This window comes from Salinivibrio sp. VYel1 (genome assembly GCF_009377945.1).
GTDB lineage: Bacteria > Pseudomonadota > Gammaproteobacteria > Enterobacterales > Vibrionaceae > Salinivibrio > Salinivibrio siamensis.
This window is the reverse complement of sequence record NZ_RSAM01000010.1, coordinates 57,672-115,342: the sequence shown is the minus strand read 5'-3', so window position 1 is coordinate 115,342 and position 57,671 is coordinate 57,672. Positions and strand designations below refer to the sequence as shown.

49 protein-coding genes and 2 tRNA genes (2 of these 51 cut by a window edge) are annotated in these 57,671 nt (G+C 49.9%); 43 read left to right on the top strand and 8 right to left on the bottom strand.

All coding sequences use genetic code 11. The features are described from left to right. The 4 genes from recJ to EHW58_RS10975 all read left to right on the top strand — a co-directional run. On the top strand, positions 1 to 1,312 hold the 3' portion of the coding sequence (gene recJ, locus EHW58_RS10990) for a single-stranded-DNA-specific exonuclease RecJ (RefSeq protein WP_152796384.1). It extends 419 nt beyond the left edge of the window; only the last 1,312 of its 1,731 coding nucleotides appear in the window; its start codon lies beyond the left edge, outside the window; the stop codon is at positions 1,310 to 1,312. Positions 1,313 to 1,406: 94 nt separating this feature from the next. Next, positions 1,407 to 2,505 (top strand): peptide chain release factor 2 gene (gene prfB / locus EHW58_RS10985; RefSeq protein ID WP_101494515.1). Its coding sequence is split into 2 segments (ribosomal slippage): positions 1,407 to 1,481 and positions 1,483 to 2,505, totalling 1,098 coding nucleotides; the frame shifts between segments, so codons are not numbered across the junction. A 26-nt stretch (positions 2,506 to 2,531) separates the two neighbouring features. Next, positions 2,532 to 4,040 (top strand): lysine--tRNA ligase, encoded by a 1,509-nt coding sequence (gene lysS / locus EHW58_RS10980; protein ID WP_046075081.1) that lies wholly within the window; start codon positions 2,532 to 2,534, stop codon positions 4,038 to 4,040. Positions 4,041 to 4,275: 235 nt separating this feature from the next. Then, on the top strand, positions 4,276 to 5,613 hold the full coding sequence (locus EHW58_RS10975; RefSeq protein WP_046075082.1) for a sigma-54 dependent transcriptional regulator: 1,338 nt from the start codon (positions 4,276 to 4,278) through the stop codon (positions 5,611 to 5,613). 34 nt (positions 5,614 to 5,647) lie between these two features. Here the strand turns inward: EHW58_RS10975 and EHW58_RS10970 are convergent, their stop codons facing one another. Together EHW58_RS10970 and EHW58_RS10965 are read right to left on the bottom strand one after the other, a co-directional pair. Further along, complete coding sequence (locus tag EHW58_RS10970; RefSeq protein WP_077639111.1) at positions 5,648 to 6,079, bottom strand: PACE efflux transporter; 432 nt, start codon at positions 6,077 to 6,079, stop codon at positions 5,648 to 5,650. Positions 6,080 to 6,162: 83 nt separating this feature from the next. Then, entirely contained in the window at positions 6,163 to 6,882 is a 720-nt protein-coding gene (locus tag EHW58_RS10965) for a GntR family transcriptional regulator (protein WP_152796381.1), read from the bottom strand. 168 nt (positions 6,883 to 7,050) lie between these two features. Here EHW58_RS10965 and EHW58_RS10960 point away from each other — a divergent pair, with 168 nt between their 5' ends. From EHW58_RS10960 to EHW58_RS10925, 8 genes are all read left to right on the top strand, one after another. Next, positions 7,051 to 8,379 carry a 6-phospho-alpha-glucosidase gene (locus EHW58_RS10960; RefSeq protein ID WP_227986311.1) on the top strand — a complete coding sequence of 443 codons (1,329 nt, stop codon included), beginning with the start codon at positions 7,051 to 7,053 and terminating at the stop codon, positions 8,377 to 8,379. Positions 8,380 to 8,430: 51 nt separating this feature from the next. Next, positions 8,431 to 9,987, top strand: a complete 1,557-nt coding sequence (locus EHW58_RS10955) for an alpha-glucoside-specific PTS transporter subunit IIBC (RefSeq protein WP_077639110.1) — start codon at positions 8,431 to 8,433, stop codon at positions 9,985 to 9,987. 222 nt (positions 9,988 to 10,209) lie between these two features. Next, a complete protein-coding gene (locus EHW58_RS10950) occupies positions 10,210 to 11,727 on the top strand; it encodes a helix-turn-helix transcriptional regulator (RefSeq protein WP_152796380.1) in 1,518 nt (505 codons plus the stop codon). Positions 11,728 to 11,854: 127 nt separating this feature from the next. Then, a complete protein-coding gene (locus EHW58_RS10945) occupies positions 11,855 to 12,418 on the top strand; it encodes a hypothetical protein (RefSeq protein WP_152796378.1) in 564 nt (187 codons plus the stop codon). Between the two features lie 31 nt (positions 12,419 to 12,449). Then, positions 12,450 to 14,345 (top strand): methyl-accepting chemotaxis protein, encoded by a 1,896-nt coding sequence (locus EHW58_RS10940; protein ID WP_152796376.1) that lies wholly within the window; start codon positions 12,450 to 12,452, stop codon positions 14,343 to 14,345. Positions 14,346 to 14,746: 401 nt separating this feature from the next. Continuing rightward, positions 14,747 to 15,679: an EAL domain-containing protein gene (locus EHW58_RS10935; RefSeq protein WP_152796373.1), complete on the top strand. Its 933-nt coding sequence runs from the start codon at positions 14,747 to 14,749 to the stop codon at positions 15,677 to 15,679. A gap of 109 nt (positions 15,680 to 15,788) precedes the next feature. Beyond that, complete coding sequence (locus tag EHW58_RS10930) at positions 15,789 to 16,721, top strand: GNAT family N-acetyltransferase (protein WP_152796371.1); 933 nt, start codon at positions 15,789 to 15,791, stop codon at positions 16,719 to 16,721. 413 nt (positions 16,722 to 17,134) lie between these two features. Then, on the top strand, positions 17,135 to 17,365 hold the full coding sequence (locus EHW58_RS10925; RefSeq protein WP_077578297.1) for a hypothetical protein: 231 nt from the start codon (positions 17,135 to 17,137) through the stop codon (positions 17,363 to 17,365). Between the two features lie 90 nt (positions 17,366 to 17,455). On the opposite strand, the gene EHW58_RS10920 is transcribed toward EHW58_RS10925, so the two are convergent. After that, on the bottom strand, positions 17,456 to 18,490 hold the full coding sequence (locus EHW58_RS10920; RefSeq protein ID WP_046075087.1) for an NADP(H)-dependent aldo-keto reductase: 1,035 nt from the start codon (positions 18,488 to 18,490) through the stop codon (positions 17,456 to 17,458). 199 nt (positions 18,491 to 18,689) lie between these two features. Between EHW58_RS10920 and EHW58_RS10915 the strand changes: the two genes are divergently transcribed. Then, positions 18,690 to 18,992, top strand: coding sequence for a hypothetical protein (locus EHW58_RS10915; protein ID WP_152796369.1), 303 nt, complete (start codon positions 18,690 to 18,692; stop codon positions 18,990 to 18,992). Positions 18,993 to 19,036: 44 nt separating this feature from the next. On the opposite strand, the gene mutH is transcribed toward EHW58_RS10915, so the two are convergent. Next, entirely contained in the window at positions 19,037 to 19,708 is a 672-nt protein-coding gene (mutH, locus tag EHW58_RS10910) for a DNA mismatch repair endonuclease MutH (RefSeq protein ID WP_198531454.1), read from the bottom strand. Between the two features lie 623 nt (positions 19,709 to 20,331). Here mutH and rppH point away from each other — a divergent pair. From rppH to EHW58_RS10885, 5 genes are all read left to right on the top strand, one after another. Continuing rightward, the gene (rppH, locus tag EHW58_RS10905; protein ID WP_370517857.1) at positions 20,332 to 20,844 is read left to right on the top strand and encodes an RNA pyrophosphohydrolase; all 513 of its coding nucleotides are present in this window, start codon (positions 20,332 to 20,334) and stop codon (positions 20,842 to 20,844) included. Between the two features lie 17 nt (positions 20,845 to 20,861). Further along, a complete protein-coding gene (gene ptsP, locus EHW58_RS10900; protein ID WP_370517856.1) occupies positions 20,862 to 23,120 on the top strand; it encodes a phosphoenolpyruvate--protein phosphotransferase in 2,259 nt (752 codons plus the stop codon). Further along, positions 23,120 to 23,926, top strand: coding sequence for a sulfite exporter TauE/SafE family protein (locus EHW58_RS10895; RefSeq protein ID WP_370517858.1), 807 nt, complete (start codon positions 23,120 to 23,122; stop codon positions 23,924 to 23,926). Before ptsP ends, EHW58_RS10895 begins: the two co-directional genes overlap by 1 nt. 12 nt (positions 23,927 to 23,938) lie before the next feature. Continuing rightward, positions 23,939 to 24,736 (top strand): prolipoprotein diacylglyceryl transferase, encoded by a 798-nt coding sequence (gene lgt / locus EHW58_RS10890; protein ID WP_077578301.1) that lies wholly within the window; start codon positions 23,939 to 23,941, stop codon positions 24,734 to 24,736. 88 nt (positions 24,737 to 24,824) lie between these two features. Continuing rightward, positions 24,825 to 25,664: a thymidylate synthase gene (locus EHW58_RS10885; RefSeq protein ID WP_152796364.1), complete on the top strand. Its 840-nt coding sequence runs from the start codon at positions 24,825 to 24,827 to the stop codon at positions 25,662 to 25,664. 121 nt (positions 25,665 to 25,785) lie between these two features. Here EHW58_RS10885 and EHW58_RS10880 read toward each other — a convergent pair whose 3' ends face one another. Then, positions 25,786 to 26,934 carry a Na/Pi symporter gene (locus EHW58_RS10880; RefSeq protein ID WP_152796362.1) on the bottom strand — a complete coding sequence of 383 codons (1,149 nt, stop codon included), beginning with the start codon at positions 26,932 to 26,934 and terminating at the stop codon, positions 25,786 to 25,788. Between the two features lie 419 nt (positions 26,935 to 27,353). Here EHW58_RS10880 and nhaA point away from each other — a divergent pair, with 419 nt between their 5' ends. From nhaA to EHW58_RS10860, 4 genes are all read left to right on the top strand, one after another. Further along, positions 27,354 to 28,559, top strand: a complete 1,206-nt coding sequence (gene nhaA / locus EHW58_RS10875; RefSeq protein ID WP_046075096.1) for a Na+/H+ antiporter NhaA — start codon at positions 27,354 to 27,356, stop codon at positions 28,557 to 28,559. Continuing rightward, positions 28,528 to 28,803 carry a hypothetical protein gene (locus EHW58_RS10870; RefSeq protein WP_046075097.1) on the top strand — a complete coding sequence of 92 codons (276 nt, stop codon included), beginning with the start codon at positions 28,528 to 28,530 and terminating at the stop codon, positions 28,801 to 28,803. The genes nhaA and EHW58_RS10870 overlap by 32 nt, the downstream gene beginning before the upstream one ends. Before the next feature lie 72 nt (positions 28,804 to 28,875). Continuing rightward, on the top strand, positions 28,876 to 29,769 hold the full coding sequence (nhaR, locus tag EHW58_RS10865) for a transcriptional activator NhaR (RefSeq protein ID WP_046075098.1): 894 nt from the start codon (positions 28,876 to 28,878) through the stop codon (positions 29,767 to 29,769). A 66-nt stretch (positions 29,770 to 29,835) separates the two neighbouring features. After that, a complete protein-coding gene (locus EHW58_RS10860) occupies positions 29,836 to 30,153 on the top strand; it encodes a metalloregulator ArsR/SmtB family transcription factor (protein ID WP_046075099.1) in 318 nt (105 codons plus the stop codon). 55 nt (positions 30,154 to 30,208) lie between these two features. Here the strand turns inward: EHW58_RS10860 and rpsT are convergent, their stop codons facing one another. Further along, the gene (gene rpsT / locus EHW58_RS10855; protein WP_046075100.1) at positions 30,209 to 30,469 is read right to left on the bottom strand and encodes a 30S ribosomal protein S20; all 261 of its coding nucleotides are present in this window, start codon (positions 30,467 to 30,469) and stop codon (positions 30,209 to 30,211) included. 286 nt (positions 30,470 to 30,755) lie between these two features. Between rpsT and murJ the strand changes: the two genes are divergently transcribed. The 9 genes from murJ to carB all read left to right on the top strand — a co-directional run bounded on the left by murJ (position 30,756) and on the right by carB (position 43,938). Further along, positions 30,756 to 32,327, top strand: coding sequence for a murein biosynthesis integral membrane protein MurJ (gene murJ / locus EHW58_RS10850; protein WP_077578304.1), 1,572 nt, complete (start codon positions 30,756 to 30,758; stop codon positions 32,325 to 32,327). 91 nt (positions 32,328 to 32,418) lie between these two features. Next, a complete protein-coding gene (gene ribF, locus EHW58_RS15855; protein ID WP_046075102.1) occupies positions 32,419 to 33,354 on the top strand; it encodes a bifunctional riboflavin kinase/FAD synthetase in 936 nt (311 codons plus the stop codon). A gap of 30 nt (positions 33,355 to 33,384) precedes the next feature. After that, entirely contained in the window at positions 33,385 to 36,210 is a 2,826-nt protein-coding gene (ileS, locus tag EHW58_RS10840) for an isoleucine--tRNA ligase (RefSeq protein ID WP_152796360.1), read from the top strand. Beyond that, entirely contained in the window at positions 36,210 to 36,719 is a 510-nt protein-coding gene (gene lspA, locus EHW58_RS10835) for a signal peptidase II (RefSeq protein WP_046075104.1), read from the top strand. The genes ileS and lspA overlap by 1 nt, the downstream gene beginning before the upstream one ends. A gap of 44 nt (positions 36,720 to 36,763) precedes the next feature. Then, positions 36,764 to 37,195, top strand: a complete 432-nt coding sequence (gene fkpB / locus EHW58_RS10830; protein ID WP_046075105.1) for an FKBP-type peptidyl-prolyl cis-trans isomerase — start codon at positions 36,764 to 36,766, stop codon at positions 37,193 to 37,195. A 10-nt stretch (positions 37,196 to 37,205) separates the two neighbouring features. Further along, a complete protein-coding gene (gene ispH, locus EHW58_RS10825; RefSeq protein ID WP_152796357.1) occupies positions 37,206 to 38,150 on the top strand; it encodes a 4-hydroxy-3-methylbut-2-enyl diphosphate reductase in 945 nt (314 codons plus the stop codon). Between the two features lie 134 nt (positions 38,151 to 38,284). Continuing rightward, positions 38,285 to 39,088, top strand: coding sequence for a 4-hydroxy-tetrahydrodipicolinate reductase (gene dapB / locus EHW58_RS10820; RefSeq protein WP_046075107.1), 804 nt, complete (start codon positions 38,285 to 38,287; stop codon positions 39,086 to 39,088). 467 nt (positions 39,089 to 39,555) lie between these two features. Then, entirely contained in the window at positions 39,556 to 40,695 is a 1,140-nt protein-coding gene (gene carA, locus EHW58_RS10815; protein ID WP_152796355.1) for a glutamine-hydrolyzing carbamoyl-phosphate synthase small subunit, read from the top strand. Positions 40,696 to 40,710: 15 nt separating this feature from the next. Continuing rightward, positions 40,711 to 43,938, top strand: coding sequence for a carbamoyl-phosphate synthase large subunit (gene carB, locus EHW58_RS10810; RefSeq protein WP_077578309.1), 3,228 nt, complete (start codon positions 40,711 to 40,713; stop codon positions 43,936 to 43,938). Positions 43,939 to 43,989: 51 nt separating this feature from the next. Here carB and dacB read toward each other — a convergent pair whose 3' ends face one another. Beyond that, positions 43,990 to 45,432 carry a serine-type D-Ala-D-Ala carboxypeptidase gene (gene dacB, locus EHW58_RS10805; RefSeq protein WP_227986310.1) on the bottom strand — a complete coding sequence of 481 codons (1,443 nt, stop codon included), beginning with the start codon at positions 45,430 to 45,432 and terminating at the stop codon, positions 43,990 to 43,992. Positions 45,433 to 45,708: 276 nt separating this feature from the next. Here dacB and greA point away from each other — a divergent pair, with 276 nt between their 5' ends. After that, positions 45,709 to 46,182 (top strand): transcription elongation factor GreA, encoded by a 474-nt coding sequence (gene greA / locus EHW58_RS10800; protein ID WP_046075110.1) that lies wholly within the window; start codon positions 45,709 to 45,711, stop codon positions 46,180 to 46,182. Between the two features lie 103 nt (positions 46,183 to 46,285). Here greA and yhbY read toward each other — a convergent pair whose 3' ends face one another. Then, positions 46,286 to 46,582, bottom strand: a complete 297-nt coding sequence (yhbY, locus tag EHW58_RS10795; protein WP_046075111.1) for a ribosome assembly RNA-binding protein YhbY — start codon at positions 46,580 to 46,582, stop codon at positions 46,286 to 46,288. Positions 46,583 to 46,786: 204 nt separating this feature from the next. On the opposite strand from yhbY, the gene rlmE reads away from it, so the two are divergent. The 11 genes from rlmE to rbfA form a co-directional block, all read left to right on the top strand. Continuing rightward, complete coding sequence (gene rlmE / locus EHW58_RS10790) at positions 46,787 to 47,416, top strand: 23S rRNA (uridine(2552)-2'-O)-methyltransferase RlmE (RefSeq protein WP_077578311.1); 630 nt, start codon at positions 46,787 to 46,789, stop codon at positions 47,414 to 47,416. 51 nt (positions 47,417 to 47,467) lie between these two features. Continuing rightward, a complete protein-coding gene (ftsH, locus tag EHW58_RS10785; RefSeq protein WP_152796353.1) occupies positions 47,468 to 49,405 on the top strand; it encodes an ATP-dependent zinc metalloprotease FtsH in 1,938 nt (645 codons plus the stop codon). A 62-nt stretch (positions 49,406 to 49,467) separates the two neighbouring features. Next, positions 49,468 to 50,319: a dihydropteroate synthase gene (gene folP, locus EHW58_RS10780; RefSeq protein WP_046075114.1), complete on the top strand. Its 852-nt coding sequence runs from the start codon at positions 49,468 to 49,470 to the stop codon at positions 50,317 to 50,319. Continuing rightward, entirely contained in the window at positions 50,319 to 51,656 is a 1,338-nt protein-coding gene (gene glmM, locus EHW58_RS10775) for a phosphoglucosamine mutase (RefSeq protein WP_046075115.1), read from the top strand. The genes folP and glmM overlap by 1 nt, the downstream gene beginning before the upstream one ends. 177 nt (positions 51,657 to 51,833) lie before the next feature. Next, entirely contained in the window at positions 51,834 to 52,172 is a 339-nt protein-coding gene (secG, locus tag EHW58_RS10770; protein ID WP_046075116.1) for a preprotein translocase subunit SecG, read from the top strand. A 7-nt stretch (positions 52,173 to 52,179) separates the two neighbouring features. Continuing rightward, positions 52,180 to 52,266 (top strand) — tRNA-Leu (locus EHW58_RS10765). Between the two features lie 63 nt (positions 52,267 to 52,329). Further along, positions 52,330 to 52,406: transfer RNA gene (locus EHW58_RS10760), tRNA-Met, on the top strand. Positions 52,407 to 52,828: 422 nt separating this feature from the next. Next, on the top strand, positions 52,829 to 53,284 hold the full coding sequence (gene rimP, locus EHW58_RS10755; RefSeq protein ID WP_046075117.1) for a ribosome maturation factor RimP: 456 nt from the start codon (positions 52,829 to 52,831) through the stop codon (positions 53,282 to 53,284). 21 nt (positions 53,285 to 53,305) lie between these two features. Further along, positions 53,306 to 54,793, top strand: a complete 1,488-nt coding sequence (gene nusA / locus EHW58_RS10750; protein WP_077578313.1) for a transcription termination factor NusA — start codon at positions 53,306 to 53,308, stop codon at positions 54,791 to 54,793. A gap of 21 nt (positions 54,794 to 54,814) precedes the next feature. Continuing rightward, positions 54,815 to 57,532: a translation initiation factor IF-2 gene (gene infB / locus EHW58_RS10745; RefSeq protein WP_077667051.1), complete on the top strand. Its 2,718-nt coding sequence runs from the start codon at positions 54,815 to 54,817 to the stop codon at positions 57,530 to 57,532. An 86-nt stretch (positions 57,533 to 57,618) separates the two neighbouring features. Continuing rightward, positions 57,619 to 57,671: the 5' portion of a 30S ribosome-binding factor RbfA gene (gene rbfA, locus EHW58_RS10740; RefSeq protein WP_046075120.1), read on the top strand. Its footprint extends 340 nt past the window's final position; only the first 53 of its 393 coding nucleotides appear in the window; it begins with the start codon at positions 57,619 to 57,621; its stop codon lies off the right edge, out of view.

Here is a 57,671-nt window from a genome sequence, read left to right as displayed (position 1 = left end):
GACGGGTGTGGCGCGCGCCAAAGCGTTAGGCATGCAAGTGGTGGTGACTGACCACCACCTCCCAGGAGAAGCATTGCCCAATGCCGATGCCATGGTGAATCCTAACCTTGATGACTGTGGTTTTCCGTCGAAGGCACTTGCCGGTGTCGGGGTTGCTTTTTATTTGATGCTGGCGCTGCGCGCGCATTTACGTGACCAAGGGTGGTTTGAGCAGCAGGGACTGACCGTCCCTAACTTAGCCGACTTGCTGGATTTGGTGGCGCTGGGCACGGTCGCCGATGTGGTGGCCTTGGACAGTAACAACCGTATCCTGGTTCACCAGGGCTTACAGCGGATCCGCGCCGGACGTTGCCGCCCAGGGATCCAAGCGTTGATCGAGGTTGCCAATCGCAACATGGCCACGCTTGTCGCTAGTGATTTCGGGTTTGCATTGGGGCCGAGGATCAATGCCGCGGGGCGTTTGGATGACATGGCATTTGGGGTTGAGTTGTTGCTATGCGACAACATTCATGCTGCCAGACGCATGGCGTCTGAGTTGGATGCGCTCAATCAAACCCGCAAAGACATTGAGCAAGGAATGAAGCAAGAAGCCGTGGCTTGGTGTGAGCGCTTGATTGCCGAGCAGTCTGAGCGTGAGTTGCCGGTGGGGCTGGCACTTTTTCAGCGAGATTGGCACCAGGGAGTGATAGGGATCCTCGCCTCGCGCTTAAAAGATCAATTTCACCGCCCTGTGATTGCGTTTGCCGATGGTGGTGATGGACTGATAAAAGGCTCAGCGCGTTCGATTCCTGGTTTGCATATGCGCGATACATTGGATCGGATTGATACCTTAAACCCTGGATTAATTAAAAAGTTTGGCGGCCATGCCATGGCGGCCGGATTGACCATCGACGAAGCACAGTTTGATACGTTCGCCAAGCAGTTTGATAGCCAAGTACGTGAGCAGATCAGTGAGGACGACTTAAAAGGTGTCTTGTTAAGTGATGGTCCCTTACAAAGTCACGAACTGGGGTTAGAGACAGCAGAAATCATTCAAGCAGGCGGCCCTTGGGGGCAAGGCTTCCCAGAGCCGCAGTTCGATGGCATTTTTAAGGTGCTGCAGCAAAAACTGGTGGGCGGAAAACACTTAAAATTGATGGTCGAGCCCGAGGGCGGTGGCACCATGATTGACGCCATTGCCTTTAATGTTGATTTGCGTCGCTGGCCCGATCCCAGCACCAAGACGCTACGGCTCGTTTACCGCCTCGATATAAATGAGTTTCGCGGAAACCGTAGCGCTCAGTTGATCATCTCTCACCTTGAAGCCGCTTAAATGTGCGGCTTTTTCCATCACGCCCTGTTTATTGGCGCGACAATTCGCTAAAATTCGGCGGTTAAATTTCCGCTAACAATGAAGATGCTTGACCATGTTTGAGATTAATCCAATCAAAAACCGCCTCGCCGATATCGCCGAACGTACCGATGTCCTTCGGGGGTATCTTTGACTATGATGCCAAGAAAGAGCGTCTAGAAGAAGTTAATGCCGAGTTAGAACAACCGGACGTGTGGAATGAGCCGCAACGTGCGCAAGCGCTAGGGAAAGAGCGCGCCTCACTAGAAGCGGTGGTGGAAACCATTGATCAACTGACTCAAGGCGGCGAAGACGTCAACGAATTGTTGATGCTTGCGGTCGAAGAAGACGATCAAGAAACCTTCGACGAAGTGGAACCTGAGCTGGTGGAGCTTGAAGCCAAGCTAACCAAGCTAGAATTCCGCCGCATGTTTTCTGGTGAGCACGATGCGTCTGATTGCTATATTGACCTGCAAGCTGGGTCAGGCGGTACCGAAGCGCAAGATTGGACCAACATGATGCTCCGCATGTACTTGCGCTGGGCGGATGCGAAAGGCTTTAAAGCCGATGTGATTGAAGTCTCTGAAGGGGATGTGGCTGGATTAAAGTCTGCCACAGTACGCATCACCGGTGAATACGCCTACGGCTGGTTACGTACTGAAACGGGCGTTCATCGTCTTGTGCGTAAATCGCCTTTCGACTCGGGGGGCCGTCGCCATACCTCGTTTGCCTCGGCGTTTGTGTATCCGGAAATCGATGACAACATTGATATCGATATTAATCCATCAGATTTGCGGATTGATGTGTACCGTGCCTCTGGCGCGGGTGGGCAGCACGTTAACACCACCGAGTCAGCGGTTCGGATCACCCACGTGCCGACCAACACCGTGGTGCAGTGCCAAAACGATCGCTCACAGCATAAAAACAAAGATCAAGCGATGAAACAGCTGCGTGCGAAGTTGTTTGAGCTTGAACTACAAAAGCAAAACGCGGAAAAACAAGCCAACGAAGACGCCAAATCAGATATCGGTTGGGGCAGTCAGATCCGCTCCTACGTATTAGATGATTCGCGCATCAAAGACTTGCGTACCGGTATTGAAAACCGCAACACGCAGGCCGTTCTCGACGGCGACTTGGACAAATTTATTGAAGCCAGCCTCAAATCTGGCCTGTAATGACGAATTAATGTAAAGGGTTTTCTATGACTGACCAGTTACCAGATGAAAATAAGCTGATTGCCGAGCGTCGCGCCAAGCTCACTCACATTCGTGAAAACTGCAAGGCAAACGGCCATCCTAATGATTTCCGTCGTGAGCATCTAGCGGCTGACTTGCAAGCTGAATTTGGCGAGAAAGAAAAAGCGGAACTTGAAACACTTGACCATAAAGTGACCATCGCGGGCCGCATCATGGCTAAACGTGGCCCATTTATGGTGGTGCAAGATGTTTCGGGCCGTATTCAAGCCTATGCGTCAAAAGACGTGCAAAAGGCGTTGAAAGCCGAGTACCAAGGTTTAGATATCGGTGACATCATTGGTGTGCACGGTGCGCTACATAAATCTGGAAAAGGCGATCTGTATGTCAACATGGAGCGCTACCAGCTGCTGACGAAAGCCCTACGTCCGCTACCGGAAAAATTTCATGGGCTGGCCGACCAAGAGCTGCGCTATCGTCAGCGTTATGTCGATCTGATTGTCAACGAAGAGTCGCGTCACGCCTTCCAGGTACGCTCTAATGTGGTCACCGCCATCCGTAATTACATGGTGGAAAAACACTTTATGGAAGTGGAAACGCCGATGATGCACGTCATCCCAGGCGGTGCGACCGCGCGTCCGTTTACCACCCACCATAATGCGCTTGATATCGACATGTACTTACGTGTGGCGCCAGAGCTTTACTTAAAGCGTTTGGTTGTCGGCGGCTTTGAGCGTGTGTTTGAAGTGAACCGTAACTTCCGTAATGAAGGGCTCTCACCGCGTCATAATCCAGAATTCACGATGATGGAATTCTATATGGCGTATGCCGATTACAATGATCTGATGGATCTTACGGAAGACATGCTCTCTCGCGTCGCGCTGGACGTGATGGGGCAGTCTGTGTTGCCTTATGGTGAGCATGAAATTAATTTCGCGGGGCCTTATCCGCGAATGACCATGCTCGATGCTATCAAGCAATATAACCCTGATCATGCTGATATTCAGGCGCTGACGTATGAGACGGTACAAGATCGTGACCACCTTGCCTCGATAGCGAAATCACTCAAGATCAGTGTTGAGTCATTCTGGACGACTGGGCAGTTGCTGGAAGAGATCTTTGGTGAGACGGCTGAACCACAGTTGATTCAGCCAACCTTTATCACCGAATATCCGGCCGATATTTCACCGCTGGCGCGTCGCAATGATGATAACCCGTTTGTGACCGACCGTTTTGAATTCTTCGTCGGTGGGCGTGAAGTGGCAAATGGCTTCTCGGAGCTTAACGACGCAGAAGACCAAGATGAACGTTTCAAAGCTCAGGTCGATGCCAAAGATGCCGGTGATGATGAGGCTATGTACTACGATGCGGATTATATCAACGCACTCGAGCATGGTTTGCCACCGACGGCGGGACAAGGAATTGGTATTGACCGATTGGTGATGTTATTCACCAACACGCATACGATTCGCGATGTGATTTTGTTCCCAGCCATGCGCCCACAGCAAGGCAGTTAACACTGGACAGACCACAGAACAAGCGGCTCATTGAGCCGCTTTTTTTGCGCCTTGCGTCATTGTCTTTTCATAAACCTGCGATATTTTATCTGGCTTTTTCAGATATTTGGCTACAATTATCCGTATTACAACCCATCGTATGTCTCTTTATTGAGACAGATTAGAACTTGCCCTTCTTTATAATAGGGGCTTGATTCGCTGGCAAAAAAGACAGACTGGATGTAAGGCAGGTGTTATGGGATTCGATTCGGGGAATGACAAAACCTTGAGCTCACTCGTCGTTGTTGGCGGGACATATGAGCCTTGGTTAGCGACCCTTGAGCAAGCTGGTTGGCATTGTCATCGCTGTTATGATTTGCGAGCCGCGCAGTCATTGCTACAAGATATCGGCCCCTGTATAGGTATTGTCGATTTAAGTCATGATGACTTCAGCCTCAATGGGGTGGCGTCACTGGTTAATCGCAACAAACAGGTGCGCTGGTTAGCCTTAGTAAGAGAAAACCAACTTAATAACGAAGCGATCTGTCAGTTTATTGTCAGCTTTTGTATTGATTACTTCACCTCGCCTGTCCCGAACTCGCAATTGATGAGTACCATTGGTCACCAATTGGGCATGTTGCGCCTTGAGCGACAAGTATGGCCGCAACTTGGCGATCATAGCGATATGGGTTTGGAAGGCGCCAGCCCCGCGATGAAAAAGTTGCGTGACCAGGTCAGGCGTGTTGCGCCAACCGACGTGTCTGTATTGATAGCCGGTGAGAGCGGCACAGGTAAGGAGTTGGTAGCGCAAGCGGTTCATCATGCATCAACCCGTGCGAAGGCGCGATTTGAGTCGATTAAATGCTCAGCGCTTGCGGATGAACAAATGCAGCAGGCGTTATTGGGAGACGAGCACTCGCATGGCAAAATTCGTCAATGCCATAAAGGTACTCTCTTTTTTGATGAGATTGGTGATCTGCCGCTGCATCTACAAGGGCACTTATTGCACTTATTGCAAGAGGGCACCTTGGATATCAGTCATGATAAATATGAGCATGACTTGGATGTGCGGGTGATTGCCTCGACCCACATGGATTTGGAAAAACGCGTGGCTGAGGGGCTTTTTCGTGAGGATCTGTATTACCGGTTAAACGTACTGCGCATTAATATGCCTTCATTAAAAGACCGTCAGCCAGATGTGCCTGATTTGGCAGAATATTTTTTGCTTAAGTTTGCACGTCAATACAACACACAGGCGAGGACCTTTTCCGATGAGGCCAAGCGTGTGTTAAGCAGTTACTCGTGGCCGGGTAATGTGCGCGAGCTCATTAATCAGGTGAAACGGGCAGTATTGTTGGCCGATCATCTGGTGATTGAAGCGGAGCACTTAGATCTGCCCCGTCAGGGGGATTATAAACAAAGCTTACGTAAAATCCGTGAAGAGTCTGAAAGAGACGCGCTGATCGCCGTCCTTGAAGAAAATAAGGGACAAGTATCGGCCGCGGCCAAAGAGCTCGGTGTGTCACGTGCGACCATGTATCGGCTATTGAACAAACACAACTTGATCCCCTCGCCGCGTACCTTCCGTCAGTAAATCTTTGTACGAGTGACGCTCAGGGCTGGCAGACTCAGCCCTGCTGGGATTGCGTATTTGGGATCGGAAACAGATAGTCGTACAGCCAGTTATAAACAAACGCATATACCAGATAAAATACCACGAGCCCAATATCCATACTGAGTGCTTGCCAAAAGCTCATCGACAGCCACCACATGATAAAGGGGATGGTTGCGACCAGCAGACCGGCTTCAAAGATCACCGCATGCAGCAGACGCAGCGGTAAGGTTTTGAGCACTGAGCCCCGCCAAGCCAGCATCGCTTTATCAAAGCCAATGTTGTAGACATAATTCCAAAGGGTGGCAAGCACAGAAAAAATCGCCCCCATGATCCCAAGATGACCGATGCCTGCGCCAAGGATCCAATTGAGCCCTAACACCACTAAGATCAAGCCCGTTAATTCAAAACCGATAGCATGGCGCCATCTATCTGCTTTTGTTCTCATCAGATATTCCGTCGAAGTAAGGTAACTCGGTCAGACTACACCTCATACTCAACAACGCAACCGAGACGTCTCGAGGAAATGGATCATTGTTGTGTTTGGCGGTGAGCGATGAATTCAAAGCTGTACTGGTATAAGCGAAAGTAGTTCACTGTATATTCAAACGGTGTCCCGTCGACAAGCTCGCTGACTGATTCGACCCGTAATATGGGCGAATTTTCACGGGTGTTGAGGAGGGCGGCGAGTGAGGTTGACGTGCTATCTGGCCAGACACATTGGCGACTTTTCGCGATCTGCATCCCCTTATGTCGCTCGATATAGTCGTACTTCGATGTTTGCATCACTTCGATACTGAGATCGGTAAACATGGCCACCGGCAGGTACGTGCACTCAAGGATTTCTGGCTCGCCATCAATCAAACGAAGACGTTGTATTTCATAAATCAACGTCCCTTCCTCCACGTTTAACTTGCTGGCAATGGTGTGGCTGCAAGGTGACGTTTCAAATGCGATCACTTTTGAGCTGGGTGTTTTGCCTTGCGCTGAGACTTCTTCGATAAAGCCCATCAGTTGAAAGGCGTTGTGCTGTGCTTTAGGTGCTTTTACATAACTGCCGCTACCTCGGACACGGTAGAGGAGATCATTATCAACCAACACCTTCATCGCCTTACGTATCGTGACGCGGCTGACGTCATAGGTAGCCTGTAGCGTGGCCTCAGTCGGCATCATCGCGCCTGGTGTCAGGGTGCCATCTTTAATCTGCTCAGTGAGTAAATCGGCTATTTGCATGTAGCGAGGTTTCAACATGTCGGCTCCTTTTGGCTGCATTCCCCATCATAACAAACTGTGATCGATAATACATTTGAAGTACATAAATAGATTTTCATTGTGCTTTAGATCAATAAATGCTCTTTTGTGTATTCTTAAAGTATTACTTATGTAATACATTAAAGATACATATTAAGAGGAGACACGATGATGAAACCACAAAAGCTCACTATCGTCGGGGGTGGAAGCACCTATACATTGGGGATGATCAATAGCTTGATTGCTGAAAAAGAAGCATTTCCGCTAAGCAAAATCACCTTCTACGACATTGATGAACAAAGACAAGCTTCAAACGCCAAAGCAACAGAAATCTTACTGCGCGAGGCCTATCCTGAGGTCGAGGAGTTCGTTTATACCACGGATAAAGAAACCGCATTTTCAGATGCCGATTTCTTCTTTATTCAGATCCGCACGGGTGGGTTACCGATGCGTGAGCGTGATGAGCAGATCCCATTGTTTTACGGTTGTGTGGGACAAGAAACGTGCGGCGCGGGCGGCATGGCGTATGGACTACGCTCGATTGGTGACATGATCACTCTCGTGAATGACATCCGTCACTTTGCTCCGGATGCTTGGATTTTAAACTATACCAATCCTGCAGCCATTGTCGCTGAAGCCTTACAGCGAGAGTTTCCTCATGACAACCGCATTCTAAACATCTGCGACATGCCCGCTGCCATTATGGTGAGTTATGCGCAATTACTCGGCTGCGAAATCTGGGACTTGGTGCCGGAATACTTTGGGCTGAATCACTTTGGATGGTTTACCAAGGTACGAAACCGAGAAGGTGTCGACCTGACCGATGAGATTAAACGCATCATTTTGGAAGAGGGGATCAGTGCCGTTGATCCAGAAATTGCTGATGACCCTTCATGGCAAGCAACGTTCAAGAACATGCAAACCATGCTAAAAGACAATCCGCAGTATTTACCCAATACTTACCTGCAATACTACTTATATCCAGAAAAAATGGTGGAAAAAGAAGATATTGCTAATACGCGTGCGCGCCAAGTGATCAATGGTCGAGAAAAGCGAGTGTTTAGCCTGAATGAGCGCATCATTGCCGCGGGCACTACCGCGAATGAGCATCTTCATGCAGATATCCATGGACGCTATATGGTGCGTGTAGCGGCCTCCTTGGCCTATAACCGTGGTGAGACCTATCTGGTTATCGTACCGAATGATGGCGCGATCCCAAATATTCAGAATGATGCCATGGTTGAAGTTCCGGCCGCGTTAACCAATGACGGCCCGAAACGCTTTGCCGTTGGCACCATCCCTACATTCCAAAAAGCACTGATCGAAGGCCAACTCGGCTACGAAAAGCTGGTCGTGGATGCATGGTTTAGCGGGGATCGACAAACACTGGTCAACGCGCTCACGCTTAATCGCACCGTTGTGGATGTGCCAAAAGCGCAGCAAATCGTCGATGAGCTCTTACGTGTGAACAGCGACTATCTACCTCAATTTCATTAATAATACGATGCCCCAGAGACCATCTGGGGCCAACATCTGGGAGCGATCATCATGAAAGATATGATCCAGCGCTTTGGCGCAGCAATGTTTGTCCCTGTGCTCCTCTTTCCTGCAGCCGGTATGTTATTAGGCTTATCGGTGATGCTGCTCAACCAAGATCTATTTCCTTGGGCAGTGGAAGGCAGTGCATGGGTAAAAGTGTCAACGATCCTTCTCCAAGCCTCGTTGGCGGTGTTTAAAAATATGGCCTTGGTGTTTGCGGTAGGGTTACCGATAGCACTAGCAAAATCTGCATCTGGGCGCGCAGTGCTTGCCACACTGGTGTCATACATCACCTTTAATTATGTGATTGGTGGCATTTTACAGTTCTGGGGACCTGAGCTTGGGGTGAACTATGTGGAGGGTGAGCGTGGGCTTACTGATGTGGGCGGTATACTTACTTTGGATACTAACCTATTGGGCGCCATCGTAATTGCTAGCCTCTCCGTTTGGGTTCACAACCGCTTCTTCGACAAAAAACTGCCAAACTGGGCGGCGGTATTTGGTGGCACACCTTTGGTGGTTATTGTGAGTTTCCCCATCATGGTACTCATGGCGATTATCACCTGTTTTACTTGGCCAAGTATTCAGCACGGCATTAATAATCTACAAACCTTTTTAGTTGGTGCTGGATCGTTCGGGGTATGGATGTTCACTTTCCTTGAGCGAATTATGATCCCAACGGGTTTGCATCACTTTGTCTATGGCCCCGTATTCTATGGACCCGTCGCGGTGGATGGCGGCACGGTGGCGCATTGGATTCAAAATATCCAAAACTTTGCCAGTAACCCTGCGCCTTTAACTGAACAGTTCCCACAAGGTGGCTTGATGTTGACTGGGATGGGGAAAGTCTTTGGCTGTACAGGTATTGCTATGGCCCTTTACGCAACCGCGAAACCAGAAAACAAGAAAATGGTGCTCGGTTTAGTACTCGGTGCGGCATTGACGGCCATTCTTACTGGGATCACTGAGCCGATTGAGTTTACCTTCCTGTTCATCGCGCCGGCATTGTTTGCACTCCACGCGGTACTGGCAGCTACCATGGCAACCATTGCCTATTGGTTTGGTGTCTCAGGTAACTTTCAAACCGGACTTATCGACTTTATTTTTCAAAATTGGCTACCACTAGGCAGCTTGCATGGCACTACATATATTGCACAAGTGCTTATCGGTCTGAGTTTTACCGCCATCTACTTTGTGGTGTTCCGCGCGCTGATTTTGAAGTTTGATATTCCCACCCCTGGTCGAGGTAGCGCAGAGGCGAAGCTTTATACCAAAGCCGACTATAAGGGCGCGCAACAGAGTGATTCATCGAGCGGTGTGATTGACGGTGGACAAGCGAGCGCGTTTATTGAAGGGTTAGGAGGCAAAGATAATATAGCCTTGCTCACCAATTGTGCCACGCGGTTACGTATCAAGGTACATGAGCCAGAAAAAGTAGCGGAAACGCAATATTTTCAAGAGCATGGTGCAGTAAACATGGTACGTAATGGTGATAGCTTTCAAATTATTGTTGGCTTAACCGTACCGCAGGTTCGCGAAGAAATGACGCAATTGACACGAGCGTAGGTTTTGCGCCTAAAGACAAGGAGTGAAGAGCGGTACTGGGTACCGCTCTTATGCATTGAGGTTAATATAAGCCAGAAGTTAATAGTACTTAGGTACTATTGATTAAAGTGTTACTAATGGTAATGTTCGTTGGCTACGAAAAGTCGTGTGAGTCTGAGTAAGTTGTTGCCCAATTTAAGGCGATACTCAGTGTGACCATCGAATAATCATTGAGAGTATGTAATGTCTGAAATTGAAGAAGAGCTGTTACTAGCCTTTAAGTTGAGTAGGGTTATTACTTACGACGTTTTAGATCGTTGCGCTTTCCCTTATAGGGATGTTGTCAAAGAAAAATTATCTAATGAAAAGGATATCATTAGAGAAAATGGACATGAGTACTGTTATTTAGGGAGAGAACTATCGGATCTTGACTGGCAAACAATTCTATCGATCATCGATAATGATGATAGAGTCTTCAGGTTTTTAAGTGTGTTACCTAAAGAAGGAGTAAATCGATTATATGAAACCTTACTGAAGCATGAGAGTAATGTGAATCATTACGTGAGTGTGATCTTACAGGTGATGATTGATCTTAACTTAAGTGAAACGCCACTGTTCTTAGTGAACAGGCTGATGCGGCAAGGTTTCAATTTAGAAAAGAGAGTGCTCGTCAAAGCGATTAAAATATATCTTGTGTTTGGGAAGTTTGAACAAGCTAAGCTATGTTATAACGTTTTTTTCGGTAATCATAACCCAGACTCCAGTAGCTATGGTGAAATAGTCTTGTATCATATCGTGCGTCGGCTAGAGCACGGTGAAACACTCAGTGCTGATTTGTTTTTTGAAAAGTATCAGCTTGATAAAATTGACATTGATGACGAAGAAGCAGTTGACTTACTCACATCAACTGCCCAAGAATTATTTCTTCTTAGCCGATTTGATGATTGCCAACATCTGCTAAAAAACCTCCTTCCCTTATGCCAAAGGCGAAAGCGTTGGATTAGCCTGTATTATGGCTATTTCCTAAATATCCTTTGTGCAGCAATGAGTGATAGTCACGAGACCGCATTGGGCCGGTATGAATTATACACCCTACTACCTTACCGAACACATAAAATGGAGTACATGACAACGGTAGCTATTATCATTTCTTCAATTTGGGCAGGGAAAGGTTTACACACCATAGATAAATATATAACTCGCTTTAAGCGTGATTATTTATCATCTGCTGATAACTGTTTTTATCAGATATACTCTTTGTACTGCAATATGCTAATCGAGGTATCAAGAGAGCGGTTCTCCTTTAAGAGCTTTGTTGCGTTTGAGAGAAAACTCATCTCGGTTTACGAGTATAACCAGGTATCAGAAGCTTGGAACACCCCTGATTTCTACTCGCTGTATGAGTTAGCTCGATGTCGAGACGAACGTGTCAGGCTGCCGTGCATTGTAAAAGCGTCTTTTGTTGAGCATTTTTATCAAGAGCAAATTAGAAATTACTTGAGAAATAGACCTTGTGACTTCAAGCCGCCCATTCTTTTTGTCTGTTTGAAGCGAAGTATGCAAGCCATAGATTTACAAAAAGAGGGTGCAAGCTGTCATGCTTTATCTAAAAAGGAGAGAGAAATCGTGGAGCTGCTTAAGCTGGGTTACTCTTACAAAGATCTTGCTAGTGCACTAAATATATCCATCAACACGGTTAAGTCCCATGCAAATAATATATATAAGAAACTCGGTGTTAAGGGACGCTATGATTTATTATGATTTTTGTTAATAAAGCAGCTAGGATTTGTTGTTTTTTTGGGGTACATTATATTTCGTACCAGAGTACCATTTACCCGTATAGCCCCTGGCGTTAATTTCTGACTAAGTTCTATTTACCTGGTATTTTATGATGAATACGCCTGCTTTTTACCTGCTATTACTGCTGGCCTCGTGCGCTTCCTTTTCTGCTTACTCTAACACTCATAATGCAATATCAATTGAGTATAGACACTCTCTCTATGACAGTGGAGAAATAATCGACGGACGTGCGAACGGCGCTCAGTTCACCTATTACTATCAACTGTTAGAAGGTACCTCAATCTATGCCGGGTGGAGTTATGACGCAATAGAACATAAAAGCCATCTATCATTAGAGGGTATCGATAAAACAGGCTATTCCCTTGGTTTGACCTTAACGCGTGATTATGCCTGTATCCAAGCAGGGTTATACGGGGGACTCACCTATAAGCATTATGAGTTCGATGTCGATGAGAGTGATGAGCCAAAAGACTTTGGGCATGAGTGGGGATATGAGCTTGGCGGCATCGTGACGCGACCCTTAAGCGAAACCATTCATGTGATGTCTCGTCTCGGCTATGAGTCCTCGCAAGATGATGTATATATAGCAGGCTCTGAACAGGAAGTTGATGATAACTATATGTTTTCTCTTGGTGTCTTGTATAAATTTTAATGCCTAGATAGCAGTTTTATGGGAGAGGGGAATGAAGAAGTTAGGGTTTAGACAATCGCTCCTTGTGGGGGTGTTGATATTGGTATCTTTATCATTAGGGGTGGTCAGTCTTTTGACATATCTCAATGTCTATGACGCATTTAGGCAGGATAAAGAGAAAACGGTTAGGGAATATGTAGAAGCGAATGCCGGAACCATTTCCTCCTACTTTGATGAAAAAGAAAGTGTCCTATCAAATCTATCCGAATACTACAAAAGCAACCCTTTACCAGCTGATAAAATAGCACTGGTCAAGCATATCGCCGCCTCAACCAATACGGATAGTGTGGTATTCACTTCTAAAAATGGTCAGGCTTATTGGAATCAACAGGGTGATGACTGGCCAGGACACATATATAAAGGCGATGCACGAAATAGAGAGTGGTATAAAGCGGCGGTATCGACAAATGGCGTTGCGACAACGCGAGCTTACAAAGGCGCCGAGAGAATGTGGATGTCGATGGCCACTCAAATAGAAAACGATGTCCTCTCTTTTGATTTTGACTTGTCAAAAATGAATAAGATTGTTGAGTCTTTCCAAGAGATGGATGGGGCAGTCGCGGTGATTATGGATGGACACTCGACCATTCTCGCCTCGTCAAGCCCAAATATTTCTAATGGTGAGAAAGCCGTATCACTGGCGGGCTTTTCCAATGTTGCGAGGGTTGTTATCAATAGTACTCAACCCAAGTATCAAGAGTATACCTATGGGGGAGTTGAAAAAGTATTTTTCTCGGTGCCGCTAGAGATTGCTGATACAACGTGGTTTTTGGGCGTCGCTCTAGAGGACGAAAAAACATTTGCGCCGATTTATAAAACTCGCACCACTACCATATTCATGGTGTTTGCGGGCATCCTGGCAGCGATTGCTGCTTTCTATCTGTTGATCAATAAGCTGTACCGTCCTATCACCTCTCTTCGTGTGTTGGCAGAGGATCTTTCCAGTGGTGAAGCCGATCTCACTAAACGTCTTAACCTTGAGCGCAATGATGACTTGGGTGACATTGGTCGAGGTATTGATGCATTTATTGATAAAGTCCATCGTGCCGTTGCTGATATCGTCGAGGTCTCCTTAGGGCTAGCCGATAATGTCGAGCGTTTGCAATCACTCACCGAAGAAAACGCTAAGAGTATGGGTCAGCACTCGGTTGAAACTGAGCAAGTTGCAACAGCCATTGAAGAAATGAACAGTACCGCCCATTCTGTCGCACAAAGCGCGGTCAAAGCGTCCCAGATCACTGTAGATGCAGCAGAGTTAGGTGCGCAATCAGAAGAAGTGGTGAGAAAAGCGCAGTCGCTCAACGAGCGCTTGCTAGAAGATATGGAAGCCTCTGTTGCCTTGGTAAGCGATATGAACGCCAGCAGTGACAACATTAATGACGCATTGAAAGTAATTGGAGAAATTGCAGAGCAAACCAATTTGTTGGCGCTTAATGCAGCAATAGAAGCGGCGCGTGCCGGTGAGCAGGGACGAGGCTTCGCGGTCGTCGCGGATGAAGTCCGGACGTTAGCGAGTCGGACAATGGACAGTACCAAGGAAATCGATAAGGTGCTTTCTGCGCTACTAGCTAGTAGCGAACAAATGTCTGCAGCGATTAATCGTACAAAAGAAATGTGTGTTGATACGGCTTCCGGTCAAGAGCAGGTGGCTACAAGCTTGAGAACGATGGCGGAGTACGCAAAAGAGACCGACGATGCCAGTACGCAAATCTCAACAGCGGCTGAAGAGCAATCAGCGGTGTCTGCGGATATCAGCGAAAACATGAATAGGATTAAGACCATTGTAGCGTCAATTAGCAAAGGGAGTGATGTGGTCACAGAAGAAGCCGAGAAAATTGGTCGTCTGAACTCACGCCTGCATGAAACGGTAAAGCGGTTCAGAGTTTAAAACGAGGTCGGTGTTGATGGATGGCAACCGTTGTATGTCAGACGCCAAAAATGACACAAAAGAGCGGCTTTTTTTTGAACTTGTTGTGAATAGCTTAATAAGACTTTACTCCTACATTGACAGTGTAGACAAGTATGTTTCTTTACAGGAGCGGAAGCGTTTGTTGCTTGTTTACTATAAACGTATGTTAGATAGCCCAAAATATAAGCCGATACGTCAAGATATGCGAGGCTTTATTCATGGGTGCCGAAGTAAAAGCTTTGATATGGAAGCGGCCTTGTTGAAGCTCTACTTTAGCTCTCATCCATGTGCATACTAGGCTATTGTTGCGGGTTATTTTTCGAAAACTGGTAGCGAGATTATTATTCTAGCTATTTATAATGTTTTTTTAGGGGAGAAATATGCTGGAGGCTTATAGTGGTATTTCCAAGGAGGCCTATAAGCCTCAATGTATCAATTGTGATCGAAAAGTTAAGCGACAAGTGAAAAAAACGAGTCGTGAACAGTGTTTACAAGATATGATTGGTTTTGATATGACCATTGATGAACGGTTATGCAGAAGAGAAGAACGGTATTTTGAGATCACAGACTCGCTCGAAAACGCAATTCAAGAATGTAGTATTCATATCGTATTACAGCCGATCGTTGAGGTAAAAAGCGGTAACATACATAGTTTTGAAGCGCTCGCCAGGTGGACGCATCCTATCATGGGGCCAATATCTCCTGGTGACTTTATCCCTATTGCTGAAAATTTGGGCCATATCCACGCACTCGGCCTAGAGGTGCTCAGACAAGCCTGCCAATTCCTCACTGATTACGATAAATTGTTTGAGACTCGACCGATGATTAATGTCAATATCTCGGTCCAGCAACTCACTCACCCTAATGTCGTCAAAGACATGCTCAATATTGTCAGAATGTACTACTTACCCCCTGAACGCGTCGTATTGGAGGTCACTGAGTCTTATCCATTAGACGGAGGGATGAAAGTTAACGCAGTGCTCGAAGAGCTTAATCGATTTGGATTTAAGCTTTCAATTGATGATTTTGGTGCAGGAATGAGTGCAATCACAAGTTTGTTTAACCTTCCTCTTTATCAGGTCAAACTAGATAAAAAGCTAGTGAGTGAGTCCATTGTCTCGCAACCCTGTATGGACTTTTTAATCTACCTATGTGGATATGGTAGAAAAGAAAATGTGAAGCTCGTTGCAGAAGGTGTAGAAGATAACATGACTTTTAGTAAACTAAAAAAAGTAACGATCCCCTATATGCAAGGGTATTATATGTATCGACCACAATCCCCTAATTGGTGGTTAAAGGCAGAAAGTATATAAATGTAGTTTATATATTCACAATTACAGTGTGACGTTTTAATTCTAAGGGCTATGTTTTTGTCACGTGATTATGAAAATTTTATAAATATGAGGTGATAAAGAAATAAACATGACCAGTCCACTCAACGTTTGTGAATATAATAGTGATGTTTTTAAGGAAGTGGAACGATTTTTTGATTCGCTGTTCAAACAGAAAACGGTAGATGCCTGTTGGCATCCGAGAAGGTTTGAATATGCACGATATTTGGTCAAACCATTGTTCGAGAAAAGAGGGATTACTGACTGGGAAGACCATGTGTCGTTGTGGCGAGATGATGATGGCAAGCTGGTCGGTGTGGCTCTTTCTGAGGCTGCCGATTTCAACAGTTTTTTCTTTACATCTTCAGAGTATCGATATGCTTTATTGAAGCAAATGCTGGAATGGGCAATGGAGACAAATTATTGCCTAGAAAATGGACGTAAAAAGATGACATGTTGGGCGGATCAAGAAGATAACATGCTAATAATGTTGCTTAAAGAGTATGGCTTCGATAAGGATATCGGACAGGAGTATTTGCTTGTCGGTGACTTAAATCAATATACGCAGTCTTTGGCTACCAGTCATTATCGACTTAGAACCCTCGTCGACCCCAACTTGTATGAAAGCCGGATGGAATGTGTCGCTTCGGCGTTTCAGGATCGCTCGCATTATGATTTATTATCAAGTTACAAAATAACGGAAAACGCACCTAATTATCGCCAGGATTTAGATTTCTGTTTAGTCGATCCACTTTATCCAAACACAGTGATTGCCGCGTGCACTGGATGGCAAAATCATACCGATAATAGTGTGTATCTAGAACCGTTTGCAGTTGCCCCTCAATATCAAGGTCAAGGCGTTGGCACGATTTTTCTGCGTTTTGTTATGACTGCACTGAAGTATCAAGGATTCAGGGATGTATATGTGGGAGCCTATGGTGATGGACTCAAGTATTTCTATTGCCAGGCTGGGTTTTCACATTTTAGGACGTTAAATCATTACTCGCAAAGCAACCTGGTTTAAAGGTTTTTCATACATCTCGCCAGCCGTGGTACAAATATCTACGGACTATCAAACCGTGAGAGATTTAACAGCACAATCCCCCATGTCTTTATTGCTAGACAGAGTGTTGCGCTTTATTTGAACAATATTTATATAACTTATTGATATTAATTATAAGTTATTGAATACTATTAGCTCCATTCACGCAGATTCACATGCTCAAGGAGGTTAATGCCATGACTTATTTTCCGATGAAAAAACTCGATGTCATCGTTGCCTCTGCGCGTCACTGTGCCAACCACTTGGCTCAGGATACCCGCTCACGCATCTGACTCTGCGTCCAACTGTAACTGGTCGCAGGTATAACGCGGCCAGTTTGCAGTCCCACTTCGCTTTATGCCTGTGGCCTCCTGTAACCGAAAAGGAGAGCCATCATGACTCAACTATCTTTATTACCCTTAGCCCAAGCGCTGGTGCGTTTGGATATGATTCGTCAGCGTCGCGCGAGCACACACCGTTACCGCTACACAGATGTGGCGTTAAATCGTCACCTACAACGTGATATTGGTATTGCGCCTGACAAGCAAGATGCTTTGCCCGTTAGCACACAATTTGCGGCCAAACGTTATCTTGTGACATGGCGACGACGATGGCGATGGTTATAATGGGTCCTAGGAAGCGGCGTATCGGTTGATACGCCGCCCCATCCTCGAATAAAACACTGCGCGGCAGCCAACTTGGCTGCCGTTTGCGATCTAAGGGCAGGGGTTGGGATAGCGGTTAGCAATCTCATCAATACCGGCAAGCACATCGTCACTCAGCGTCAGATCCAAGCTATCGAGATTACTCTCGAGCTGTTTTAGCGTCGTGGCACCGATGATGTTAGACGCGACAAAAGGACGACTATTCACAAACGCGAGTGCCATTTGTGCAGGATCGAGGCCATGGCGTTGGGCAAGATCAACGTATTCTTGCGTGGCCTTTTGCCCTGACTCGGTAAAGTAGCGCGCGAAGCGTTGGTGCAGTGTACAACGGGCCCCTTTCGGGCGTGCGCCTTGCAAATATTTTCCGCTCAACGCGCCAAACGCGAGCGGCGAGTACGCAAGCAACTCGACCCCTTCATGATGACTGATTTCCGACAGGCCGACTTCAAAGGTGCGGTTAAGCAAATTATAAGGATTCTGAATAGAGACGATACGCGTTAGGCCGTGCTTCTCTGCCAGATGCAAATAGCGCATCACGCCCCAAGGCGTTTCGTTTGAGACACCGATATAACGAATTTTTCCTGCTTGGACAAGCTCATGCAGCGCATCCAGCGTGTCGAGGATGGTGACCCCAGAGTGTTCATCTTGATACGGATAATTGAGCTTACCAAAACAATTATTATGCCGCTGTGGCCAGTGCACTTGATACAAATCGATATAGTCGGTTTTTAGTCGTGTCAGGCTATCCTCGACGGCTTGATGAATATGGCGTCGGTTAAGCGACATATTGTCACGGATATAGGGGACATTGCGTGGTCCGGCTACCTTGGTGGCGAGGATAACGCGATCGCGCTTCCCGGACTTTTCTAACCAGCTGCCGATGTACTGTTCGGTTAAACCTTGTGTGGATTGGCTGGGGGGAACGGGATACATTTCAGCGGTATCAATGAAATTCACGCCCCGCTCAAAGGCAAGATCGAGCTGCGCATGGGCGTCAGCTTCACTATTTTGCTCACCAAATGTCATGGTGCCTAAGCACACTTTACTCACCTCTAGCGAGGAATGGGGCAAACGGTGGTATTGCATCCTTTCTCCTTGTCTGCAATCGACCTATGGCAGTCCATAGTAGAGAATTTTAAAAATGATCGAAAGCGGTTTAGCTGCGGCTTGACAGCTGGTTAAATATTGACCATTACTAAATGGACTGTCCGATGGTATCGGTCTGAGCGCGGTGTTATTGCTAGGCATGATGGACACGAAAAAGTGTAATCTAGAGGAAAGTCAGATGAACTATTCACAGCTTAAAGCCTGGATGCGCGCGGATCCTCGCTCATGTCCACAATGTTATGTGATGGCACACGCAGGCGGCGCAAAATACTCGATCGAAGTAGAAGTGAAGCATGAATTAGAGCCTTTACGCTCGGACCAAACCGGTGAGGTGATGCAGTTTGATCATGTCGGGCAAGTCGGGGAGAAACTTAAAGCCCTGGGGATTGAAGAGGGCGTATTACGCTTGATGGACCCTTACGATGAGTTTGCCACCGGGGGCGAGCCAAGCTGTCGAGAAGATATGCCAATTCGTTTTTGATGTTTTACCTAAACGCGCGGGATGTCATGCGTGCGGATTGACACTTACTTCGGATCCACAAAGTAACGACGCAAGATTTGGTGGGTGAATTGCGTGCGTAAATAAAAGCCGCGCGGCAAGGTACGGATCGGCTCACCATCGGGGCCGAAAGCGTCGGTCAAGGCCTTGCCGTTGGCTGCTTTGGGTCGTAGTTGGAGAGACTCACCTTGGCGGGCTGTGATTTCCGTCACGCGACCTAGCGCTACCCAATCCATTAACTCCTCCCAATCGGCGCGCAGTCGCGCTTCCTCCTCTTGGCTAGGGGACCATAATAATGGCGTGCCAATGCGGCGCTGTGATACCGGTATATCGCGTTCGCCTTCAACGGGGATCCACAAGACGCGTGACAGTTTTTGCCGCACATGGCTATTTTCCCAGCGCACCCCCGCGATCCCAGTGAGCGGCGCAACGCACACAAAGGTGGTTTCCAGCGGCTTACCATCGCCGTTGACCGGAATTGTTTTTAGCTCAATGCCTAAATGCGCAAAGTCTTGTTCGGGTTTGCTGCCGGCGTTGGCGCCCAAACAGGCCTCGAGTAACATGCCAATCCAACCTTTCTCTCGCGTGAGTGACGCTGGACAAGGGATCGACAGTGTCTCGCTGACTTCGCCAAGGGTCAGACCGGCGAGGGCGAGCGCACGCTCCATCAATACCTGCTCGGATGCGGGGGGCTGTATCACTGTGCTGGGATCCTGCTCGTTACGTTGAGAGCGTGCATTATCAAGAACTGCTGTATTGGCTGCAAGTCGATCCTACCCTTGATGATCCTATCCGTACGCTTGTAGTTATCCACAGATGAAGGATGATTGATAGGATTCCTGACTGTCATGATCAAATATACAGTACGTAAAGGAGGGTGAAAATGTGAAAAATCGCGAACTTGCCGTTTTTTTGCGCTATTGGTGTGGATAATTTTCTGATTGGTGGATCTTTAAGCGATCTGTGTGTATTTGACGATCGCTCGATCTTAAAAAAGATCCTTTTGTTGTGACGCGTATTTAATTAACTGATTATTAATATATTTATTGTTTTTTGGCTCGCTTTTAATTCTATGACGCGATCCTTGATCGTTCGAGAAGTGAACTTTTTCTAGGCTTCTTCACAAATCTATCCACAGAAAGCGTGAATAAATGTGCGCAAACTCTCATTGCTATGTTTATAACTTCCTGTTAGGAGCTGAGTTATCCTCAGATGACGACGAGTGCGCAAAAACAACGCTCAATCCACAATGTTTGTTTACCCTTCACCGCTTTTTGTGAAAAAATCAGGTTCAGTAGAGATTTATCATTGAGGTCGTCCAGTGATTGATGGCGATGGCTATCGTCCCAACGTGGGGATAGTAATTTGTAACGGCCACGGTCAAGTTCTCTGGGCTCGTCGATATGGTCAGCATTCATGGCAGTTTCCACAAGGTGGCATCGATGATGGGGAAAGCCCTGAACAAGCGATGTACCGGGAATTGTATGAAGAAGTGGGGCTGACTAAAAAAGATGTACGCATCTTGGGGACTAGTCGACATTGGCTACGCTACAAGTTACCCAAACGCCTTGTGCGCTGGGATTCCAAGCCCGTGTGTATCGGGCAAAAGCAGAAGTGGTTTTTGCTCAAACTTGAATGTGACGAGTCACGCGTTAATGTCTCGCGCGGGGGGACACCAGAGTTTGATGGCTGGCGCTGGGTGAGCTATTGGTATCCAGTGCGGCAAGTGGTGGCATTTAAGCGGGAAGTGTATCGGCGTGCGATGAAAGAATTCGCGCCACTTGCGATGCCGTTTAAAGAACGCAAACCTCGGCGTCGACACAAGCGAGGATAAATGTAAGGAGAGATTGGGTGCTCACGCAGTTAAGGAATATTGTGCAAAGTGTGGCGGCGTCTTCAGATCTTGAGCAGGCGTTACACACCTTGGTGCAACAAACTTGCGTGGCGATGCGTACCGAGTGCTGCTCCGTTTATCTTGCCAATGCCGAACACCAACAGTTTGAGCTTATGGCAACACAAGGCCTCGACCCTTGTGCACAAGTGTCGATGGCATTTGGCGAGGGCTTGGTCGGTGTGGTGGGTCAGCGTGCTGAGCCTTTAAATTTGGCGTACGCGCGCAAGCATCCCGCGTTCAAACCCTTCCCCTCCACCGGCGAAGATGCCTTTCAATCCTTTCTTGGCACGCCCATCATTTATCGCAAAAAGGTGTTGGGTGTGCTGGTGGTGCAACAACATCAACCCCGCCAGTTTGATGAGAGCGAAGAGTCCTTTCTCGTGACCTTAGCCGCGCAGTTGGCCGTGGTGTTTGCGCATGCCGATGCCCAAGGTGGCTGGCAGGGAGCGCCGTCTCCCGTGTTGCTAGAGGGAATGCCTGCGTCGCCGGGCATTGGGATCGCACAAGCATGGTGTGATGACTCTCAACCGCGGCTTGAAGAGGTGGCGCCTGCTTGCCACCTAGATACACAAGGTGAACTCGACAGACTGGACGCGGCGATTGACGATGCCAGTACCGAGTTTCGCCGTCTGCGTAAACGCTTTGATAAAGAGCTGCAAAAAGACGCGCTGGCGATTTTTGATTTGTTTGTTCATCTGCTTAACGATCCTATGCTGCGTGAAGACATGACAGTACGGGTCCAACAAGGGGATGCCGCCACTTGGGCGGTGAGACAAACGGTTGAAGCCTTTTCTGCCCGTTTTGCCGCGATGGATGATCCTTACCTAAAAGCCCGAGCGGGCGATGTGAAAGAGTTAGGACAGCGGCTGCTTTACTTTTTAATTGCGCCTGCGGGGAGTCCACCACCGGTTTCGACGCCCATTGTGCTGTTGGCGCGAGAGCTAACGGCGGGCATGTTAGCGTCCATTCCTCGCGCGTTGCTCACTGGTGTGGTGGCGGAAGAAGGGGCGGCGAACTCACACGCCGCGATCTTGGCGCGTGCGTTGGGGATCCCGGCGGTGATGGGCGTCAGCTTTTCGCCCGCTAAGCTTCATCAAAAAACCGTGATCCTCGATGGCCACAAAGGGGTGTTGATGATCGAGCCCGCTGAGGCATTGATCAATGAATACCAGCACCTCGTGCAAGAGGAAGCGAGCCTACAGTCTACGTTTGAGACGGCACTTGCGGCACCAGGACATACTCAGGATGGCACGCGTATTGAAGTTCACTTAAACGCCGGCTTAAGCGCCGATAGCCAGATTGCAATCAATCAGGGCGTTGACGGTGTTGGGCTCTTTCGTACGGAAGTGCCGTTTCTGATGCAGCGCCGTTTTCCGTCTGAAGACGAGCAGGTCAAACAATACCGTGCGATTCTTGCCAGTTACCCTGATAAACCTGTGGTGATGCGCACCTTAGATATTGGCGGCGATAAACCATTACCGTATTTAAGTGTTGAAGAGGACAACCCGTTTTTAGGCTGGCGCGGGATCCGTTTTACCCTCGACCACCCTGATATCTTCTTGATTCAAGTTCGCGCCATGTTGCGTGCCAGTATTGGTTTTAACAACCTTAAGCTATTGCTGCCGATGATCTCTGGGCGTAACGAGTTATTGGAAGCCAAAGCGTTGATTAGCCGTGCTTATCAAGAGGTCAGCCAAGAGGCACACCAAGCTGGGCAAAGTATCAATATCCCTTTATTGGGGATCATGGTTGAAGTTCCCTCTATTCTTTATCAGCTCGATAACATTGCGCGCGATGTCGATTTTCTTTCGGTCGGCACCAATGATCTCACTCAATATCTATTAGCGGTCGATCGCAACAATGCGCGCGTGGCTGATATTTTTGATGCGCTGCACCCCTCGGTATTACACGCATTAGCGTCGATTGCCGCTGTGGGGACCCGTCATCAGCTTCCGGTTAGTGTGTGTGGAGAGCTAGCCGGCGATCCGGTGGGGGCGTCTTTGCTGGTGGGGTTGGGGTATCACCAGCTCAGTATGAATACCCGCAACGTGGCCAAGATTAAGTATTTGCTAAGCCGCTTACCGTACGCGCATTTAGTCACGCAGGCCAAGCAGATGCTAACTCTGGATCATCCAGACGAGATCCGCGCTGCCACTGAAGCCTTTCTGGCCGCGCAAGGGTTAGAGGCGTTGGTCAAAGTCGGACAGCTGCGATGATCACCAGCTTAACGGCCCTACTTTTTGTAGTGTGTATGCTGCTGGGTGCCTGCGTGGGGACGTTGTCTGGCCTTCTGGGAATTGGTGGCGGGTTGGTCGTCGTGCCTGCGCTGACCTTTCTCCTCCCTGTGTTCGGTATTGCGCCCACTGTGGTGATGCCCATTGCGCTCGCTACCTCGCTCGCGACCATTGTACTGACGTCGAGTGCCTCTGCTTGGCGCCATTTTCGTCTGGGGAATGTTCATCTTGAGGCGGTTAAAGCGCTCGTCCCTGGCATGATGCTGGGCGGCGTCTTGGGGGCAGGGCTTGCGGATCGGCTGCCACACGATTGGTCACCCCGCCTGTTTGGCGTGATAGTGCTCGCCATGGCGCTACAAATGTTGCTCAATCGGCGTCCCTATCGCGCGCGTCCTTTACCGCATTGGCTGCGACTGTCCTTTGCGGGCACGCTGATCGGAACACTTTCTAGCTTAGCGGGGATCGGGGGCGGCTCGTTTACCGTCCCATACCTGCATTGGCGCGGAGTGAGTATGCACCAAGCCATTGGCAGTGCCTCGGCGGGGGGCGCGGTGTTGGCGCTGGGTGGCATGATGAGTTTTATGTGGTTGGGCTGGCGTCAAACGGAACCCTTGCCCGCGCTCAGTGTCGGATATTTGTATTTGCCTGCGTTGCTCGGCGTAGTGTCAACGTCGGTATTGATGACACGGGTCGGTGCTCAACTGGCGGTGAGGCTACCCACTGCGCAAATAAAACGTATTTTTGCCGTCTTTCTTGTTATTGTCGGCGCCAGCATGTTGTTGAAATAAAGGATCCCATTCATGGCCGAAGGCTACATTACCTTTCCGTCAATCGACCCCATCTTATTTGAACTTGGTCCGGTAGCCGTGCGTTGGTACGGTTTAATGTATTTACTTGGCTTTGTGTTCGCCTTGTGGCTTGCGAATCATCGTGCGGCCAAACCGAATAGCGGTTGGAGCAAAGAAGAAGTCAGCGATCTCCTTTTTGCTGGCTTTTTGGGCGTCGTGCTCGGGGGACGCATTGGCTATGTCCTATTTTATCAATTTGATGCCTTTATTGCCGATCCGCTGTTTTTATTCAAAGTGTGGACAGGTGGCATGTCCTTCCACGGGGGCTTGCTGGGTGTGATCACCGCCATGGCGTGGTACGCGCGTAAAACTCAGCGTCACTTTTTTACTGTTGCTGACTTTATCGCGCCGCTGGTACCGTTTGGACTGGGCGCAGGTCGTCTAGGGAATTTTATCAATGGTGAACTTTGGGGACGGGTGACCGATGTCCCGTGGGCGATGGTATTCCCAAGTGGTGGCCCTTGGCCGCGGCACCCCTCACAGCTCTATGAGTTTGCGCTAGAAGGTGTCGCCCTGTTTGTGATCCTCAACCTCTACATCAAAAAGCCGCGACCGATGGGCGCAGTATCAGGGCTTTTCTTGGCTGGCTACGGGACGTTCCGCTTTATTGTGGAGTATTTCCGTGAGCCAGATGCGCACCTAGGCTTGTTTGCCGGCATTTTCAGTATGGGACAACTGTTGTCATTACCGATGATTATTGCGGGGGCAGTGATGATCGGATGGGCGTACCAGCGTCAATCCGCCAAGTGACCGAATAGCGCTAATCGGTTATAGTAAGTAAACCATCAAGGCACCTCAGCGGTGCCTTTTGTTCGTTTGGCCAATGATAGGAAACACTATGAAGCAGTATCAGGCTTTGATGCAGGATATTCTCGATAATGGGACGGATAGAGGCGATCGCACGGGCGTGGGAACACGGTCAGTGTTTGGTCGGCAACTGCGGTTTGACCTTGCCGCTGGCTTTCCGCTACTCACCACCAAAAAACTCTACACGCGTGCCATTATCCATGAGCTTTTGTGGTTCCTTAACGGCGATACGAACGTTCACTATTTACAAGAAAATAAGGTGCGTATCTGGGATGAGTGGGCGACTGAAACCGGCGATCTTGGCCCCGTTTATGGCGCGCAGTGGCGCTCGTGGGCGTGTCCTGATGGCTCGACGGTGGATCAAATCGAACAACTGATCGAGCAAATTAAAACGAAACCTAATTCACGTCGTCATATCATTACCGCTTGGAACCCTGCTGATTTGCCTGATGAGTCGATAAGCCCAACCGAGAACGCCGAACAAGGCAAGATGGCCTTGGCGCCTTGCCATTGCTTGTTCCAGTTCTACGTGGCTGATGGCAAGCTTTCATGCCAGCTTTATCAGCGCAGCGCCGATTACTTCTTGGGTGTGCCGTTTAACATTGCCAGCTATGCGCTTTTCACTCATATGATTGCGCAACAATGCGATTTAGCGGTGGGCGATTTTGTCCATACCTTTGGAGACGTGCACCTTTATCATAATCATTTAACCGACGAGATTGTTTACGAGCAACTAAAACGTGAACCGCGTGCACTACCTCGCTTGGTGATCAAACGTAAACCGGCGTCTATTTTTGATTATCAAATTGATGACTTTGAGATTGAAGGGTACGAGCCGCACCCAACGATTAAAGCACCGATAGCCATTTAGTGACGTCTTATCGGATTCACGTGTCATATCGCGACATCTTTATCTGACTTACTTTGGTGTCTCCAATAAAAAACCACCGCACGGGCGGTGGTTTTTTGCGCTTGGGCGGGAGGTCAACCCATCACTGTGACAACAGCACAATGCTTCCTGGAACAATCACAAAGACGAGGCTGATGTAAGCCAGTACCGCCGCTTTTGATTTGGCTGCCAATTGGCCTAACCAGTCGGCCCCTTTGAGCGGCAATTCACGCAAGAACGGAATACCGAAAATCAGCGTCGTCGCCAAGATGTTGAAGCTTAAGTGCACCAACGCGATTTGTAGGGCAAAGACAGCGAATTCACCGGTAACCGCCGTGGCGGCGAGTAGGGCGGTAATACAAGTCCCAATGTTGGCGCCTAAGGTGAAGGGGTAGATGTCACGGACTTTTAGCACCCCTGAGCCGACTAGCGGCACCATTAAGCTGGTGGTTGTCGATGAAGACTGCACCAAAACAGTGACCACAGAGCCTGAGAAAATACCGTGCAGTGGACCACGACCAATCGCGTTCTTCAGCATGTCTTTGGCACGACCGACCATCAGCTTTTTCATCACTTTGCCCATGATGGTAATCGCAATCACGATGGCAGCAATCCCCATGACAATCATGATAGCGCCACCAATGTTACCAGGCAGAGCGGCTTCAAGCGGTGATTGTACCGCGTTAACCACGGGTTTTGTCAGCGGTTTAACAAAGTTCAAACCTTTAATGCTCATGTCACTGGCTTGCGTCAGCGGTGAAACCAACCACTCGGAAATCTTGTTCAGCAAACCGAACGCCATCTCTAATGGCAGGAAGATAGCAACGGCAAAAAGGTTGAAGAAATCATGGACGGTGGCGCAACTAAATGCGCGACTAAACTCCACTTTACAGCGAGCATGCCCAAGGCTCACGATCGTGTTAGTGACCGAGGTGCCTACGTTTGCCCCCATGACCATTGGAATCGCGGCTTCAACGGGGAGGCCACCTGCGACTAAGCCAACTATAATAGAGGTGACTGTGCTTGACGATTGGATCAATGCGGTAGCAACAATACCAATCATTAAGCCAGCTACGGGATGAGAAGCGAACGCGAAGAGCGTCTTTGCTTCGTCGCCGACGGCCCATTTAAAGCCGCTTCCTACCATGGCAACGGCCACCAGTAGGAGGTAAAGCATGACGGCAAGCTTGGTCCAACGGAACCAATTTGAGGAGCTCTGGGTTGCCTCTACCGCTGTAGCATGGGGAGTCATAAGATATCTCCGTGACAGTTCGATGTCAGTTTAGTGTCAAAGCAAAAATCTGCGGCGATAGTAAGAAGGTAATATTTCAGAAATATGACACAAATACTGCAGTGGTTTGAAAATCCGATCTGGACGAGGTTATCAGTGGAGTTCGCGCCAGTTAGCTTGCTGATTTTAAGTATTATTTGTGCCCGTTCGGTGCCGTAAAAAAATCCGTGGAAAAAATGTAACAGGGAGGTGCGCGTTGACACTATGCTAGACACTGGGCGGTTAGCAAGGATAAAAAAGATTAGACTGCGAATAAATCAATGGTAAGTTAGTTTTGATATCGGTTTTTCCGATGTTTACTATCAGAACAAACGATTTTTCTAAAAGTGGTCTGGCTGACTAGACTACGGAAATCCACTTTTTTTGTATGGAGTGCTTAAATGACTGATGTCATTCGTCAGTTTCTGAAAATGGAATCCGCAGGAGGTATTGTGCTGATTATTGCGGCGGTATTGGCGATGTTCGTAGCGAACTCGGATCTACAGCCTTTATATGACAGCACCCTTCATACCTATATAGCCGGTTTATCGGTTGGTCATTGGATCAACGATGGCTTGATGGTGATTTTTTTCCTGCTGATTGGTTTGGAAGTGAAGCGTGAGTTGGTGCAAGGTGCCTTAAACTCGAAAGACAAAGCGACCTTCCCGGCGGTCGCCGCCATTGGTGGGATGCTCGCCCCCGCATTGGTCTATTTAGCCTTTAACTGGGGTGATCCTCTCGCGGTATCAGGGTGGGCGATCCCGGCCGCGACCGATATTGCCTTTGCCCTCGGTGTCTTGGCATTGCTGGGTAATCGTGTACCGTTGGCGCTAAAGGTCTTCTTGCTCGCACTGGCGATTATTGACGATCTTGGGGTAATAGTGATCATCGCGCTGTTTTACAGCAGTGATCTGTCAGTGGTTGCGTTAGCCAGTGCGTTTGCTGCTACCTTAGTCTTGGTGGCGATGAACATGCGCAAGGTCACCAGTATCACCGCGTATGTGGTGGTCGGTTTGGTGCTGTGGTTCAGTGTTTTACAGTCAGGTGTTCACGCGACCCTCGCCGGTGTCGTGCTTGGCTTTGCTATCCCACTGAAAGGTAAAACGGAGGATGACCCATCACCGTTGAAAAAAATGGAGCACGCCCTCCATCCTTATGTGTCCTATTTGATCCTGCCTATCTTCGCCTTTGCGAATGCCGGGGTGTCTTTGGATGGCGTCTCTTTGGCAAACTTAACCGAAATGTTGCCGTTAGGTATTGCATTGGGTCTGCTGATTGGTAAGCCTTTGGGTATCTTTAGCTTTAGCTGGGCAGCGGTGAAACTCGGCATTGCCAAATTACCAGCACGTGTGAATTTCACCCACATCTTCGCGGTGTCAGTGCTTTGTGGTATTGGTTTTACCATGTCTATTTTTATCTCGTCACTGGCCTTTGTCGGTGTGAATGGCGAGTTCGTCACACTCTCTCGTCTGGGGATCTTGATAGGATCAACCTTGGCCGCGGTGATTGGTTATGCGGTCTTGCACTTTGCATTGCCCCCAGCCAGCGCGCTTGCTGATGAACGAGGAGACGAGTATGAAGAAGGCGACACTAGCATTGATTACTAGCCTGGTTGCCGTCTCTGGCTCTGCCATGGCGGCGAACCAGGAGATGTACTGCCACGGAGAAAAGGATAACAGCGACGTGTGCCAAGCCTACTTAGCGGGCGTGGCAGATGGAAAAGCGATGACGGCCTCATTAAACGACAAAGATAAAGCCGAAAATGGGTCGAGCTTTTCAGAGCGTGCGTTAGAGCATCGTGCTGGAGAGCGGGTGAGAAAGCCGCTCGATAAAGATGATGTGAAAGACTAAAACGAGCATGAAACTTGAAGGCGCCAGAGGGGCAGCGTAAGCTGCTCGTCTGGCGTTTTTTTATCAATCAGCATGGCTCACCTAAACTACAACCACCTCTATTATTTCTGGATGGTCTGCAAGCAAGGTTCAATCACCCAAGGGGCGGACAAACTTTGTTTAACACCACAAACAGTGACAGGGCAAATCCGAGCGCTGGAACAGCGCTTAAATGGCAAGCTTACTAAACGCAATGGCCGTTATGTTGAGCCCACCGAACTGGGTCAGCTCGTTTTTCAATATGCGGACCGTATGTTTGGCTTGAGTTATGAGATGCTGGATATTGTTAACTATAGCCAACAAGAAAACATCTTATTTGATGTAGGGGTGGCTGATGCCTTATCTAAGCGTTTGATCAGTCAAATCTTGCTTCATGCTATCCCGAACGATAATGCCATCCACCTACGTTGCTTTGAATCGACGCACGAGATGCTACTCGAACAGCTCTCTCAGCATAAATTGGATATGATCTTGTCCGACTGCCCAGTCGATTCCACGCAACAGGCGGGGTTATTTAGCGTCAAGCTTGGTGAGAGTAGCATGAGTTTGTATTCCTCTAATCCCGCAGAGCCCCCCGATGTGCCGCTACCTATCCGTCTTGCCACGCAAAAAATATTGATGCCGAGCAAAGCGACCGCTATGGGACGAAAACTCACACAGTGGTTTGATCAACAAGGCATCGTGCCCAACATACTGGGTGAGTTTGATGACTCTGCACTGATGAAAGCATTTGGCATTAGTCATCAGGCGTTATTCATTGCGCCCACCACCTATGCCGAGGAAGTGACGCGCCTCGGGCAAGCCGTACAAATTGTCGAGTTGAGTGCGGTCAAAGAAGAGTACTATGTGATATTCGCCGAGCGAATGATCCAGCATCCGGCGGTCAAGCGGATTTGTGAGGCAGATTACAGCCGCTTATTTGTTTAGTTACAGATTGGCATAAAGATCGTGCTAGACTCGTGGCAATGAGTATTAATGAGTGATGGAAGTTGAATGGATTTAGCCCGCATGCAGCAGAATGGGCCGAAGGCGGTAAACCTGCTCAAGGCCATGGCCAACGAGAAACGCCTGTTCATTCTGTGTTATCTACTGCAAGGAGAGTTGTCGGTTGGGCAGCTGGTGGAGCGAGTGCCTTTAAGCCAGTCGGCGCTGTCTCAACACCTTGCTTGGCTTCGAAAAGATGGCCTAGTGGCCACGCGTAAAGAAGCGCAAACCGTGTATTACTCGCTAAAAAGTGATGAAGTTGAGGCGGTTATCCAGTTATTACATGATCTGTATTGTAAGGAAACCGTGGATTCACCCAACCCTTAAGCAATAAAAAAACCGGCCGAAGCCGGTTTTTTTTATCTCTTTGCAAAGAGCAAAATTACAGCGCTTTAATTTGTGCTGCGAATGCTGCTTTGTAACGAGCTGCTTTGTTCTTGTGGATCAGGCCTTTGGTGGCTGAACGATCAAGAATAGGCTGAACTTGTGCAAAAGCAGCAGTTGCTGCTTCTTTGTCGCCTGCAGCGATAGCTGAAGCAGTTTTCTTCATATAAGTGCGCATCATAGAGCGACGGCTTGCGTTGTGCTGGCGACGCTTCTCAGACTGGATCGCACGCTTCTTAGCAGATTTGATATTCGCCAAGGGTCTAACTCCCAAATCTTTTTGTTCGGTGACATTTCAAGGCGGAGGACTATGCCTCTTTTTACCTCTATTGTCAATTCATTTGTGCAAAGATCCGCCGCTCCAACGATGTGTTGGCGCTGCGGGGTTATCACAGTTAATATGGCGGCTGATTCTATCAGCATTTCAGCCCCGACGTCACCTATATTTCCATTTCTTATCGATGTCAGTGATAACGTGACAGCGGAAAGAAACAATGAAGGTGCGACAGTGACGCGCATTGGGCACGTGTTTTCAAGAGGTAACCGTGAGTAAGCGACTTTTACGCTCTGGGCTCATCGTGAGCACCATGACTTTGGTGTCCCGTGTTTTAGGGCTGGTCCGTGATGTGGTGATCGCGAACTTGATGGGGGCAGGCGCCGCCGCCGATGTGTTCTTTTTCGCCAACAAAATTCCGAACTTTTTGCGTCGTTTGTTCGCAGAAGGCGCCTTCTCGCAAGCGTTTGTGCCCGTATTAACTGAATATCAAGCGCGAGATAAAGATGATGACACACGCGCGCACTCGCGTGAACTGGTCGCCAATGTGGTGGGCACCTTAGGTGGCTTGGTCACTCTTGTCACCTTGCTCGGGGTGGTCGGTTCGCCCGTCCTAGCGGCGCTGTTTGGTACAGGTTGGTTCGTTGATTGGCTCGAGGGCCGGCCTGACGGTGCCAAGTTTGAGTTGGCGAGCTTGATGCTCAAAATTACCTTCCCTTACTTATGGTTTATTACCTTTGTGGCTTTATCTGGGGCGATACTTAACACCCTCAATAAATTTGCGGTGTCGAGCTTTACCCCTGTTTTTTTGAATATCGCCATTATCGCAGCGGCGATAGGGATCTCCCCGCATCTTGCCCAACCTGAAATAGGTTTGGCGATTGGTGTCTTTATTGGGGGCGCGGTTCAGCTTTTATTTCAACTGCCTTTCCTCTCTCAAGAAGGCATGCTGGTAAAACCTAAGTGGGGCTGGCAGCATCCTGGGGTAGTGAAAATACGCCAGCTGATGATTCCCGCGCTTTTCGGGGTTTCGGTGAGCCAAATTAACCTATTATTCGATACCTTTATTGCCAGTTTCTTGATGACTGGGTCGATCAGTTGGCTGTATTACTCTGATCGCTTGCTTGAATTTCCGCTCGGCCTGTTTGGTATTGCCATTGCCACCGTGATCTTGCCGGCGCTATCGAAAAAGCATGTTGACCAATCGCCTCAGCAATTTTCTGCCACCATGGATTGGGGGGTGCGTATGGTGTTGCTCCTTGGGATCCCAGCGATGGCGGGTTTGATCGTGCTTGCCCAACCGATGTTGATGGTGCTCTTTATGCGTGGTGAATTTGGCGTCCCTGACGTAGAAGCGGCGAGTTTATCGTTGATGGCTTATGCCTGTGGCTTGGTCAATTTTATGGTGATCAAGGTCCTTGCGCCTGGTTACTACGCCCGCCAAGACACCAAAACGCCCGTAAAGTATGGTGTGATAGCGATGGCGAGTAACATGGTTTTCAACGCCATTTTTGCTTACTTGTTTAGTTATGTCGGGCTGGCCATAGCCACCGCACTGTCTGCGTTGATTAACGCTGGCCTGCTCTATCAAGGATTACACCGCCAAGGCATTTATCAATTATCGCGGGCAACCGTCGGATTTATTAGCAAACTCGTGTTGGCTGTGGGGGTGATGATCGCCGGTTTGTACCTGGTGATGCCTGCGTTGTCTCAGTGGGTGTCGATGTCCTTGTTATCTCGAAGCTTAACGTTAGCCAGCCTTATTGTGGGAGGCGGCGCGCTTTATCTTGTCACCGCCCTGTTGCTCGGTGTGCGGGTGAGTGATATTCGTCATCGTGGATGATAGAGCGCGCGGATTATCAATCCAGGGCTGATTGCCAGCGCTGACTAGTATATAATCCGCCAGTTTTAATAGTTCAAATAGTCAGCAGGCGATGGAATTAATTCGAGGCATCCACAACATCCGGGCGCAACACCGAGGCTGTGTACTGACCATCGGGAATTTCGATGGTGTCCACCTCGGCCACCAGGCTGTTTTGCGTCAAGTCGTTGAGAAGGCCAGAGCCCTTGACTTGCCTGCGACCGTCATGCTGTTCGAGCCGCAACCGCTCGAGTTATTTCTCGGAGAGCAAGCGCCTGCCCGTTTATCGCGATTGCGGGACAAATACACCCAGCTTGCCAAACTGGGCGTCGACAGGCTGTTGTGCGTGAGTTTTACCCCGGCATTCGCCGCCATGAGCCCTGATGCCTTTGTGGACCGCTTGTTGGTCAATCAATTGGGTGTTAAGTTTCTGGTTGTGGGTGACGACTTTCGCTTTGGCCTTAAGCGAACTGGCGACTTTTCGCGCTTAAAACAAGCCGGACAAGAGCATGACTTTGCGGTTGTCAGTACCGAGAGCTTTTGTGTGAGCGACCGGCGTGTGAGTAGCACGGCGATTCGTGATGCACTTTCCGCCGGAAAGATGCAAGTGGCGGCCGATATGCTAGGGCGTCCTTACAGTATTTGTGGCCGGGTTGCCCACGGTCGCAAGCTAGGGCGGACGATTGGTTTCCCTACTGCAAATGTGTTGCTTAAACGTCGCGTTTCACCTGTTTCTGGTGTCTATGCGGTAACGGTGGCCATCGATGGGCAATCGTTGCCTGGGGTGGCGAATGTAGGGCACCGTCCTACGGTAAACGGCACGCACCAGCAACTCGAAGTACACCTTTTTGATCACACGCTCGACTTATACGGCAAACAGCTTGAAGTAAGCTTGTTACATAAGTTGCGTGACGAGACCAAATTTGCGTCAGTAGACGCGTTAAAAATGCAAATTCAACGAGATGCATCAGCCGCGCGTGCGTGGCTGGCTGATGCCAATAATGTCTAGAGTGTAACCTCCATACGGAATCAATAATCAATGAGTGACTACAAAGATACCTTAAACCTGCCGGAAACCGCGTTTCCGATGCGAGGTAATCTTGCTAAGCGCGAGCCTGATATGCTCAAGCGTTGGTACGATGAAGATCTTTACGGTGCAATCCGTCAAGCGAAGAAAGGCAAAAAAACATTTATTTTGCATGACGGTCCTCCGTACGCGAACGGCAATATTCACATTGGTCACTCTGTTAATAAAATTCTCAAAGACATTATTATTAAATCGAAAACGCTGGCGGACTATGACGCACCGTACGTCCCTGGCTGGGACTGCCATGGTCTACCTATCGAATTGATGGTAGAGAAAAAAGTTGGCAAGCCAGGTCAGAAAATCTCCACCGCCGAGTTCCGTGAAAAATGTCGTGAATACGCGGCCAAGCAAGTGGAAGGTCAAAAAGCCGACTTCAAACGGCTTGGCGTGTTAGGTGAGTGGGATAAGCCTTACCTGACCATGGACTTTAATACCGAAGCCAATATTATCCGAGCGCTGGGTAAAATTGCGGGCAATGGTCATTTGCACAAAGGCTTCAAGCCCGTGCATTGGTGTACAGACTGTGGTTCGGCGCTCGCGGAAGCCGAAGTTGAGTACCAAGATAAAACATCACCGTCGATTGACGTGACTTTCCGCGCAGTTGATGAGCAGGCGTTATTGAACGTATTTACCCTAGCGGGCGATCACCAAGGCGAAGGCCCAGTATCCGCGGTGATCTGGACCACGACGCCTTGGACTTTGCCAGCGAACCGTGCGGTCGCCGTTGCGGCGGACTTGGAATACGTCTTGGTGCAAGTGGAAGGTGACCAGCCACAGCGCTTGATCCTTGCCGCAGAGCTGGCAAAAGATGTGATGGATCGCGCGGGCATTGAGCACTATCACAACCTTGGTTTCTGTAAAGGTGAAGCGTTGGAGCTTCAACGCGTGCAACATCCTTTTTATGACTTTGATGTGCCGGTTATCCTAGGCGAGCACGTTACTACTGAATCGGGTACCGGTGTGGTTCACACGGCGCCAGGGCATGGTCAAGAAGACTTTGTGGTCGGTCAAAAATACGATCTTGAAGTGGCTAATCCGGTTGGCAGCAATGGTGTGTATCTGCCCGACACGCCGCTGTTTGCTGGTCAACACGTGTTTAAAGCCAACGACAGCGTAATTGAAGCGCTGAAAACGCACGGTGCCTTATTGCATCATCACGCGTATGAGCACAGCTACCCGCATTGCTGGCGCCACAAAACACCGATCATCTTCCGTGCCACGCCGCAATGGTTCATTGCCATGGACAAAGCAGGGCTGCGAGATAAAGCGCTGCAAGAGATCAAGAACGTTGAATGGATCCCTGACTGGGGACAAAGCCGCATTGAGTCAATGGTGGAAGGGCGTCCAGACTGGTGTATTTCGCGCCAGCGCACTTGGGGCGTGCCTATTGCCTTGTTCGTTCATAAAGAAACCTCAGAGCTACACCCGGATACGCTCAACCTGATTGAGCAGGTGGCTCAGCGCGTAGAAAAAGCCGGTATTCAAGCGTGGTGGGACTTAGATCTGAATGAACTGTTGGGCGATGACGCTGATCAGTACGAGAAAGTCTTGGATACCCTGGATGTGTGGTTTGACTCTGGCGCAACGCACTATGCTGTGGTTAATCAGCGTGACGAGTTTAACGGTCAAGAAGCCGATATGTATTTGGAAGGCTCGGATCAACACCGTGGCTGGTTCCAGTCATCACTGATGACGTCGGTGGCAATTAAAGACAAAGCCCCATACCGCCGTGTACTCACCCATGGTTTCACCGTCGACGGTAATGGCCGCAAGATGTCGAAGTCGCTGGGAAATACCATCATGCCGCAAGATGTGATGAACAAGCTGGGTGCTGATATTCTCCGTTTGTGGGTGGCATCAACCGATTATACGGGTGAGATCAGTGTGTCGGATGAAATTCTCAAGCGCAGTGCTGATGCTTATCGTCGTATCCGTAATACCTCGCGCTTCTTGCTGGCTAACTTACACGGTTTTGACCCTAAAACTGATTTGGTTGCTCCAGACGATTTGGTGGCGGTCGATCGCTGGGCCGTCAGCCGCGCCCTCGAAGCGCAGCAAGAGATCACTGCCGCGTATGATGCCTGTAACTTCCACCAAGTGACTCAGCGTTTGATGCAGTTCTGCTCGATTGAAATGGGCTCGTTCTACCTCGATATCATCAAGGATCGTCAGTACACAGCCAAAGCAGGCAGCCATGCGCACCGCAGCTGTCAAACGGCGCTTTTCCACATCGTGGAAGCACTGGTACGCTGGATGGCACCGATTATGTCATTTACCGCGGATGAGATCTGGAATGAAATGCCCGGCGAGCGAACCAAGTTTGTCTTCACCGAAATCTGGTATGACGGCTTGTTTGACTTAGAACAGCAGGCTGTGCTGAATCAGGCGTTCTGGGCGAAATTGCTCGATGTTCGCGGTGCAGTGAACAAAACCCTAGAGCAAGCCCGGAATGAAAAAGTCATCGGCGGTTCATTAGAAGCGGAAGTCACGCTTTATGCACCGACAGACTTTGCCGAGAAGCTGCGCTTGATGGGCGACGAACTTCGCTTTGTGCTGTTGACCTCGAAAGCGACCGTGATCGCGGGAGATGCCCCTGATTCCGCAACACAGACTGAACTCGACGGGTTGGCTGTGGACGTGGCGGCATCAAGCGCGGCTAAGTGTGAGCGCTGTTGGCACCATGTCGCTGATGTTGGCACCATTGCGGGTCATGAAGAGATCTGTGGCCGTTGTGTGACCAATATTGCAGGAGAAGGCGAAACTCGCCAATTTGCGTGATGCAGACTCTTTCCCTCTCACAATCAGGATGGCGCTGGCTTTGGCTAGCGCCGCTGGTCTTTGCTCTCGATATCGGCAGCAAGTGGCTGGTGATGCAAACCATGGAATACGGGTTTGCGAATCGGATTGAAGTGCTGCCTTTTTTCAATCTTACATACGTGCACAACCACGGCGCGGCGTTTAGCTTTTTAAGTGATGCCGGCGGTTGGCAGCGTTGGCTGTTCAGTGCGATTGCACTGGGGGTGAGCGGATTATTGGCGTATTGGATGCGGGGAACACCGGCCAGCAAACGCATGATCAATATTGCCTATGCGATGATCATTGGTGGCGCACTGGGTAATTTGTTTGATCGTCTTGTGCATGGCTACGTGATTGATTTCCTTGATTTTTATCTCGGAAGTTCGCACTGGCCAGCGTTTAATCTCGCCGATTCGGCGATATGTTTGGGCGCTGCATTGATAATCTTAGATAGTTTTCGTCAAGGCCAGTCATCGACCAAACAAGGATGATGCGTATCTATCAGCAAAACCGCGACTGTCTAAAAGGATGAATCATGAAAGCAATCACAGCGTCTAGCGAAGTCATTATGCACTTTACCATCAAACTGGAAGATGGTTCGGTTGCCGATACCACCCATAATGCGGGTAAACCGGCGAAGCTGGTGATGGGCGACGGTAGCTTGACGGAAAACTTTGAAACTTGCCTTCTTGGTTTAAAAGAAGGGGAGTCGAGCAGCTTCACCTTGGCACCAGAGGATGCATTCGGCCAGCCTAATCCGGATAATATCCATCACATGGATCGCCGTCACTTTGGTGGAGAAACGCCCGCAGAAGAAGGGGCGATCATTGCCTTTAGTGGGCCGCAAGGGCAGGAGATCCCGGGCATTGTGACGGCAGTGACAGGGGATTCCGTCACGGTTGATTTTAACCACCCACTGGCTGGGAAGACCGTCATTTTTGATGTTGAAATTATAAGTGTGCAATAAAGGCGGACACATGAAGATCTTACTTGCCAATCCCCGTGGCTTTTGCGCAGGGGTTGACCGTGCCATCAGTATTGTTGAGCGCGCGCTAGAAATCTATCAACCCCCCATTTATGTCCGTCATGAAGTGGTGCATAACCGCTTTGTGGTGGAAGGCTTAAAGCAGCGTGGGGCGATTTTTGTTGAGCAGATCAGCGAAGTGCCTGATGACAGTATTGTGATTTTCTCCGCCCACGGCGTGTCTCAGGCCGTGCGCAATGAGGCCAAGTCGCGTCAGTTAACCGTGTTTGATGCGACCTGCCCACTAGTGACCAAGGTGCATATGGAAGTCGCGCGTGCCAGCCGTAAGAACATGGAAGTGGTATTGATCGGCCATGCCGGCCACCCTGAAGTGGAAGGCACCATGGGGCAATACGCCAGTGAAACCGGCGGCATGTATTTGGTCGAAACCCCAGAGGATGTGTATACCTTGAAGGTGAGCGATCCTGATAACTTGCACTATGTGAGCCAAACCACCCTGTCGGTCGATGAAACCGCGGATGTGATTGATACCTTGCGTAAGGTGTTTCCTAACATCCAAGGACCACGTAAAGACGACATTTGTTATGCCACCCAGAACCGCCAAGACGCAGTGCGCGATTTAGCGCAAAGCTGTGATGTGATGGTGGTGGTTGGGTCAAAAAACAGCTCCAACTCAAACCGTCTGCGCGAGTTATCCGAAAAACTCGGCACGCCAGGTTATCTAACCGATACGGCGGAAGATATCGATCCGGCCTGGTTTGAAGGCAAGCAGACGGTCGGGATCACGGCCGGTGCGTCGGCACCAGAAGAGTTAGTGGATCAAATTATCGAGCGAATCAAGCAGCTGGGTGCCACCCATGTTGATAATCTCGCAGGGCGTGAAGAAAACATGTTTTTTGAAGTGCCTAAAGAGTTGCAAATTCGAGAAGTCACCTAGGGTGATGTTCAAGACGGCGAGGGGAGCATGTGCTTCCCTTTTTTTCGCCAATATACAAGTGCCAAGGAACGCGCTAGAGTGATTGGCTACCAAGAAGGAGCCAGTGAACTGGCATAGTGACAAAGGGGAAAATCATGGTACGTATTGCCATAGCAGGCGCGGCTGGGCGCATGGGTCGCAACCTTATCCAAGCGGTTTCACAGTATCCAGGTGCCACTTTAGGGGCCGCGAGCGAAAGACCGGAATCCAGCTTAGTCGGTACCGATGCGGGAGAGCTCGCGGGCATTGGCCGGTTAGGCGTTAATGTGGTGGACGATTTAGCGAAAGTGAGTGACGACTTCGATGTGGTCATTGATTTCACCGCCCCTGCTGCGACCCTGGCCAACCTGACGTTATGCCAAGCACAAGGCAAGCAGTTGGTCATAGGTACGACAGGGTTTGATGACTCGCAAAAGCAAACCATTGAAGAAGCGGCGGCTTCGACAGCCATGGTGATGGCCCCGAATTACAGTGTTGGTGTCAATCTTGTCTTCAAGTTGTTAGAGCAGGCAGCCCAAGTGATGGGAGAAGAGTGCGACATTGAAATTGTTGAAGCGCACCACCGTCATAAAGTTGATGCACCATCTGGTACCGCACTCGGTATGGGTGAAGCCATTGCCGGCGCAATGGGAAATAAACTTAGCGATGTGGCGGTTTATGCGCGTGAAGGGATCACCGGAGAGCGAAGCAAAGATGAAATTGGCTTTGCCACGCTTCGAGCAGGTGACATTGTTGGCGAGCATACGGCGATGTTTGCCGATATTGGCGAGCGTGTAGAAATTACTCACAAGGCGTCTAATCGAAACACCTTTGCCAAAGGCGCCGTACGAGCTGCGGTTTGGCTCAATCAGCATCAACGTGGTTTATACACGATGCAAGACGTCCTCAATCTTAAATAATTATTCATCGCGCCTCGGCGCGATGTTTTTTTCTGCTTTTCCCTCTTCCTCTGTCGGTTGCCTTTCTGGTTCAGACATTATTACCACTAATCTTGTGTTTGTTGTCATTATGGTGACAGATAGCCCTTATGCATGCTTTTGTTGCATGAGTAAACGTTTGCTAATTTACCTTTTCTGATAAGGGTAAAAAGGTGTTGATGAAAAACACATTAAGCGTGCCTTTTGCGCGTTTTTTATCCGTAATTCATGGGTGAGGCTTGTTGTTATAGCGCTTTGGCGGCCGTTTTTTTATGAGTGGCGAATAAAATAAAGAAAAATCACGCGCTTTGATTGACAGTCCCCCTGTGCATCCCTAGAATGCGCGCAATTTGTCAAAATTCAGCTTGACGTGAGTTTTGATCTTAGATGGAATACGTGAATGCAACGTTAGTCGTAAAAAGTGCATTTCTATATAACTGGAGGTTGTCTTGAGCAAGTCTGCGCTCTTAGTCCTAGAAGATGGGACAGTGTTCCACGGTACCCCAATCGGCGCTGATGGCACCGCGGTGGGAGAAGTGGTTTTCAATACCTCGATGACGGGGTACCAAGAAATATTAACCGACCCCTCTTATTCCCGTCAGATTGTGACACTCACCTATCCTCATATTGGCAACACCGGCACCAACTCCGAAGACGAAGAATCTAGCCAAGTTCATGCCCAAGGCCTCGTCATTCGTGATCTTCCCCTGTTAGCCAGCAACTTCCGCAATCAACAATCCCTTTCTGATTACCTCAAACAGCACAGCATTCTCGGTATTGCCGATATCGATACGCGGAAACTCACGCGCTTGTTGCGAGAGAAGGGCGCGCAGAACGGCTGTATTGTGGCCGGTGACAGTGTGGATGAGGCCTTGGCGCTCGCGAAAGCGCAGGACTTTCCTGGCTTGAAGGGAATGGATCTCGCCAAAGAAGTGACCACCAAAGAAAGCTACCGCTGGACACAAGGCTCTTGGCAGCTTCATCAAGGCTTGCCCGAGGCTGCCGTAGAAGGTGAGTTGCCGTATCACGTGGTGGCCTATGACTTTGGTGCTAAACGCAATATTTTGCGCATGTTAGTTGACCGTGGCTGTCGCTTGACGGTCGTGCCCGCGACCACGCCAGCGGAAGAGGTGTTAGCGATGAGCCCGGATGGGGTTTTCTTATCCAATGGCCCTGGCGATCCGGCGCCGTGTGATTACGCGATTGAAGCGACGCGCACGTTTTTGTCAGAAGGCTTGCCTTTGTTTGGCATTTGTCTTGGCCATCAAATCTTAGCCCTCGCCAGTGGGGCGAACACAATTAAGATGAAGTTTGGTCATCACGGGGCTAACCATCCGGTCAAAGACTTGGAGCGTGGTGTGGTGATGATCACCAGCCAAAACCATGGCTTTGCGGCCGATAAAGACAGCCTGCCAGAGACGCTGCGCGCGACCCATGTGTCTTTGTTTGATGGTAGCTTACAAGGTATTCATCGCACGGATAAACCCGCATTTAGTTTCCAAGGGCACCCAGAGGCAAGCCCAGGGCCGCATGATGCCGCGCCACTTTTTGATCATTTTATCGACCTCATCAAACAACATCGCGCCTAATTGGAGTCGTTGAGCATGCCAAAACGCACAGACATAAAAAGCATCCTTATCTTGGGCGCAGGCCCGATTATCATTGGCCAAGCCTGCGAATTTGACTACTCAGGGGCACAAGCGTGTAAAGCCCTGCGCGAAGAGGGTTATCGTGTCATCTTGGTCAATTCCAACCCTGCCACCATCATGACAGACCCAGAGATGGCCGATGCCACTTACATCGAGCCTATCCAGTGGCAGGTGGTGAAACACATCATCGAAAAAGAACGCCCTGACGCCGTACTGCCAACCATGGGTGGCCAGACAGGTTTGAACTGTGCACTGGATCTCGAGCGCCATGGCGTGTTAGCCGAATTTGGCGTGGAAATGATCGGTGCCACCGCTGACGCAATAGACAAAGCCGAAGACCGCCATCGCTTCGATGAGGCGATGCAAAGCATTGGTTTGGATTGTCCGCGTGCGGGCATCGCCCACAGCATGGATGAGGCGCACAAGGTGCTCGACGAAGTGGGCTTCCCTTGTATTATCCGTCCCTCCTTTACCATGGGGGGCACTGGTGGGGGCATTGCCTACAACCAGGAAGAGTTCAAAGAGATTTGCGAGCGCGGCCTCGATTTATCCCCCACCAATGAGTTGTTGATTGATGAGTCACTCATTGGTTGGAAAGAATACGAAATGGAAGTGGTGCGGGATAAAAACGACAACTGCATCATTGTCTGCTCGATTGAAAACTTCGACGCCATGGGGGTCCACACGGGGGACTCTATCACGGTGGCGCCGGCGCAAACCCTGACCGACAAAGAATACCAATTGATGCGTAATGCGTCGCTGGCTGTTTTGCGCGAAATTGGCGTTGAAACCGGCGGCTCAAATGTACAGTTTGGGATTAACCCCAAAAATGGCCGCATGGTGATCATCGAGATGAACCCGCGGGTATCACGCTCTTCGGCATTGGCCTCAAAAGCGACCGGCTTCCCAATTGCGAAAGTGGCAGCCAAGTTGGCGGTGGGCTTTACCCTTGACGAGTTGATGAACGATATCACCGGTGGCGCAACGCCCGCCTCGTTCGAGCCGACCATCGATTATGTCGTGACTAAAATCCCACGCTTTAACTTTGAAAAATTTGCCGGCGCGAACGACCGTTTAACCACCCAGATGAAGTCAGTGGGTGAGGTGATGGCGATTGGCCGTAACCAGCAAGAGTCACTGCAAAAAGCATTACGCGGTCTGGAAGTGGGTGCGGCGGGTTTTGATGAGATGGTAAACCTGGATGACGATACGGCGTTAACTAAAATTCGTCATGAACTCAAAGAGCCCGGCGCCGAACGGATTTGGTACATTGCCGATGCGTTTCGTGCCGGTATGTCGGTCGATGGCGTATTTAATCTCACCAATATCGACCGCTGGTTTTTGGTACAAATTGAAGACATTGTCAAACATGAGCAGCAAGTGCGTGAGCAAGGCTTCGCGGGGCTCAACAAAGCCGCGCTGCGTCAGTTAAAACGTAAAGGTTTTTCTGATGTCCGTTTGGCAACCTTGTTAGGCGTGTCGGAAATTGAAGTACGCAAACTGCGTGACAAGTTCCAGATTCATCCTGTCTACAAACGTGTGGATACCTGTGCCGCTGAGTTCTCTTCTGACACCGCGTATATGTACTCTACCTACGATGAAGAGTGCGAGTCACAGCCGACGGATAAGAAGAAGATCATGGTGATTGGCGGTGGCCCGAACCGAATCGGGCAAGGGATCGAGTTCGACTACTGCTGTGTCCACGCATCTCTGGCCCTGCGTGAAGATGGTTTTGAAACCATTATGGTCAACTGTAACCCTGAAACCGTTTCTACCGATTATGACACCTCTGACCGCCTCTATTTTGAGCCGATCACTTTGGAAGACGTACTCGCCATCGTGAACGTTGAAAAGCCTGAAGGGGTCATTGTTCAGTACGGTGGGCAAACGCCACTTAAACTTGCCCGTGACTTAGAAGCGGCGGGTGTGCCGATTATCGGTACCAGCCCAGATGCGATTGACCGTGCTGAAGATCGCGAGCGTTTCCAAGATGCGGTGCAGCGCCTTGGCCTTAAGCAGCCTGCTAACGCCACCGTCACCGCACTGGAACAAGCAGTGGAGAAAGCCAAAGAAATTGGTTATCCGCTGGTGGTGCGTCCGTCCTACGTCCTCGGCGGGCGAGCGATGGAAATTGTCTATGATGAAACCGACCTACGCCGCTACTTTAACGAGGCCGTGAGTGTGTCGCATGAGTCGCCAGTCCTGCTGGATCATTTCTTGGATGATGCGACTGAAGTGGACATCGATGCCGTGTGCGATGGTGAAACCGCCGTGATTGGCGGCATTATGGAGCACATCGAGCAAGCTGGCGTGCACTCCGGTGACTCCGCTTGCTCGCTACCAGCTTATACCCTCAGTGACGATATCCAAGATCGCATGCGTGAACAGGTGCGTAAGCTGGCGTTGGAGCTAGGCGTCAAAGGTTTGGTCAACACCCAATTTGCGGTGAAAGATGATGAAATCTATCTCATTGAAGTCAACCCGCGTGCGGCGCGTACGGTCCCATTTGTGTCCAAGGCGACCGGTGTCCCGCTCGCGAAAATTGCAGCACGGGTCATGGCCGGACGCTCACTGGCCGAGCAAGGGTTTGTTAAAGAGGTGATTCCACCTTATTACTCGGTCAAAGAGGTAGTGCTGCCGTTCAATAAATTCCCAGGGGTTGATCCACTGCTGGGCCCTGAAATGCGCTCGACCGGCGAGGTGATGGGTGTCGGTGATACCTTTGCCGAAGCGTTTGCCAAAGCGGATTTAGCCTGTGGTAAAGCCTACAGCGAGGGTGGACGTGCCTTGTTATCGGTGCGCAATAATGACAAGCAGCGCGTGGTGGATTTAGCGGCGAAGTTGCTCAAGCTTGGTTTTGAGCTCGACGCGACCCACGGCACCGCGGTGATCCTTGGCGAGGCGGGCATCAATCCGCGTCTGGTCAATAAGGTACATGAAGGGCGACCACACATTCTTGATCGCATCAAAAACGGTGAGTACAGCTATATCGTCAATACCACGGAAGGGCGTCAAGCGATTGAGGACTCAAAAGTGCTGCGCCGTGGCGCACTGGCGGCTAAAGTGAATTATACCACGACCTTGAATGCTGCTTTCGCGACCTGTATGGCGTTAACGGCCGCCGATATGAGTAAAGTCAATCCTGTGCAATCGTTGCATGCACGGGTGCTGACCAAATCATAACAGTATGATTGTCAACGCGTATGAGCCCGCCATCTTGGCGGGCTTTTTTGTTCAGTGAGATGGCGCTCGTGTAGGCAGTAACTGACCGCGGATCAGCGCCATATAAAATTCACGCTCAAACTGAGTAATCGGCGAGGGCACATTCTCCGGCTGTGCGTCTTCCTCGGGATGATAATGACTGACAAGTTGCACCACGATATGCTGGTTTCCTGAATCATCCTCCAAAAACCCAGCTAGATTAAAGCTGCCATACAGCGAACCACTTTTGGCCTTTAAACGCCCTTTTATGGGGGCGTGGCGAATACTCTGGCGATACTTGAGGGTACCATCCACACCGGCAGTGGGGAGCATTTGAACCATGCCAAGTGCCGGGTGAGTGGTGATGTAATGCATCACCTGCGCCAGTTGGCGGGCGCTGAGACGGTTATTACGAGACAGCCCTGAGCCATCGACCAGCACAGCCTGTGATAGGTCAATCCCAGCCTCCTGCAATATCGCTTTCACCGCCGCGACGCCATTGCGATAAGAGCCAGGCTGCTGAAAGTAGCGGCGTCCCAAGGCTTTGAGAAGATTGTCGGCAATGAGGTTGTCAGAGTCGCGTAGCATCGTGGTGAGCAGGGAGGTAAGGGGCGCTGACTGGTGACGAGCCAACTCGCGTGACTGGCTGGGCGCCCGCGCCACTCGGATATCGCCTTTCACACGCACATTCAGGCGTGCGAGCTCATCGGCCACAATGGCTTTGACGTAAGTCGAAGGGGTCTGTACGGCAAAGTTGAGGGGCAGCGGACGCTCCCGATGCGGGAGGCAACCGGAAAAATAATACGTATTTTGCGGTGTCGCGGTGAGGTCGAGCCCGCAATGGCGGGTAGCTTGTTCGTCCTCGCTTACCGCTCGCGCTTGGTTCTCTACCGAAACGGGCTGGTGGTCAGGGACATGCACGCGTGTCAACGTACTATCAGGCTGGCTATAAATCGCACCTTGCACACAATTGTGATTGAGGGTGATTGCCGTGGAAGGTGCACTGTAGCAGACCGCTAAAATGTCCCATGGCCAGCCAGGCGCACGGGTGCGACCAGCAAACGCATGCCCATCCAGATAGAGATTGTTAATGGTATCGAGACCACGACGCGGTAATTGACTCAGCAGTTGACGAATATCCTTTCGAGTCAGTGAGGGGTCACCGTTAAAAATAAGGGCGATGTCATCACCGGTTTGCACCAATCGGGTGGAAAAACGGAAAGTGCTCGGTAAATAAAGCCGAGCGGCGAGTCCGGTGAGGAGTTTTTGTGTACTGGCTGGGGGCAGCAGCGCATCGGCTTGCTCACTGATCTGGGGCTGATTTTGCTGCGCATCACTCACCCATAGCGCGACTTGGCTGCCTTTGGGGAGTAATGGTGTCAGTTGTTCCAGTGTTAACGACGGCGCCGAGGCCGATGCAAACGGCACGAGGAAAACCGCCATGGGGGCGAGGCGGCGGAAAAGAGCGGACAGCATGGTAAAAGCCTTTTTGTTTGCGCATGCATGCCATCCTACCCTGTCTAGCCTTGAAGACAAGCCGTTCGGGGTGGCCAGGCCGTCAGCTGGGTTGGGGGCGAAGCGTATAGCCGATGGATGGCTCACGCTATCACCGGATCAGAGATGATTTTGCGCGAATTCTTGTTTACAATCTAAAAAAAGCGTTGAATTCCGCCGCGCCCAGATACTCTGTTTGGGCGTGGCTTTGTTTTGCCAAAATCCCTTTGCTGTGGATTGAAAGAGGTAATGTCATTTATGGATAAAGTGCCAATGACCGTACGCGGTGAGCAGCTGCTACGAGAAGAGCTGGACAAGTTGATCAAGCGTCGCCCTGAGATCTCCAACGCCATTGCAGAGGCGCGTGAGCTCGGCGACTTAAAAGAAAACGCAGAATATCATGCGGCTCGTGAAGAGCAGGGCATTTGTGAGGCGCAAATCCGTGACATCGAATACAAGCTGTCGGTGGCACAGGTGATTGATGTCACCAAGATGCCGAATAATGGCAAAGTGATTTTTGGCGCGACGGTCACCTTGATTGACGTGAGCACTGACGAAGAAGTGACCTATCGGATCGTGGGTGATGATGAAGCCGACATCAAAGCGAATTTGATTTCGGTGAATTCTCCCATTGCTCGCGGCCTGATTGGTAAAGAAGAAGGTGAAGAAGTGAGCATCACCACCCCAGGTGGCGTCAAAGAGTTCGAAATTGATAGCGTCGATTACGTGTAGGAAAGTGTTACGGAATGTAACTTTTCTCCGATGCTGACACAGTAAAAAGGCCGCAATGCGGCCTTTTTGTTATGCTACAGCACGTACTTGATCACACACATGATTATTTGCGTGGTAATTCAATTTTGCGTGCGTCGCTTTGGCGATAAATGACCAAAGTTTTACCGATTACCTGCACTTTTTCGGCGCCTGTTTCCCGTAGGATCGCGTCGATAATCAGGTTTTTGGTCTCACGGTCTTCAGAGGCCACTTTCACTTTAATCAGCTCGTGGTGGTCAAGCGCAAGCTCAATTTCAGCGACCACGGCTTCAGTTAAACCATTGGCGCCCATTAAGACTACAGGCTTAAGCGGGTGAGCCAGTCCTTTGAGATACTGTTTTTGTTTGGTGCTGAGTTTCATGTTGGCTCGATTTCTATTTGCTAGGGGTTGAAAACATGCCATTCTAACGCCATCTCACCACAAACTGAAACAGTAGAAAGTGGGCAGATGCCATGCACGTCGTCTGCTGGGTGAGAGTGAGTCTGTCTTTGAGAATAAGCTAACGCACACAATTGCCTGAATTTTATATGAATGTGGTGCATTGGCGGGCGTAGTAGGAACAACATGGCGAATAAAAAACACTCTGCCAGCTCAGGACGCTGGCTGAAAGAACACTTCGACGATAAGTACGTTCATGAAGCGCAGAAAAAAGGATATCGGTCTCGGGCTATTTTTAAGCTAGAAGAGATTCAGCAAAAAGATCGCATCTTGAAACCGGGAATGACAGTGGTCGATCTGGGCGCTGCGCCTGGAGGTTGGTCGCAATATGCCGCGACACAAGTCGGTGACGACGGGCAAGTGATTGCTTGCGATATCCTACCCATGGATCCCATGCCAGGTGTTAGCTTTCTTCAAGGGGATTTTCGCGAACAAGCGGTGCTCGACACCTTGCTCGAGCGCATTCAACCCAACCAAGTTGATGTGGTGATGTCTGACATGGCGCCAAACATGAGCGGCAATCAGGCAGCCGATCAACCCAAAGCGATGTATTTGGTCGAACTGGCATTAGAGATGTGCCGTGAAGTGCTGGGGCCGAAAGGCAGCTTCGTGGTAAAAGTTTTTCAAGGCGAAGGCTTTGATCAGTATTTGGCCGAGGTGCGTAAAATGTTTACAGCGGTCAAAATTCGAAAACCCGACTCATCCCGTGCAAGGTCGCGAGAAGTCTACATTGTGGCTACAGGTTATAAACTGTAGTACCCTTACATTTATCTATCTCAGTTATGCGAGGCTAACACCTTGAGTGACATGGCAAAAAACTTGATTCTGTGGCTGGTTATCGCCGTTGTCTTAATGTCTGTGTTCCAAAGCTTTGGACCAGGGGACAGCGCCGGTCGTCAAGTCGACTATACCTCTTTCGTACGCGAAATCGGCAACGATCAAATACAGGAAGTAAAATTTGACGATCGTGAGCTGAGTGTCACCCGACGTGACGGCTCACGCTATGTCACCTTTATGCCTGTGATGAATGATCCAAAGCTTTTGGATGATTTGCTTAACAAAAACGTGCGCGTGAAAGGGACGCCACCTGAAGAGCCAAGTATGTTGGCATCGATCTTCATTTCTTGGTTCCCAATGCTACTGCTTATCGGGGTATGGATTTTCTTCATGCGCCAGATGCAAGGTGGTGGCGGCAAAGGCGCCATGTCTTTTGGTAAATCAAAAGCCAAAATGATGAGTGAGGAGCAGGTTAAAACGACCTTTACTGACGTTGCAGGCTGTGATGAAGCCAAAGAAGACGTAAAGGAGTTGGTAGATTACTTGCGCGACCCAAGCCGTTTCCAAAAGTTAGGGGGTAAAATCCCAACCGGCGTATTGATGGTCGGCCCTCCGGGTACCGGTAAAACCTTGCTAGCCAAAGCGATTGCGGGTGAAGCCAAAGTACCGTTCTTTACCATTTCCGGCTCCGATTTCGTGGAAATGTTCGTAGGTGTGGGTGCATCACGCGTCCGCGATATGTTCGAGCAAGCGAAGAAAGCCTCACCTTGCATCATCTTTATCGATGAAATCGACGCTGTCGGTCGTCAGCGTGGCGCTGGGCTTGGCGGAGGTCATGACGAGCGTGAGCAGACCTTGAACCAGATGTTGGTCGAAATGGATGGCTTTGAGGGCAACGAAGGCGTTATCGTCATTGCAGCGACGAACCGTCCAGACGTGTTGGACCCTGCGCTATTGCGTCCTGGTCGTTTTGACCGTCAAGTGGTGGTGAGTTTGCCAGATGTGCGTGGCCGTGAGCATATTCTCAAAGTACACATGCGCAAAGTACCGCTAGGCAATGATGTCGATGCGTCACTGATTGCGCGCGGTACGCCGGGCTTCTCAGGGGCTGACTTGGCTAACCTTGTTAACGAAGCAGCATTGTTCTCTGCGCGTGGTAACAAACGTGTCGTATCGATGGTCGAGTTTGAACTGGCGAAAGACAAAATCATGATGGGTGCAGAGCGCCGTTCAATGGTGATGTCGGAAGAAACCAAAGAGTCAACCGCCTATCACGAAGCAGGTCACGCAATTGTTGGTCGCTTGGTGCCTGAACATGACCCTGTGTATAAGGTATCCATTATCCCACGTGGACGTGCATTGGGTGTGACCATGTACTTGCCTGAGCAAGACAGGATCAGCATGTCGCGTCAGCATCTCGACTCGATGATTTCAAGCCTTTATGGCGGACGCTTGGCCGAAGAGCTGATATACGGCAAAGAAAAAGTCTCGACGGGGGCGTCGAATGACATCGAGCGAGCGACGGATATTGCTCGCAAAATGGTCACGCAGTGGGGCTTCTCGGAAAAATTGGGTCCGCTTCTGTATGCAGAAGAAGAAGGCGAAGTCTTCTTGGGACGCTCGGTCGCGCAAACCAAGCATATCTCCGATGAGACAGCCCGACTCATTGACGCTGAAATTCGTGGCATCATCGACCGCAACTACGATCGCGCCAAGCAAATCTTGGAAGAAAACCTCGATATCATGCACGCGATGAAAGATGCCTTGATGAAGTACGAAACCATTGATGCAGCGCAGATTGATGATCTGATGGCTCGCCGTGACGTGCGAGAGCCCGCAGGCTGGGAAGGCGGTAATGGCGGTTCATCTTCAGATGATACGCCGAGCAAACCGGATGCCTCGAAAGCGAGCGAGTCTGACGACAAAAAACAAAAACCGCTTGATTCAGAAAACCAATCTGAAGCGTAAATCCCCATGAATGCAAACCCCGATACGTCGGGGTTTTTTTGATCGTGCTTGGAAACAAACACATGCAAATAACCCACAAGAATAACGCACTCCCCCTTACTCGCCCTGTCATCATGGGTATCTTGAATGTGACGCCGGACTCTTTCTCAGATGGCGGCCTGTTTCAGCACCGCGATATAGCGGTTGAGCGAGCGATGCAGATGCTAGCCGACGGCGCCACCATTTTAGATATTGGTGGCGAGTCGACACGCCCAGGTGCTGCTGATGTAGAAGAGCAAGACGAGATCAATCGTGTTGTCCCAGTCATTGAAGCGATTCGTGAGCAATCTGATTGTTGGATTTCGATTGATACCAGTAAGGCTGGTGTGATGCGTGCCGCAGTAAAAGCAGGCGCCAATCTCATTAATGATGTGCGAGCGCTGCAAGCGCCTGGTGCGTTGGAAGCGGCAGCGGATCTGCAAGTGCCTGTGTGCATCATGCACATGCAAGGACAACCACGGACAATGCAAGCGGCCCCTGACTACCAAGATGTCGTGGGGGACGTGAAAGCGTTTTTAGCAGCACGTATCGAGGCCTGCACTGAGGCGGGGATCCGTCGACAGAATATTATTCTGGATCCCGGGTTTGGTTTTGGTAAGACGTTGGCGCACAACTATCAGCTTCTCGCGGATCTCGATGCTTTTCATGACTTCGGGTTGCCTGTATTAGCAGGAATGTCACGCAAGTCAATGATTTACAAGATGTTAGAAAAAACGCCGCAGGATATTCTGGGCGGTAGCCTTGCTTGTGCCACCTTGGCGGCGGCGAAAGGCGCACAAATCATTCGCGTTCACGATGTGAAAGAAACCGCTGATGCACTCAAGGTCGTCGCCATGACAGCGCATGTAAAAAATGGATTAGGAGAAGAAAAATAATGACAGAGCGTAAGTATTTTGGCACCGATGGTGTGCGTGGCAAGGTGGGCGAATTTCCCATTACGCCGGAATTTATGCTAAAGCTTGGCTGGGCCGCAGGTCGCGTGTTATCACAACAAGGCACACGTAAGGTTCTGATTGGTAAAGACACGCGCATTTCTGGGTATATGTTAGAGTCGGCGTTGGAGTCGGGGCTCTCTGCGGCGGGTCTAGAAGCCGCCTTTACCGGCCCCATGCCGACACCTGCGATTGCCTACTTAACCCAAACGTTCCGCGCGGAAGCTGGGATTGTGATTTCGGCGTCACATAACCCGCATTATGATAACGGGATTAAATTCTTCTCCTCAGAAGGCACTAAACTGGCTGATGAGGTTGAGTTAGCGATTGAAGCTGAGCTGGAAAAAACACTGACTTGTGTCGAGTCGGCTGAGTTAGGTAAAGCCAGCCGCATTAATGACGCGGCCGGGCGTTATATCGAGTTTTGTAAAGGTACCTTCCCGAGCGCTTTAAGCCTGAGTGGCTTAAAAATTGTGCTCGATTGTGCTCACGGTGCCACCTATCACATTGCGCCTTCTGTGTTTCGTGAACTCGGTGCGGAGGTGACCACCATTGGCTGTGCGCCCAACGGTACCAATATAAACGATGAGGTGGGGGCCACGGACGTTCGTGCGTTACAAAAACAAGTCCTCGAACAAAAAGCGGACTTAGGCATCGCTTTTGACGGTGATGGCGACCGCGTGATCATGGTGGATCACCTTGGCAACAAAGTCGACGGCGACCAAATTGCGTATATTATCGCCCGCGAGAGCCTGCGCCGTGGTGAATTGAAAGGCGGTGTCGTTGGTACCCTGATGACCAACATGGGGATGGAGCTTGCGCTTCAGTCTCTCGGCATTCCGTTTGCGCGCGCCAAAGTGGGCGACCGTTATGTGATGGAAAAGCTGCAAGAGAAAGGCTGGCGGATCGGTGCAGAAAACTCGGGCCACGTCATTGTGCTGGATAAGGTCACGACCGGTGATGGCATTGTCGCCGCGTTGCAAGTGCTGGCGAGCATCGCCGCGACGGGGATGGATCTTAAAGCCTTAAGCGATGGCATGACGCTGCTGCCCCAGGTGTTAGAGAACGTCCGTTTTAGCGGCACGGTTGACCCGTTACAAAGCGCGCCTGTGCTGGCAGCTAAAGCCAGTGTAGAGGAAAAGCTGGGCGAACAAGGACGTGTACTGTTGCGTAAATCGGGCACTGAACCTTTAATCCGAGTGATGGTGGAAGGGCCTGAGGCCGACAACGTCCACGCTTATGCGCTTGAAATCGCAGAGGCGGTGAAAGCGAATTGTTGATAACGGTCGAGCGGGTGGTCATAGATTGCGCAAACAGCGTCGAAATCAAGGTTTTTTGCAATTTCCTCTTGTTTCGTCACCGCGCTTTCGCTAGTATTCACCCGCTCCCAACAAAGGGGGCTGCGCTGGCTGAGAAGTAACACTGCCGGCTCAACAACCTGGAGCATAGGTGGAACCATGTACGAAATTCTACTTGTGATTTATCTGTTGGCCGCAATCGGTGTAATTGGCCTGGTTCTGGTTCAGCAAGGTAAAGGCGCAGATATGGGAGCCTCGTTCGGGGCTGGAGCATCAAATACAGTATTTGGCTCTGGCGGCTCTGGAAACTTTTTGACCCGAATGACAACCGGTTTTGCAATTGCATTTTTTGCCCTGAGTTTGGTGCTTGGTAACCTCACTGCACATAAGCCTGAAGCAAAAGGCGGTTTTGAAGATTTAAGCGAGCCTGCTACACAACAGCAAGCGGCACCAAAAGAGGACGAAATCCCTGTTGATAACAGTGAGATCCCTCAGTAAAAATTGAGCCGAGGTGGTGGAATTGGTAGACACGCTATCTTGAGGGGGTAGTGCCTTTATAGGCGTGCGGGTTCAAGTCCCGCTCTCGGCACCAAGTTCACAAAGGGCATTTGCTTGCACCTTTGTTGCAAAAAGCGATATAATAGTCGCCATCGGACGCGGGATGGAGCAGTTTGGTAGCTCGTCGGGCTCATAACCCGAAGGTCGGCGGTTCAAATCCGTCTCCCGCAACCAATTTTAGGTTGGTGAAGTGAAATATCAGGTTGAATGCAATCAACACGACCTCCGGTCGGCGCCGTTGCACGGCGCGATAAAATCCGCTTCCCACAACCAATTTCAAGTTTGTTGTTAACATAACGGCTAAACTGAATAACGCGTTAGCGTTTCTTACTAAAGCCACGCTAACCGGGCTAGCCACGTGCTAGCCTTTTTGCCCTCGGGGCAGCACGAAGCGGACCAATAAGCCTTTGTGCAGAGAGTTACTCTCTCGTTATTGCTGAGATGATTCCGACACCAGCGATAACGGCTACGCTACTGGCGTAGCATCAGGGTCCAGTTACATTAAACCCCGATCTTCGGGGTTTTTTGTTATCTGAAGAAGACCATTCGGATAGTAACTGGGCTTTTAAGCCCTTTTTTTATTTCTGGGGTTTGGAATGACAGGATTAGAGAAACAACTGACTGAACTTTTGGCCGCGCCGGTTAAGGCGTTGGACTATGAGTTGGTTGGGCTTGAATTTGTTCGAGCTGGCCAACATTCGACACTGCGTATCTTTATTGACCATGAAAATGGCATTACCGTCGACGATTGTGCCGACGTGAGCCGTCAAGTGAGCGCAGTGTTGGATGTAGAAGACCCAATCACAGTGGCTTACAACCTAGAGGTGTCATCACCAGGTGTTGATCGTCCACTGTTCACCGCTGATCATTATCAGCAATTCATCGGGCATGAAGTGAACATCGTGCTGAAAATGGCTATGCAAAACCGCCGTAAGTGGAAAGGAGAAATCCTTTCTGTCGATGGCGATACCATCACGGTTCGCGTTGACGGCCAAGATGAGGCGTTTGCCTTGAGTAATATCGCCAAAGCAAACCTGGTTCCTTCATTTTAAGAGTAAATGAGGCATTAGTAGATGAATAAAGAAATCTTGGCTGTTGTCGAAGCGGTCTCAAACGAAAAAGCCGTTCCCCGTGAGCGTATTTTTGAGGCACTAGAAACCGCACTGGCAACGGCAACTAAAAAGAAGTACGAAGCCGACATTGATGTACGTATCGCCATTGATCGCAAGTCCGGTGAATTCGATACATTCCGCCGTTGGCTCGTGGTTGATGAAGTGACACAGCCTACGCGTGAAATCACGCTAGAAGCCGCACAGTACGAAGACGAAACCTTAGAGTTGGGTGGTTACGTTGAAGATCAGATTGAATCTGTTGCCTTTGACCGTATTACCACCCAAACGGCTAAGCAAGTGATCGTACAAAAAGTGCGTGAAGCTGAACGTGCGCAAGTGGTTGAGCAGTTCATGGACAACGAAGGTGAACTGGTTACCGGTGTGGTCAAGAAGGTTAACCGTGATGTGATCATCGTTGACCTAGGCAACAACGCGGAAGCGGTTATCCAGCGTGAAGATCAACTGCCGCGTGAAAACTTCCGCCCGGGTGATCGGGTACGTGGTTTACTCTACGCCGTCCGTCCTGAAGCACGTGGCTTCCAACTGTTCATGACTCGCTCAAAACCGGAAATGCTGAGTGAGCTGTTCCGCATTGAAGTGCCAGAAATTGGCGAAGAAATGATTGAGCTGATGGGCGCGGCGCGTGACCCTGCTTCACGGGCAAAAATTGCCGTGAAAACCAACGATAAACGCATTGACCCTGTGGGCGCCTGTGTGGGTATGCGTGGTGCGCGTGTGCAAGCCGTATCGACCGAGTTGGGTGGTGAGCGTATTGATATCGTGTTGTGGGATGATAACCCGGCGCAGTTTGTGATCAATGCCATGGCGCCGGCCGACGTAGCCTCTATCATCGTCGATGAAGACACGCACTCCATGGATATTGCCGTTGCGGCGGATAACTTGGCGCAGGCGATTGGCCGTAATGGTCAAAACGTCCGTTTGGCATCTCAACTAACCGGTTGGGAACTGAACGTGATGACGGTTGAAGATCTACAGAAAAAACACCAGGAAGAAGCGCAAGCCTCTGTCGAATTGTTCGTGAAGTACCTCGATATTGACGAAGACTTTGCCGAAACCTTGGTGGAAGAAGGGTTTACCACCCTTGAAGAAGTGGCCTATGTGCCAACCAGCGAAATGCTCGAAATCGATGGACTAGATGAAGACACCGTCGAGATTTTGCGCGCACGTGCCAAAGAAGCGTTGACCACCATCGCGCTGGCACAAGAAGAGTCGCTGGGAGATGTTGAACCTGCCGAAGATTTGCTGGCACTGGATGGTCTTTCTCGTGAAATGGCCTTTAAACTCGCCGCTAAAGGCGTGAAGACCTTGGAAGATCTGGCTGATCAAGGTACTGACGATCTGTTAGATATCGACGGATTAGATGAGACCAGTGCAGGTGAGCTGATTATGGCCGCGCGTAATATCTGCTGGTTCAGCGACGAAGCGTAAAGACGGCAAAGGAGGAGCAGAATGTCAGAGGTTACAGTACATACACTGGCGAAGGAAATTGATACGCCAGTCGATCGTCTGCTGAAGCAGTTTAAAGAAGCTGGTATGCAAAAGTCGGCTGACGATCAGGTAAGCCAAGATGAGAAACAAGCTTTGCTCGCGCATTTAAAGCGTGAGCACGGTGATAACGGCAATGCTCCGACGCGTCTGACGCTTCAGCGCAAGAAACGTAGCACACTGAGCGTGTCAGGGGCTGGCGGAAAGAACAAAGATGTCCAAGTTGAGGTGCGTAAGAAGCGTACCTATGTGAAGCGTAGCGACCTTGAAGAGCAAAAGTCAGCGCAAGAAGCGGAAGAGCAAGCGAAACGCGAAGCCGAAGAAAAAGCGCGTCTAGAAGCCGAAGAGCAAGCGAAACGCGAAGCAGAAGAGAAAGCCAAGCGTGAGGCGGAAGAAAAAGCCAAACGTGAAGCAGAAGAGAAAGCCAAACGCGAAGCCGAAGAAAAAGCTAAGCGTGAAGCCAAGCCGCAAGCGCAACCGAACACTGAGCAGTCTAAAGAAAACGCAGCGGATACTGCTGCAGCTCAAGCTGCTGATGCGCAAGCGAAGAAAGAAGCTGATGAACTTAAGCGTCGCCAGGAAGAGGAAGCCAAGCGTAAAGCTGAAGAAGAAAGTCAGCGGCAGTTAGAAGAGGCACGCAAAATGGCAGAAGCAAATCAAGAACGCTGGTCAGATCAAGACAAAGCACTCAATACCATGGAGGCGGCTGATCACCATACAGTCACTTCCGAGTATGCCCGTGAGGCAGAAGACGAGGCGGATCGTCGCGAAGAAAGTGCCGCCCCGCGTCGTAAGAAGAAGAAAAAAGCGAATGCCGCTGAGGATAAAACCACTCGCGGCCGTCGTGGCAAAGGTGGAAAAGGCAAAGGCCGCATGGCTAAGCCATCATCGATGCAGCATGGTTTTAAAAAGCCAGCGCAGAAAGTAAACCGTGAAGTTGAAATCGGCGAAACCATCACCGTAGCGGAGCTGGCCAACAAAATGGCTGTTAAAGGCGCCGAAGTCATCAAAACCATGATGAAAATGGGTGCGATGGCGACTATTAACCAAGTGATCGACCAAGAAACCGCGCAATTAGTGGCGGAAGAAATGGGCCACAAGGTTATCCTACGTAAAGAGAACGAGCTGGAAGAGGCTGTACTCTCGGATCGTGATAGCGATGCACCCGCCGCACCACGTGCGCCGGTGGTAACTATCATGGGTCACGTTGACCACGGTAAAACCTCGCTGCTTGACTACATCCGTAAAGCGCACGTTGCGACGGGCGAAGCGGGCGGTATTACCCAGCACATCGGTGCGTATCACGTACAAACCGACAATGGCATGATCACCTTCTTAGATACCCCTGGACACGCCGCGTTTACCGCGATGCGTGCACGTGGTGCGGGTGCAACGGATATCGTTGTCTTGGTGGTTGCAGCTGATGATGGCGTGATGCCACAAACCAAAGAAGCTATCCAGCACGCGAAAGCGGCAGGTGTGCCTTTGATTGTTGCCGTCAACAAGATGGATAAAGAAGGCGCTAACCCTGACAGCGTGAAAAACGAGCTAGCACAGTATGACGTTATCCCAGAAGAATGGGGTGGTGAAAACATCTTCGTGCATGTTTCGGCAAAACAAGGCCAGAACATTGATGGCTTGCTTGAGTCTATCTTGCTGCAATCAGAAGTGCTTGAACTGAAAGCGGTCGAGCAAGGCATGGCGCGCGGTGTGGTGGTTGAATCACGTCTTGATAAAGGCCGTGGTCCTGTCGCGACAGTGCTGGTTCAAGAAGGTACCTTGAACAAAGGTGATATCGTTCTGTGTGGCTTGGAATATGGCCGTGTCCGTGCGATGCGTGATGAGAATGGCCAAGACGTAGAGCATGCGGGTCCGTCAATTCCGGTTGAGATCCTCGGTCTGTCTGGTGTGCCAGCAGCGGGTGACGAAGCCACGGTTGTGCGTGACGAGAAGAAAGCCCGTGAAGTGGCGCTGTATCGTCAAGGCAAGTTCCGTGACGTGAAACTGGCGCGTCAGCAAAAAGCCAAACTGGAGAACATGTTCTCGAACATGGCTGAAGGTGAAGTGGCTGAGCTGAATATCGTGCTGAAAGCGGACGTTCAAGGCTCTGTCGAAGCAATTGCTGATTCACTGGTGAAACTGTCAACGGATGAAGTGAAAGTGAAGATCGTCGGCTCAGGTGTCGGTGGTATCACTGAAACTGACGCTGTCTTGGCCGCTGCGTCTAATGCGATCATTTGTGGCTTTAACGTCCGTGCGGATGCGGCGGCGCGTAAGACCATTGAAAATGAAAGCTTAGATCTGCGCTATTACTCTGTCATCTACACCATGATTGATGAAGTGAAACAAGCGATGAGCGGTATGCTTGCGCCTGAGTTCAAACAAGAAATCATCGGTCTGGCAGAAGTACGCGATGTCTTCAAATCACCGAAACTGGGCGCCATTGCCGGGTGTCAGGTTTCTGAAGGTGTGATTAAGCGTAACAACCCAATCCGTGTACTACGTGAAAACGTGGTTATCTACGAGGGTGAGCTAGAATCACTGCGTCGCTTCAAAGATGATGTGAACGAAGTGAAAAAAGGCTACGAGTGTGGTATCGGCGTGAAGAACTACAATGACGTTCGCGTTGGTGACCAGATTGAAGTCTATGAAACGGTTGAAATTCAGCGCTCAATCGACTGATTAAGCGTATAAATCAACCAGGTTGTTTGGATACACCGTGGGGGGAGGCGCATGCGCTTACCCCCATTTTATTGAGAGAAAAGAAAATGGGTAAAGATTTTAGCCGCACAGACCGCGTCGCCCATCAGCTGCAAAAAGA

Excerpts from the sequence above, each read along its gene's own strand:
- lysS (WP_046075081.1), top strand. The coding sequence starts at position 2,532 with ATGACTGACCAGTTACCAGATGAAAATAAGCTGATTGCCGAGCGTCGC.
- EHW58_RS10975 (WP_046075082.1), top strand. The coding sequence starts at position 4,276 with ATGGGATTCGATTCGGGGAATGACAAAACCTTGAGCTCACTCGTCGTT.
- EHW58_RS10970 (WP_077639111.1), bottom strand. The coding sequence starts at position 6,079 with ATGAGAACAAAAGCAGATAGATGGCGCCATGCTATCGGTTTTGAATTA.
- EHW58_RS10965 (WP_152796381.1), bottom strand. The coding sequence starts at position 6,882 with ATGTTGAAACCTCGCTACATGCAAATAGCCGATTTACTCACTGAGCAG.
- EHW58_RS10960 (WP_227986311.1), top strand. The coding sequence starts at position 7,051 with ATGATGAAACCACAAAAGCTCACTATCGTCGGGGGTGGAAGCACCTAT.
- EHW58_RS10955 (WP_077639110.1), top strand. The coding sequence starts at position 8,431 with ATGAAAGATATGATCCAGCGCTTTGGCGCAGCAATGTTTGTCCCTGTG.
- EHW58_RS10950 (WP_152796380.1), top strand. The coding sequence starts at position 10,210 with ATGTCTGAAATTGAAGAAGAGCTGTTACTAGCCTTTAAGTTGAGTAGG.
- EHW58_RS10945 (WP_152796378.1), top strand. The coding sequence starts at position 11,855 with ATGATGAATACGCCTGCTTTTTACCTGCTATTACTGCTGGCCTCGTGC.
- EHW58_RS10940 (WP_152796376.1), top strand. The coding sequence starts at position 12,450 with ATGAAGAAGTTAGGGTTTAGACAATCGCTCCTTGTGGGGGTGTTGATA.
- EHW58_RS10935 (WP_152796373.1), top strand. The coding sequence starts at position 14,747 with ATGCTGGAGGCTTATAGTGGTATTTCCAAGGAGGCCTATAAGCCTCAA.
- EHW58_RS10930 (WP_152796371.1), top strand. The coding sequence starts at position 15,789 with ATGACCAGTCCACTCAACGTTTGTGAATATAATAGTGATGTTTTTAAG.
- EHW58_RS10925 (WP_077578297.1), top strand. The coding sequence starts at position 17,135 with ATGACTCAACTATCTTTATTACCCTTAGCCCAAGCGCTGGTGCGTTTG.
- EHW58_RS10920 (WP_046075087.1), bottom strand. The coding sequence starts at position 18,490 with ATGCAATACCACCGTTTGCCCCATTCCTCGCTAGAGGTGAGTAAAGTG.
- EHW58_RS10915 (WP_152796369.1), top strand. The coding sequence starts at position 18,690 with ATGAACTATTCACAGCTTAAAGCCTGGATGCGCGCGGATCCTCGCTCA.
- lgt (WP_077578301.1), top strand. The coding sequence starts at position 23,939 with ATGGCCGAAGGCTACATTACCTTTCCGTCAATCGACCCCATCTTATTT.
- EHW58_RS10885 (WP_152796364.1), top strand. The coding sequence starts at position 24,825 with ATGAAGCAGTATCAGGCTTTGATGCAGGATATTCTCGATAATGGGACG.
- EHW58_RS10880 (WP_152796362.1), bottom strand. The coding sequence starts at position 26,934 with ATGACTCCCCATGCTACAGCGGTAGAGGCAACCCAGAGCTCCTCAAAT.
- nhaA (WP_046075096.1), top strand. The coding sequence starts at position 27,354 with ATGACTGATGTCATTCGTCAGTTTCTGAAAATGGAATCCGCAGGAGGT.
- EHW58_RS10870 (WP_046075097.1), top strand. The coding sequence starts at position 28,528 with ATGAAGAAGGCGACACTAGCATTGATTACTAGCCTGGTTGCCGTCTCT.
- nhaR (WP_046075098.1), top strand. The coding sequence starts at position 28,876 with ATGGCTCACCTAAACTACAACCACCTCTATTATTTCTGGATGGTCTGC.
- EHW58_RS10860 (WP_046075099.1), top strand. The coding sequence starts at position 29,836 with ATGGATTTAGCCCGCATGCAGCAGAATGGGCCGAAGGCGGTAAACCTG.
- ribF (WP_046075102.1), top strand. The coding sequence starts at position 32,419 with ATGGAATTAATTCGAGGCATCCACAACATCCGGGCGCAACACCGAGGC.
- ileS (WP_152796360.1), top strand. The coding sequence starts at position 33,385 with ATGAGTGACTACAAAGATACCTTAAACCTGCCGGAAACCGCGTTTCCG.
- lspA (WP_046075104.1), top strand. The coding sequence starts at position 36,210 with ATGCAGACTCTTTCCCTCTCACAATCAGGATGGCGCTGGCTTTGGCTA.
- fkpB (WP_046075105.1), top strand. The coding sequence starts at position 36,764 with ATGAAAGCAATCACAGCGTCTAGCGAAGTCATTATGCACTTTACCATC.
- ispH (WP_152796357.1), top strand. The coding sequence starts at position 37,206 with ATGAAGATCTTACTTGCCAATCCCCGTGGCTTTTGCGCAGGGGTTGAC.
- dapB (WP_046075107.1), top strand. The coding sequence starts at position 38,285 with ATGGTACGTATTGCCATAGCAGGCGCGGCTGGGCGCATGGGTCGCAAC.
- carB (WP_077578309.1), top strand. The coding sequence starts at position 40,711 with ATGCCAAAACGCACAGACATAAAAAGCATCCTTATCTTGGGCGCAGGC.
- dacB (WP_227986310.1), bottom strand. The coding sequence starts at position 45,432 with ATGCTGTCCGCTCTTTTCCGCCGCCTCGCCCCCATGGCGGTTTTCCTC.
- greA (WP_046075110.1), top strand. The coding sequence starts at position 45,709 with ATGGATAAAGTGCCAATGACCGTACGCGGTGAGCAGCTGCTACGAGAA.
- yhbY (WP_046075111.1), bottom strand. The coding sequence starts at position 46,582 with ATGAAACTCAGCACCAAACAAAAACAGTATCTCAAAGGACTGGCTCAC.
- rlmE (WP_077578311.1), top strand. The coding sequence starts at position 46,787 with ATGGCGAATAAAAAACACTCTGCCAGCTCAGGACGCTGGCTGAAAGAA.
- ftsH (WP_152796353.1), top strand. The coding sequence starts at position 47,468 with ATGGCAAAAAACTTGATTCTGTGGCTGGTTATCGCCGTTGTCTTAATG.
- folP (WP_046075114.1), top strand. The coding sequence starts at position 49,468 with ATGCAAATAACCCACAAGAATAACGCACTCCCCCTTACTCGCCCTGTC.
- glmM (WP_046075115.1), top strand. The coding sequence starts at position 50,319 with ATGACAGAGCGTAAGTATTTTGGCACCGATGGTGTGCGTGGCAAGGTG.
- secG (WP_046075116.1), top strand. The coding sequence starts at position 51,834 with ATGTACGAAATTCTACTTGTGATTTATCTGTTGGCCGCAATCGGTGTA.
- rimP (WP_046075117.1), top strand. The coding sequence starts at position 52,829 with ATGACAGGATTAGAGAAACAACTGACTGAACTTTTGGCCGCGCCGGTT.
- nusA (WP_077578313.1), top strand. The coding sequence starts at position 53,306 with ATGAATAAAGAAATCTTGGCTGTTGTCGAAGCGGTCTCAAACGAAAAA.
- infB (WP_077667051.1), top strand. The coding sequence starts at position 54,815 with ATGTCAGAGGTTACAGTACATACACTGGCGAAGGAAATTGATACGCCA.